Origin of the sequence: Tumebacillus algifaecis (genome assembly GCF_002243515.1) — a bacterium.
In the GTDB taxonomy this organism is placed as follows: Bacteria; Bacillota; Bacilli; order Tumebacillales; family Tumebacillaceae; genus Tumebacillus_A; species Tumebacillus_A algifaecis.
In genome coordinates, this window is sequence record NZ_CP022657.1 from 1067594 (window position 1) to 1124396 (window position 56803).

A 56803-nucleotide genomic window follows, 5' to 3' on the forward strand; every position below is an offset into this window, starting at 1 on the left:
GGCCGATCCACAACGGTGTTGTGCCGAGCAGTTCTTGATCGATCGGCTGACCGAGCGCCCGATAGAGCAGAATGATCGAAGTGGTAAACGGATAGATCGCGATGTATTTGGAAGAGGTGATGATCAACCCGATGAACGTACCGACCAGCCCCAAACCGACAGGCACAAAAAAGTTGGGGAGCAACAGGGCGACGAACAGATAGACGGGGATCATCGCCCCGAGCGATGCAGACAGCACGAGCCACGACAACAGCGTGTCCCCATACGGTACCGGACCTTCCGCTCCGAGCAGGGCACTGAAGGCGAAGGTGAGCAAGAAGGCGAAGAAGAGCAACAGCGAATTCCAGATCATCACCCAGAGCGCCTTGCCGACGATCAGTTCCCAGCGCTTGACCTGCGAGGTCAGCAGATAGCGCAAGGTGCCGTTTTGCGTCTCCGATGTGATGGCAAGCGTGGCGAGCAGACAGAGCACCAACGGTCCGAACAAGATGGCGAGCAGGCTGATGTTCTGTTGCAGCGAGTCGGCAAAAGTCAGCACAAACTGTGGATCGTTGGAGAGGCGTTCGGTCCACACCAGCAGATTGAGCAGTGGCGGCACCGCGATCAGCAACAGAGTACCCCACCACAGTTTTGATTTGAAATATTTATAAGCTTCCGTTTGCAACACGGCCCACATGCGCGTCTCCTCCTTCGGTAATCGTCAAGAACATATCTTCCAGCCGCGAGCTTTGCACGCGCAGTTCGGAGATCGACAATCCGCTTTGCACCGCAGCGCTGTTTAAGACTGCCGAATCGTCAGGAAAGCTTTCGATCAGCACATGTCCATCGACCAAGCGGGTGACGGCCGCATGGCCTCGACTTTTCAGCCAGCCTGTGACAAACTTATACACCGCTTCCGGCTCGGGGCTGACGATCTTCAAGTCGCGGTGTTTTTCGAGCAACTGCTCAAGCGGCGCTTCGATCACGCCCTTTCCCTCATGGATGATGCAAAGGCGTGTCGCCACCTTTTCGATCTCATCGAGCAGGTGCGACGAGATCAAGATCGTCATGCCGCGCGCAGCCAATTTTTTCAAAAAGGATCGCATCTCGCGAATGCCTGCCGGGTCCAGCCCGTTGGTCGGTTCATCGAGGACGAGCAAGCGTGGGTTGGGCAACAGCGCGATGGCGATCGCGAGCCGCTGTTTCATGCCAAGCGAATAGGCTTTCACTTTTTTATCAGCCGCCGCTTGCAGATCGACCATCTCCAACAGTTCCTCGATCCGCCCAGGATCGCGCTGTTTGCGCAGTTTTTGAAACAGGACAAGATTCTGCCTTCCCGTCAGATTCGGGTAGAGCCCTGGCGATTCGACTAGGCAACCGATCTGTGCAAACGGGTCGTCGAGCAACTCCATCTTCTGACCTGCAAACAGAATCTCGCCGCTCGACTTTCGAACGAGTCCCAAGATCATCCGAATCGTCGTGGTTTTCCCAGCGCCATTTGGGCCTAAGAATCCGTAGATGTCGCCCGGATAAATTTGCATATTCAAGTTTTGCACGACGTGATGGCCGCCGTACGTTTTGCTCAACTGTTTGACTTCCAGCAATGGTTTCACGAAAAATCCCCCTCCGCGCATCTTCACAGAGAAGACACCGCCAAGGGGGATTTTGTGACACCGATTTGCTTTTTTATGAAAATAGCTGACGGAGTACGTCCGGCACGGGGCGGCTTTTGCGCGAGGCGATGTCCATCGTAACCGAGGTGACGATCGCGTCGGCGACCTGTTCTCCGTGCTGGTTGAAGATTTCCTGCTTCAGCGAGTAAGACGTGTTGCCCATCCGTTCCGGCGTGGTGGTGATGGTCAGCAGATCGCCTTGCTTACATTCTTTGCGGTAGTTGATGTTGATGTTCACCGTCACCGTTTGAAGGCCGAGCTTGGTAAATTGATCGTAGTGCAGGTCGGCCCGCTCATACCATTCTTCGCGGCCCCATTCGAGGTATTCCAGATATTTCGCGTTGTTCACATGTCCGTTCACATCAATTTCGGTCGAACGAACCACAATGTCTAGAGAAACTTTCATTTGCGCACGCCTCCTCTGCTTCTATCCTACCACGAAGCGACATAAGGATGGAGTGTGGACAAGAAGAACGAAAGGGGGGAGAGAAGATGAAACGCGCGTACCTGACGCTCCCGCTCTGTTTTCTGATTCTCGCCGCCAGTTTGCTGACTGCACATTTCGTGTACAACGATACCAGTGTTGTCACCGATGTGGTCAAAGGCGAACCGGCGCATCCGCTTTCCTTTATGACCGAAGCGGAATACGAACGGACGGTAAACTTTTCGCGGACGAAAGAAGCGCTCTATTTTGCCGATCTCGGCTTTGAATGGGTGATTCTGTTGTTCGTGTTGGCAGCAGGTCTCTCCGGACGCTTTCGGGACTTGGCAGTCAAGCTATTCAAGCGATCGTCGTTCGGACAAGTCACCATCTATACGGTGCTCTTCCAGTTGGTGACGACGCTGTTGCAACTGCCACTGGCTTGGTATCGGCACATGATCGATGTCAACTACGGCGTCTCCAACATGACGCCTGGCGCTTGGTTTTCTGAGCTGTTCCTCGATTTTGGCATCAGCACCTTGATGACCGTCCCGGTGATTTGGATCGCTTTTTTGATCATCAAAAAGAGTCCTGGGCGCTGGTGGCTGTGGCTGTGGACGGCGACCGTACCGCTCTTGCTGTTTCTGATCGTGCTACAGCCTGTGTTTATCGACCCGCTGTACAATGATTTTAAACCGCTTCAAAACGAACAGCTCAAAGCGAAGATACTCGATCTCGCCAGCAAAGCGGACATTCCGAGCGCCAATGTCTACGAAGTGGACATGTCCAAGAAGACCAACGCTTTGAACGCTTATGTCAACGGGATCGGCCCGAGCGCCCGGATCGTGCTCTGGGATACGACGCTCAACAAGTTGAGCGATGAGGAGATTCTGTTCATCATGGGTCACGAGATGGGCCATTATGTGAAGCATCACATGCTGTGGGGCCTCGCTGGGTCGCTGGTCCTGATGCTGGCTTTGTTCTATCTGACTTCGCGCCTCTATCCGTTGATCGTGCGCTGGATGGGCGGTGTTTGGGGCTTGAAAGGCGAACAGGATCTGGCTGCGCTACCCGTTGCGCTGTTCGTGCTGTCCCTGTTGTCCTTCATGGCCGGGCCTGCTGAAAACTACATGCAGCGTTTGCATGAGCAGGTGTCAGACCGCTATGCGGTGGAGATCACCAATGGCGATGCACAAGCGGGCATCACGTCGTTTCAAAAGCTGTCGCGCCTGTCGCTGTCCGATCCCAACCCCTCTCCATTGGTGAAATATTTGCTCTATTCACATCCGACGCTCTCCGAACGTATTCGCGATTTGGAGCAGATGGCCAAGGAGCAGAAAGTGAAATAAACGGAGCATGCCCGCGCATCGGGCATGCTTTTTCCTTAATAAGGCTATCTTCCTATGGTCTTCATACCCAGAATCTAGTATCCTTGTAACCATCGTAAATAGGTTGATAGGAGAGGGGAAATTTTGAAGATTCGTAAAGGGCTGAAGATTGCACACACGATGATTTTAAGCTTCTCGATGCTCTTAGGCACGGTGAGCGGTGTATCGGCCGCGTCACCCGAACAGATCTATTCCTGGCCGGAGATCGTGTCCAAGACAGAGAGCAGTCAGGTGATCGTGACCAAAGGGGTCACCTACCAGCAGTTCGACTATGTGACCAAGAGCGGTAAGATTCGGTTGCATGAAACATGGGTCAACCTGACCGATCCGAACGTGGAAGTGAAGACGGTGATGTCAGGTGATAAATTGGAGAACGAAACGAACGAGACCGTTTCGGCGATGGCCCGCCGCACTGGGGCAGTCGCAGGCGTCAACGGCGACTTTTTCGAATCGGAATCCTCGGGAATGGCGCTCGGAATGTCTGTTCAGGAAGGACAGCTCATCCATCATCCGAACCAGACGGCCGTGCTTGGAATCGGCTATAACAATGAAGTGATCATCGGCAAATACGCTTTCAATGGCACAGTTACGGCGATGAATGGGAATAGCTATTCGATCAAAGCGCTCAACGGGCATCCGGTCACCTATCCGAACGAGATGGTGCTATTGACCCCCGAGCTCGGGTATTGGGAGATGGTCTCCAATGCGACGATCGTCACGATGCAAAAGCTGGCAGACGGTCAGTACACAGTGACGGCGATCGACCCGATGAAAACGGTGACCGAAGCACCGCCTCAAGGCTTCGTCAAACTGATCGCGCAAGGCAGTGGCCCGATCGGCTTTGTTACCGCCAACCTGCAAAAAGGCGATACCATCAATCTCGCCTACGGTACAACGCCTGCCAGCACCAGCTTAAAATATGCGATCGGCGGCGGTCCGATCCTGCTCAAGGACGGTCAATATTTCGCAGATCCCAATCAGCCGCTGCCCAATTCGTCTTCCTACCGCGGCCCGATCACTGGGGTCGGCGTCACGGCGGACGGCAAGCGGATGCTACAATTGGTTGTCGATGGGCGTTCCTCCGACTCGATCGGGCTGACCTATGTCCAGACCGCCAATTTTCTAAGATCGCGCGGCCTCGCCCACGCGATGCTGCTCGACGGTGGTGGTTCGACCGATATGGTGGTGCGCCAGCCGGGCGATACGCAAGCCACCGTCGCCAATTCACCGTCTGACGGACGGGAACGCCGCGTCGCCAACGGACTGTTCGTCTACAGCACCTCGGCACCTGGCACTCCGGCGAATATCACCAACTGGGGCGAGAGCGTGAAGGTGTTTATCGGCGAGCAAAAACAGCTCACGAAAAAATACTCGGTGCTCGACCAGAACTACAATCCACTGCCCGGTGAATCGGTGACCTTCACCGTCGAACCATCAACGCTTGGTACGATCACACAAGGCGGGCAGTTCCGCGCCAATCTCACGGGCGGAAGTGGCAAGATCATCGCAGCGTCCACGTCGAATCCGGCGGCGCGCACGGAGATTCCGCTCACCGTCTACAGCAGTGTTGACTCGCTGACCTTATCGCCAAATGTGGTAGATCTTGCCGCAGGTGAAAGCTATACCTTCACCGCGAAAGGCACCGTGGCGGGCGAATCGCTGACGATCAAACCAGAACTGCTCACATGGACCTCGTCGAATGCGGCGTACGGCACGGTGACAAACGGCGTGTTTAAAGCCGGGCAGGTTGCCGGAAACGGGATGACGACCGTCACCGCCAAGATCGGCTCGAAGACAGCGACGGCAAACGTTTACATCGGCTTTGTGCAAAAGACGGTCGATAAGCTGGACAACGCAGGGCTTTGGAAGCGGACCGATCGTTGGGGGATGTGGGGACGCTGACGACCAGCACCGCACAAGTCAAAGCGCCGAACACCGCCTCACTGGCGGTCAACTATCGATTTGCGGCAGGTTCTGGTATGAAACAGTTCGTCTTCTACCCGGCGACCACGCTGTCGCTTCCAGCCAAAAATGACAATGCCGCCGTGAACCCAGCAGGCATCGGCCTGTGGGTGTATGGCGACAACTCCGGGCTGAAGCTGATCGGCTCCTTTGAAAAAAGTGATGGCAGCCTGATCCAAGCTGCCAATCAGGTGCGCATCGACTGGAACGGTTGGAAGTATGTCACGCTCAAGTTCCCGAGCGGCACGACCTTCCCGCTCAAGCTCGATTACCTCGATCTGATCGCCGAAAATCCGACGGCCAACCTGAATGGCACCGTGTACCTGAGCGACCTGCAAGTGATATACGCCGCTCGTACCTATTCGGAAAAACCATCTCCGGGGCAGACTGTCACCTTCCCTGACATCCAAAATCATTGGGGTCGTGCGATGATCGAAACGCTGGCGACGAAACAAGTCATCCAAGGTGTGGACAAAGACCATTTTGCACCACTGGACCAACTGACCCGCGCACAGGCGGCAACCTTGATCGTCAACGCGCTCGGTCTGCCAGATGGTTCGAACACGCAGTTCAGCGATGTGGTGGCTGGAACCTGGTATGAGAAAAAGGTCGGCGCGGCGTTCAAAGCAGGTCTGATCAGCGGCATCTCTAACGATAAGTTTGCACCACACGCTCCCGTTGACCGCAATCAGATCGCCGTGATGATTTACAACGCGCTCAAATACAAACAAAAACTGCCCACCGGCGGCACGCCGATCGCATTTAAAGATGCGAAGGACATCCAATCGTGGGCAAAAGACAAAGTGGATACGTTGTCCGCATCCGGCATCATGGTTGGATCGGAAGGCTATCTTCGCCCAGCTAGCATCACCAACCGAGGCGAAGCGGCCGCATTGATTTTCAAAATGATGGAACAGGCGGGACTGCTGTAAAGCAGTCTCTTTTTTTATATCGCGATGACCACAAGTGGTCGAAATGGGCTGGCAGGTACTTTTTGTTATGATTTTGGATACAATAAAGAGGAATTTGCCTCCGTCTGTTGAACTAGTTTCTAAATTGCCAGACAGTGTCGGCAATGTACGCTACTTAAAGGAGTGATGGATAATGGTGAAATTGCAGAGTGTTACCAACCATGTCGTTGCAGGTGAGGTCACGGAGATCCTCCTTTAAGTCAACCTGAGCAGTGGAGCAGCAGTTTACCAAGAGGGGATTTCTCCGTGATCGCGATCTTATTTTCGATTCGATCATACAATTCAGGAGGAATCCACATTGACTTTCAATTTGCAAACGATGGGCTTTACGTCCTTTTTTCAAACAGCATTCGCTACTTACGCAGACCAAGACTACACCGTAGGCCGGGTGGCGTTGGAGCATAAGCACCTCTACCGCGTCTTTACGGAGGCGGGAGATCTGCTCGCCGATGTATCGGGCAAGTTCCGCTTTCAGACGACCGGGCGTCAAGACTTCCCGGCAATTGGCGATTTTGTAGTGATGAGCGTGCGTCCGGAGGAAGGCAAGGCGACGATTCATGCCGTTTTGCCCCGCCAAAGCAAGTTCTCGCGCAAGATCGCAGGCAACACGACCGAAGAGCAGATCGTCGCGTCCAACGTGGACACCGTGTTCTTGGTCAACGCGTTGAACAACGATTTTAACATCCGCCGTATCGAGCGCTACCTGATCATGGCTTGGGAGAGCGGAGCGAACCCGGTGATCATTCTGTCCAAAGCGGACCTTTGCGACGATGTCGAAGAGAAGCTCCGGCAGGTGGAGAGTGTCGCGATCGGCGTTCCGGTACATGTGATCTCTTCCTTGCAAAACGAGGGCATCGGCGAACTTTTGCCGTACGTAGGAGCAGGACAGACGGTTGCTTTGCTCGGGTCATCGGGCGTTGGCAAGTCCACGCTGACCAATCGTCTGGTCGGGCATGAGGTGCAGTCGGTACAAGAGGTTCGTGAAGGTGACGACCGCGGCAAGCACACGACGACCCATCGTGAGCTGATCATGTTGCCACAGGGCGGCATGATGATCGACACGCCGGGAATGCGCGAGTTGCAACTGTGGGAAGCGGACGAAGGTTTTACCGACTCGTTCTCCGACATCGAGCAGATTGCGGAAGCCTGTCGTTTCCGCGATTGCACGCACAAGAACGAACCGGGCTGTGCGGTCAACCTTGCGCTCCAAGACGGCTCGCTCGATCGAGGCCGTTACACCAGCTACCTCAAATTGCAACGGGAGCTGGCATATCTGGCTCGCAAAGACGATATGCGCGCCCAGCTTCAAGAGAAGCAAAAGTGGAAAAACATCAGCAAATCAACGCGTGGCGGCAAAAAAGCCCGCTAAGCCGATAAAAAAGAGTCCCTGCCGACAACAGGGACTCTTTCTATTCGAAGGTCGATTCAACGTTAGAATGGTTTGGTCATCATCAGCCCGCCGATGGCCAAGAACAGTCCGATCGACACGATGATCACACAGTAATTTTCCACTTTGAGCGTGCGAATCTCTTCGTGGGCGTGAACTTTGTTCGTCGCGATGATTTTCTCCATGCGGCCCATGACGACGCGCTTGATGATGTAAAAGATCAAGGTGTATAGAAGCATCGACACGAGCAACCACATTTGAAAGAGCATCTGAATGGATGTGACGAGCACCATCCCAAAACCGGATGCCCACAGCGAGTAGTTCGCATAGCGGTCGATCATTTTGTATTTGCTATGAAACGATTGAATCTGCGCAACGTTTTTAAGCGCCGGAATATAAAACAGCACGCCAAGCTTAATCACGACTGCGAGCAGATGAAACCCTAAGATCACGTAAAACCAGGTCATGCTGCACACCTCCTCTAGTATACTCGTCTATTCTACCGTATTTTTCGAGAAGGGGAAACGGTCGATTTTTAGCGAAAATGGTATCTACTATCACACCCACAAAGGGGATGTACCTGTGAGCCCACAGAACTTAGCTTCCGCATGTGCGAAAACAGAAGAACTTTGCCAATCGCGAGGTCTGGAAATTGTCGAGCAAAAAGAGATTCCCTATGGCCGCCAATTTAAAGTCAGAAGCGGCAGTTCCACCGCCCAACTCAACGTCTACTTCGGCAAAAAAGGTCTCAAGCTCGTCGCGCAAGGCGGTGACAATACGGCCAAACGAGCAGTCGAAGAGATCATGAGCGAAATGCAAGGCGGCGCTCCGACAACCCCGAAAGCATCCAAATCGGCGCAGCAGCACCCCGATGTGGTCGTGGCCTACGACGAACCGTGGATCGGCACGGACGAGAGTGGGAAGGGGGATTTTTTTGGAGGCTTGGTCACGGCTGGCGTGATCGTCGATCCAGAAGCGGTGCCGCTGTTGCAGTCGCTGGGAGTGGATGACAGCAAAAAGATCACCGATGCGAAGATTCCGGGGCTTGCTGCGGAGATCAAGAAGATTTGTTATGGAAAATATAAAGTTCTACATCTTAAGCCTGCCAAATACAACGAGCTGTACGAGAAGTTCCAATCCCAAGGCAAGAACCTCAACTCCCTCTTGTCCTGGGCGCACAGCTCCGTCATCGAAAAGCTGGTCGAGATCCAGTCGGTCAAACTCGTCGTCGTGGACAAGTTCGCCAACGAGACCCTGATTGAGAATCGTCTGAAAAAGCTCGACCCCACGATTCAGCTTGTCCTTGTCCCAAAGGCGGAACAAAACCTCGCCGTTGCGGCCGCTTCGATCTTGGCGCGAGACGCATTCTTGCGCTGGCATAAAGAGGTGAAGGTGGAGCATGGCATTGAGTTTCCGAAAGGCGCCTCCACACTTGTAATCAAGGCGGGTCGGGCGTTTGTAAAAGCAAATGGGGCACAAGGACTTCGTGAAGTATCGAAACTGCATTTTAAGACGACAGAAGAAGTCACGCGATAGAAGAAATGAATCCCAATTCCATCTAAGGGCAAGCAATTGGCGGGTAACCGCGAATGCTTGCCTTTTTGGTGTCTAGTCAAGGTTTCGGAATTTGCGAGATGTCTTTATGTTATGTCTAAGTTATCGTTTGAAGCCCGTTTGAGAGATCGGAAGGAGGGACTTCCGCCAAGAAAGTGATGTAGTGATTTTATAAAAGTTTTATCTTTCACCCTACTTCTTCTTTAGAAGTTTTCCTTATCCTGAAGTTCGAGCGAATGGATAGGAGGAAACGAACGATGAAGAAGGTATATTTTTGGCTTGCGATTCTTTTGCTGATTGGATATGGAATTGTTCAATACAAACTGAAAGACGAAAAACAATCGGAAATTGATGTTCAAGTTCAGGAGGCAGCTTCTCAAAAGGAAGGGCGGACGATACAAGTTACGAAAGACCAGATCTTCAAAGGCGACCTGCTGCTTGTCAACAAGGATCATCCTGTACCTCCTGAGGGTGAAGAGCCCGGTGCGGTCAATCTGTCTCAACACCCAGAGCTTGTGAAGGGGTTCAGTTTGCTGGACAATACGATTCAGCTTTCGCCTAGATTGCTGCAAAACTTCACGTCCACACTTCGAGCCGCTGAAAAAGAAGGGGTCAGCCATTTTTTAATCACCAGTGGTTACCGGAACGACCAAGAACAAAGCCAACTGTATCAGCAAATGGGGGCCGAATATGCGATGCCTGCCGGTTTCAGCGAACATAACCTCGGCCTGTCGATCGATATCGGATCGACTCAAGGAGATATGAATCAGGTGCCGGAAGGAGAGTGGCTTAGCCGACATGCATGGAAATACGGCTTCATTTTACGCTATCCAAAGGACAAAGAACACATCACAGGTATTCGATATGAGCCGTGGCATTTCCGCTATGTCGGGTTCCCGCACAGTGCCATCATTCAAAAAAAGGGCTTCGTTCTAGAGGAATATTTGGATTTCTTGAAAGAACAAAAGACCGTTACGGCTACAGTAGATCATCAAACCTATAAGATCTCTTACTATCCTGTTTCCACAAATACAACGATCCATGTTCCTGAGAATGGCCGCTATGACATTTCAGGCAATAATATGGATGGTGTCATTGTGACCGTGCACGATCAACCGAATTTGAATTAGATCGGATATAATAGCGATATCTTGACGTTTTACAGGGGGAACGAATGAAAACGATCACCATTTTGATAGCGGACGATGAGACGGAAATCGCCGATTTGATCGAACTACATTTGCAAAAGGAAGGCTACCGTTGCATAAAAGCGGCTGATGGGCAGGAAGCAGAAGCTGCTATTCGAACGCATCCAATTGATTTGGCAATTTTGGATATTATGATGCCAAAGCTGGACGGCTACGAGGTGACGCGGAGAATTCGGGAGCAGCATCATCTGCCCATCATTTTTTTGAGCGCAAAAGCGACCGACCTCGATAAAATTGCAGGGCTGGTCCAGGGAGCGGATGATTATGTGACCAAACCGTTCAACCCGATGGAATTGGTTGCTCGCGTGAATGCACAGCTGCGGCGTTCCATGCAGTTCAATCGATTGGCTCCGGTGAATACCCAGGTTTTGGAGGCGGGCGGCTTGATCATCGATCCCGAACAACGAACCGTATTTCTCTTTGGCAACCTGATTAAGCTGACTCCGAAAGAGTTTGATATTTTGTACCTGCTAGCCAGTCATCCGAAGAAGGTCTACAGCTCTGAAAATATTTTCGAACACGTGTGGGGTGAGACCTACTACGAAGGAGGCAATACGGTCATGGTACATATTCGCACATTGCGGAAAAAGCTCGGCGAAGACCAGAATAAAAACAAATGGATCAAGACCGTTTGGGGAATAGGGTATACGTTCAATGGCTAAAATGATCCGAGGCTTCCGGTATAAAATGATTCTGCTATTCGGCTTAAGTACACTCTGTTCCGGCACGATTACCTATTTGATCTATCGGGCTCTCCAGCTCTATTATCATGGAATGAAGTTCGAGGATCCCTTGACGAAAGTTCGTTTCTTTATAAGAGATATTGGGGATATCAACTTCTTTCTGCTTATTTTTATCCCACTCTCAATCTTGTTTTTCTTGCTTTTCACGAAGCATTATGTAGCGTATTTCGATGAAATCTCGGTAGGAATTTACCGCCTTGCGAACGGCGACTTCAACAGTCGATTACTCATTCGATCAAACGACGAGTTTGGAGACATTGCGAGAGACATTAATCTGGCGAGTGAAAAATTGCGGAAAGCGATGGAGAGAGGAGATTTTGCGGAAAACAGCAAGGAACAATTGGTCTTGAATTTGGCCCATGATCTGCGTACCCCGCTTACTTCCGTATTAGGTTATTTGGATTTTATTCTTCAGGATGACGAGCTGACGACAGAACAAATCAAGCACTATACGAGAATTGCTTTCACCAAGTCTCAACGACTGGAGAAGCTGATTGATGAACTGTTCGAAATCACCCGAATGAATTACGGCAGGCTAACGCTTGAGATACACCCGATCGATCTAAGCGAGTTCCTTAGCCAATTAAACGAGGAAATCTATCCGTTGCTTGAGAAAAATAAATTGACTACCAGATTGGACGTTACTCCTCATTTGACGATTATGGGCGATGGGGAGCTACTAGCCCGAGTATTTGAAAATCTTCTGACGAACGCCATTCGCTATGGCTTTGACGGTCAGTATATCGATATTCATTGCCATCTTGACGACGATGAAGTGGTGTTACAAATCATTAATTACGGAAATTTCATTCCGCGTGAGGAACTGCCGCATATTTTCGATATGTTCTTTACTGGCGACAAGGCACGAACGCATCGTGAAGAGAGTACCGGCCTCGGCTTGTTCATTGCAAAAAATATTGTCGAGCAACATCAAGGCACGATTTCGGCCGAAAGCGATACCATTCGCACGCTGTTTGAAGTACGTTTACCGCAAGGGCTGGAGAAGTAGTGCGATCAGTGCGGTCGGTAAAAGTATATGATGCCGCCTCCATACTCGCCCGCGACGCGTTGCTCAAATGGAGTAACGGCGCGAAAAAGACCTACGGTCTCACCTTGCCCAACGGAGCCTCTTCCGCCGTGATCCAAGCGGGTAAATCCTATGTACACCAACATGGCAAGGATGCGCTCGCCAACGTGGCGAAACTACATTTCAAGACGATAGAAGACATTCATTGATAAGCGATGATTCCATACCAAAAAGTGATACGGAATTTAACTGAAACCGAGCCAAAACAAGTTATCCGAAAGATCAATCCTTCGACTGAAGAGGTCCTTTAAGAAAACAGTAGTTTAACGAAGATGTGTAATTAAGAAATGACAGTCCAAATGACTGTCATTTCTCATGTGTATATGCTAGGTGCAAGGTCCGTCAACACAAACGATTATTGGCGGATTCTTTGTACAATCTACTTTTGTATTTCTTGTTTTACATTGAATTGTATAAATAACTCCGTTGCATCCGATGACGTTTGTTTCACATTGTTTAGTCGGTTCATGGGTATCCATATAGGCCACTACATACTCCTGACCAGTTGCTTCGCAATTTCGTTTCTCCACAAAAAATGTATCGCCGTTATTCAATGTCAATTCCGTTTTGTCCATAAGTTTTCACCTCCTGCTACGGTAATATCCCCAAAAGTTTCTTGACTTATGCGATGTAGATCATCATGGTCGAAAAAGGACGAATCATGCTAGGGTGTACCTGTTTGTGTGAATCGGATAAGGGGGATTTTTTGGTGGCTTGGTCACGGCAGGCGTGATCGTCGATCCCGAGGCCGTGCCGCTGTTGCAGTCGTTTGGTGTGGATGACAGTAAGAAGATCGCCGATGCGAAGATCCCCGGACTTGCAGCCGAGATCAAAAAAATCTGCTACGGGAAATACAAAGTTCTGCATCTCAAGCCTGTTAAATACAACGAACCATATGAGAAGTTCCAATCCCAAGGCAAGAACCTCAACTCTATTTTGTCCTGGGCGCACAGCTCCGTCATCGAGAAGCTGGTCGAAATCCAGTCGGTCAAACTCGTCGTCGTGGACAAGTTCGCCAACGAGAACCTGATCGAGAATCGCTTGAAAAAGCTAGACTCGACGATTCAACTCGTCATCGTCCCGAAAGCAGAACAAAACATTGCCGTCGCAGCTGCTTCCATTTTGGCGCGTGACGCCTTTCTGCGCTGGCATAATGAGGTGAAGATGGAGCATGGCATTGAGTTTCCGAAAGGTGCGTCCACACTTGTAATTAAGGCGGGTCGGGCGTTTGTAAAAGCAAATGGGGCACAAGGACTACGTGAAGTATCGAAACTGCATTTCAAGACAGCCGAAGATATTCAACTAGCAGAACGAAAGTAGTCAGAAGGACAAGTGCACAAAATGGCTTGTCCTTTTGCATTTTTTAGGTAACAAATTATGGGATTTAGCAACTTCCTCGTGCATTTATCTATGTCATAAAATAATATATGACGAATAAAATCGCTGTCACTCTCCCCATGTCAGGGACTAAAAGGCCCCAGAGGAGAACGATTTGACCAATTCCTAATTGTGGAGTTGTCGATCTACCCAAAAAGAAGGTTGCTAAAAATAAGGTAAGAAACGCAACTGCGAATCTTGTTTGGAGATCTTGAGGTGGCGTTGTTTTTATGGTTTTGTTTAGTGCTTTCATCAGACCAGACCTTCTTCTTTCGATGTGGCGTGTAATTGTATCATTGTATGTGATCATGAGATTTTTCGGAACTGTTTGTATAAACGGGGGAAGGGGGGATATTTTTGGTGAATTGGTGAATTGGTGAATTGGTGAATTGGTGAATTGGTGAATTGGTGAATTGGTGAATTGGTGAAGGCTGGCGTGATCGTCGGTCTCGAGGCGGTGCCGCTGTTGCAATCGCTGGGCGTGGATGTCAGCAAGAAGATCACCGATAGGAGTCGAAAATCGGTAAGTCCGGCTTTTGTGTAGACTCCAGTCTTTTCAATATACATTTTATTTGGTATTATCTAGAAAATGATAGTCACAGATGTTTAATGGTTTGTTATTTTATCTTTCCCTATTTAGATAATCGTAGATGAAGGAGATTGACAAGAATGTCGTCCCTAGTTGAGAAAATCGAAATCGCAATTGCTATCATGGTCGTTATCGATATCTTTTTTTTAATTCCACTACTACTTAATTTTTGGTCAGAAGATGCTTTTTCAAAGTATAAAAACAAAAAGAAAATATACCTGTGGACCGTTGGAATAACAAATTTAGTAGGTTTACTTATCGGGATATATCTTGCATTTTTCTTTGAATAATTCCCGGTTTTGGGCACTTAATTCCGATGTGAGTGCGTGGCGAATGCTTTACGAAAATTGAAAAACGTATGTGGTGGGACTCAGTAATATGACGTAGTAAGGGTGATTGTAGCCATTCAAGAAATGGAGGGACAGTAAAATACTTTCCTTTTCGCGGCCTCACCCTTCCCAAAGGGGCCTCGGCTCTCGTCATCCAAGCAGGTAAGGCTTACGTCCAGCAACACAGCAAAGATACGCTCGTCAACTTGGCAAAACTGCATTGCAAAACAACAGAAGATGTTCGATCTTGAAACCATGGCAAGTATGAAGCGATTTTTACTCCCGTTCATGATAAAAGGAGTTCCCGCAGCTTGTAGGGAACTTTTTTTGAGGGCAAAATCCAGCAAAAATTGTCAAGGAGCCTCTTGCCGATTCTGATATCCTAGAGAAAGAAAGGACGGGGAGCCGCACATGGAGTACATCGAGCGAATCCAAGCCACCTTGGACTACATCGAACACCACTTGGATCGGCCGATCACAATGGAGGAGTTGGCTAAGGTTGCGTGTTTTTCCGTGTTTCATTTCCATCGCGTGTTTGCTTTGACGTTGGGAAGCACAGCAGCCGATTATCTGCGCAAGCGGAGGCTCGCCAAAGCGGCGGAACTGTTGCGCACGACGGACCAGCGGGTTCTCGACATCGCGTTGGCGACAGGTTTTCAGTCGCACGAAGCATTTGCTCGCGCGTTTAAGCGGCAGTTTCAACTGACACCGCTTGAGTACCGTAAAAGCGTGCTGTCGTTGGCGTTGCAACCTTTCGTGACTCTGACGCACACTCCCCGTATTCGAGAAGGAGGAATCACGATGACACCGACAATTGTGACAAGATCTGCATTCAAACTGATTGGCTACGGATTGGAAACCGAAACGAATGAAGGAAAAAACCACCAAGACATCCCCGCGTTTTGGCAACGCTATATCCAAGAAAACCTTGGTGCCAATATTCCCAACAAACTTCGCCCGAGCGTGGAGATCGGGATTTGCACAAACTTCGAGCCGGAGACGGGCCGATTTAGCTATGTGATCGGATTTGAAGCGGAGACGTTTGACAACGTGCCGGAGGGGATGATGTGCATCACCGTACCCGAAGCCACGTATGCGGTCTTCACCACCCCGAAAGTGTCAAACGCGGACTTCCCGTCGAGCATCCAGCAAACGTGGGCGCAAGCATTCCAAGAGTGGTTCCCCACCTCCGGCTATCAAGCCTGCACGCCCGAATTTGAGTGGTACGACGAGCGTTCTGAATCCGACACCGACAAGCAGATGGACATCTACATCGCGATTGTGAAAGAGTAAGACTTCGCACCTCTAGGAACAACTACCCATTTGACGATTATCGAATTGGGCAGTTGTTCTATTGGTGTTTGGTACTGTTTGTGTGAATGAGATGTTTCGAAATTGCATTTTAAGACGGGGGATGATGTTCAAATAGCAGAACGGGAGTAATCAAAAGGACAAGCGCACGAAATGGCTTGTCCTTTTGTCTTGCCTCTATGTCACCCTGACCATCAAACGCAACGTGAAGGGCGTTATGGGGCAAAAAGGAGTTCATATCCTTAATAGTTCACTCAGAAGAAATGGGCTTTTGGAACCAAAACGAAGCCAAGATCAACCAAGTTGTGAAGAAGTCTGACCAGGCCTAACTGGCGAAGTTCAAAAGCGACTATTACGGCGAAATCTAACACCAACGGCACAAACCCAAATGATCAAATGAAAGGTGCTGATGGAGGTCATACCATCAGCACCTTTGTATTTATCAGAGTCCATATTTTTTTACTGCCTGTTCTTTAAGTTTGTAGAATCTCTCGATGTCATCCCCATGACCTAAAAATTCTACCTCTGGATCAAGGAATGCTTTTTTCATTTCATTATGTTTCGTGGGGTGATTCTTAAGATTTACATCATATTTCCCTTCGTATATGCCAACGATCACAAATGAATTCTCAATACCGCTACGCGAAAGAAACAACAAATACTTCCCATCTTCGTTCATCCACTTATAACCTTCGGTCGTGATATAGCGTTCGTTGTTCCAGATGTAGCAATCTTCAAATACGTTTATCTTATCCTTTTTCTGTACATTCCCTTTTAACACTTTTTCAACTTCAACTACTGATTTTGTTACGGTATTCGATACACGACCAAGGTTATCTTTCTCATTAAACTGTTCTCTCTGACCTGTAAAATTAGCCAAAACAACAAGGTCCGATTCAGTTTCCAACTCCACTATATTTTCATGAGTTTTGAATGCAGCTTGGTTTGAACCTACCTGAAGATTAGTATAAGGATCATCCTTGGCAAATTGATAAATTCCAAAGCCAGTGGCAAGCACAGCGATCGTTACAAGCAAAGATATTCTTTTCTTCATTTCACAAGCCTCCTTTGATTTAAATCTAATACATGTATTGTAGGTTTAAGATATCTACAGTCGTAAGTGAATAAGAATTTGGATACTCTAGTTGCATGACAGATGCTAGATGGCTAAAACCACTTGGCTGATGTACCATACTAAGCACATGACCCAACTCATGAACAGCAACCCTCTTTCGCTGATTTGTTGTAAATTGTGCCTCATCCATTTTTTTATTATCTAACTTAAGGTCAACTTTACTCCATGCTGAGTAGTATGCATCCGCTTCAGCAAGTGGGGCACCGTTACTATCGTAGTTGAAAGTTTTACCATACCAATATGAGGATTGATTTTCAACTACCCAGAATCGTAACGGAGCGGAGTTGATTTCAGATGAGGTTGCTCTTCGAAAATTAATCACAGCATCGGGCACATTGTCAAACTCAGTTCGTGCAGTTAACATGTGACTGGAATATCCGTAGCTTGAAACACTGCTGTCTTCGAAATATACCAATGCCCCTATCAATGAGTCAGGCAGTCCATTCCCAGGATAGAAGGCGTCGCGACTATAATATGTAGCATGAGCTACCTCAAGAACTGTGAGCGAAGTTAGTGCCAATGTGAGTGCGAGAGCGATTTTAAACTTATTCATATTATGACATTCCCTTCTGTGTTAATTTGTAGAACAATCGTATCATGCTGAGAACTATGAAAACAATAGAAAATAAAAGTTACACTTAAGATTATGGAAGCAGAAAAAGAATTGAATCAGGTGCTTCAAGTCGCTAATAACAGTCAGAATAATCAACTAACTTCAGTTGTACTTCTTTATCTGGGACGGGTTGCCGCTGAACAACATGAGTATTCGATTGCCCTTTTTCATACGAAACGAGCATGGGATGAACTACAGAGCGGGGAGGAGATCGACCCGAATATTCATTCCAAGGTGTTGATGCAATTGGCAACCCTTCATGAGCAGCTCGGCAAGGCGGCAGTGGCGGCTACGTATTACGAAAAAGCATTGCTGCTCAATCCATCCAACAACGAAGAACAGGGCAAAATGTATCTTCGTTTGGCAGAAGTTTATGATCGTCAAAAGAAATATGACCAAGCAGAAGCATACGCTACGAAGGCATCTATATTTCTGGAGGAACATTCTAATCAGGAAGAAAGGCAGGAAATGCAACGACGATTGCTTATGCTTCAGCGCGAGTCGAGCGATTGGAAAATGTCCGTTCAAATCCTTTCATCCATCGCGGAACAAAGTGAGCAGGCTGGAAAGAAGCACAAGGCAGGTGAAGTATATGCCGATCTTGCACTCATCTGCTTGGAGAATCAAGAGTTTGATGAAGCCTGGGCGTATGCCGAAAAATCAAGGCTGGCTTTATCTGATACTGATCCTACGACTGGGAAAGTCCATCGCGTCCTGTCGGCTGTCTATTTTCGCCGTGAAGATGAGAAGAAAGGGAAGAAGCATCTCGACAACGCGGTCAAGATTTATGAACAACACGGCAAGGTTGCGGAGTTGGAAGCGGTCACATTCCAAATGAGCAGGTATTTGAGTGACAGAGGGGAATATCGGGAGGCAAACGAACGATTGGAATGGTTCCACCTCTTCCTGATGAAGCAGTTAGAAAAGCGTGGGGTTGTGTTGTGAAAGTAAAGCTGATGACTCCTTACGAAAGACAGTATTGGGAGTGCTATTCCCGAACGAAGGTGAGAATTGGAAGATTAGTAGGTTGCCTGTTTATTCACAAGAAACTGCGTGACAATTGGTATTTTCGAGGATATAGATGTGCAAGCCCAAGACTTTCATCAAGCAATGACCAAGTTAGAAGAAAACATGTTCGGCGTAGACGGGTTATCAAACCCCGCTCAATGGCAAAGGGAAGGCGCCATGTTCGGTGTAAATGGTAAATGGGGATATTTGTACAAGTGCAAGACGCGGCAAAGTATCTGGATGTGGTGCGGGCATGAGTTCGAAGCGGAGACAGAAACGGATGCGAAGAAAAAGATCTCGTGGCGGATTGATATGGTTCCAATATTAAGGTTCCTCTAACCGCAGTCGAGAGGAGGCAATAGTTTTGAACAAATTGCATCTATGGGCGTTACTGGTAGTGCTTTTAATTCCTGTTTTGTTTGGCTGCACATCTTCTACAAACATCAGTACAGAACAGGTGAAGATCTTCAAAAAATCGATTCAAGCAGATCACAAGCAAATTGAAAAGTTCCAAGTGAAAATGTCACCAGCGGGTATTGAATTCAATTATGTGATGGAGGGAGAGAACGCGGAGTCTGACATGCAGGAGATCTTCGAAAAAACCAAGGCGTTCATTCAAGACCCTGAGTTTCAGAAAGATACGATTGAAGGGACTTATTTCGAAAAGTATTACAAAAAAGATCGAATTTATCCCCAAATGTATGTGCGATTCGATCTTGATGGTGACGAGCATACGGATCGACTTTATGAAGCCTCGTATTATCAAACACCAGATGTGTCTTCAGAAGCAAAGCGCAGTTTGCTGGATAAATACCAGACCTGGTCTTACATGGACTATGCAAAATGATCAGGTACTGGTCAAAGTGCATCATCGAAATGATCTGCCTGTCGGGGCAGATCATTTGTTTTGTGGGAGGTTTGGTTACGGTCTTCAAAAATCAACTAGGCAGTTAGAAGCAAGTAATAAATCTCCAAATATGCATAGATGAATAAGTTTGATAGTTGGGCTGATTTTTCACAGCTCATCGTTCAGATAATCACGGTAGATCGAATGATAAGGGAAAAACGTTAATTAATCCTTTGTTTTATAATCTGTTATGTAATCTAAATTAAAGGGAGATGACAATCATGAAAAAAGCTGTAGCAATTTTGTCGGCAGTAGTAATTGCAGGGACAGCCCTGACCTCCGTGGCAAGCGCCGCGCCAAGTGATGTACCAACAGGTATTGCACAAAAGTCAAACATGGCTGTGCAAGGGCCGGTTACTGTACAATCTACGTACACGATCAGCTACGATTTCATGAGTAGCTATAAAGATTACGGTCCGATCTATCTCTCATCTTCTTCCGGTGGAACGCTACAGGGTAAGGTGACCAACCAGTGGAGTTCCGGCGCGACCGAAGTTCGTTACAAACTGAGAGACCAAAACGGGAAAACGGTGAAGACCTACACCGCAGTTGGTGATGGCACCTTTAATTTTACCTTTACCGGGCTGGATGCGAATGTCCCGTACACGCTCCGTGTAGACAATTACTCGTATGATAGATACGATGATTTCCTCAACATCAGCGGCAAAGTAGTCCTGACGTACTAATAGGGATCGGAATATTGGATAAACAAAATATCACATCTATCGTCATGCATGTGAGATATGATATTTTGTTATGAATACCTGAATGACGCTTCCGATGTGACTGTTGAATGCAACGGAATGGCAAGTCAAAATCTCCACATCACGAAGGAAGCCCACAGCCACTAAAATCACGGTCGGTAGATATAAAAAGGCAAGCACCACGGGGACGCCCGAGGATGCTTGCCTTTTTAGTATGTGATCGCTTGGCGCTACGATTATCCGTTCTTCACAAGGGAGATTTGCCAAGAAACGCCGAATTGGTCGGCCACCCAGCCGAACTTTTCAAGACCTGGGTAAGCGGCCAACGGCATCAGCACTCCCCCGTTTTCAGACAAGCTGGCGTACAATCTGTCAATCTCCTCTTCTGTGTGACAAGTCACGAACAAAGACATGGACGGTGTGAAGGTAAATTCGTGTTTGATGAAGCTATCGATGCACATAAATTCTTGTCCGTTAAGCAAGAATTTAGCATGCTGTACGGTGCCTTCTGGGCCGGGCCCTTCTGCTCCATAGCGTCTAATGCTTACGATTTCGGAGTTGTCAAAGATGGACATATAAAAATTCATCGCACTTTCTGCTTTGCCTTCGAACATCAGAAATGTTGTGATTTGCATGGTGATCAGGCTCCCTTGCACCTTATTTTTGAGGTGTTTCTCTCCAACAGTATAACAGATTCTCCGATGTCCCCATTCATCGTCAGCAGTAAGCGTTACGCTTGTCTGCATCGAAAGAGAGGGCGCGTTTGGCATCTTCCTTGTCAGAACGACAAGGGAATCTTGTCATGATTCCAGAATGCTAGCCATGCGAGGTCAGATAGGCGATTTGTCATGCTTTTTTTTCGACCAACCCCCACACGTTTCCGAACGGGTCTTGCAGTTGGCAAACGTGCACGCCATCGATGCCAAGGATCGGCCCGCGAAACAGTGTGCAACCGTGGGCTTCGAAGTGTGCGATCGACGACTGGAGATCTTCAACTCGCCAGTACACCACCTGTCCTGCCACGCCAGCGGAAGTCTTAGCATCTGCTGGATGAAGTCCAATCGTCACCCTGCCCAATTGAAAGGTGCAGTAATTGGGATCATCGAACGTTGGACTTGTCTCGAACACTTTCATGTACCAGCGCTTGGCTTCGCTCACATCTTGGACAAAGAAAAGGACCTCATCAACATCGACAATCCTGTGCAAAGCTATACCTCCTTGCAATCGTGGTAAATACGACCAGATCGTTACACCAGATATTCTACTAGAAATGCACTCGATCGTGAATGCGAGAAACTATGCAAGGAGATCGGGGCTGCGTCAAGGAATTGTATAGCAGGTTAGGAGGAATAGAATGGCAGACGATCAGATCGTAAAGAACATCAAGGCACTCCTACATATGCATGCGACAGGCTTGCTCGGCGGTGAGATCATGCCGGAGGACGCTCTGCTCGGCGTTGTCGCCAAGGACGATTTGCCAAACGTGCTGACACTGGGGATGGCGTTAAACTACCAACGTAATTCGTACGCGCTTTGGCGATCTGTTGCAGAGGCATATGTTGACGATCACTCCCGCTGGATCTTTCATCCACAAACTGTAGCGACTTGTGATCGTGAGGAGTTGCGCGAAGCGTTACTTCGTCATCGCGTGGGCTTGCAGCCCAACCGCCATCCGGAAATTTGGCAACGTGTGGCCAGCGGAATTGTGCAATCATCAACCAGCGGCGATGTCGATGGATTGATCAAGTCGGCCGACTGCGATGTTGCTGTCCTGAAGGCGATCATGCAGGGAACACGCAAGACCGAATTCCCGTATCTCTCAGGGCCAAAGATATTCAACTATTGGCTCTATGTCTTGGAAAATTACACGGAAACGAGCTGGAAGTCTCGGGAACTGATCACCATCGCCCCAGACACTCACATTTTGCAAGCGTCCGTCCAATTGGGCATATGCACTGCGGAGGTGTTGGGCGGAACTGCTGAGCACCGTCAAGCGGTGGCGGAAGCGTGGGAGGCGGCACTACAAGGTAGCGGTCTAGCGCCGATCGATGTGCATACACCGTTATGGTTGTGGAGTCGCTCAGGGTTCCCGCCTTTGGTTCATCTTCCAACCACCCCTGCAACGCTGTAGACGTGTGGATGAATCTGCGAATGTGGTCAGCAGGTGGGCACAGTCGCCGCCGATGCGAGGGAAGCGGAAGATCGAGGACAGAGGGAGCACGGCACGCCTGTGCCTGATAGAAGGCGCAGATGCGCAAGATGACTAGGCTTCTATCATAGGAGAATGTCAACGGAACGAACAGAAGGAGGAGCAGGTGAGCTATGCATGATGTGCTGAATGACGATGTGCAATTGCGAGAGTTGGAAGAAGCAGATCTTCCGCTCTTTTTCGAGCATCAACTCGATTCGGAGGCTAACAAAATGGCCGCCTTCACAGCGAAAGACCCGTCCGATCGGGCTGCATTTGATGCGTTTTGGCGCAAAATTAGGGGCGATGAGAGGATTCTGATCAAAACGATCCTTTCGGCCAGACAGGTGGTCGGAAACGTCATGAGCTATGTAGTAGATGGGAGACGGGAAGTCTGCTACTGGATCGGCAAGCCATATTGGGGTCAAGGGATCGGCACAAAGGCGCTTGCTCAATTCTTGGATCAGATCGACGAACGACCCCTGTTTGCCCGCGTTGCGCAAGACAATACTGGCTCGATTCGAATCTTGGAAAAATGCGGCTTTCACATTTCTGGCGAGGATCAAGGGTTTTCTAACGCGCGGGGCATGGAGGTTGCCGAATACATTCTGACACTGGAGGAATCGCAATAATAATCCGAGTTGATAGACAAGCAGGAAAAGATGTGTGGGAAAGCCAACTTGTAACGACTGGACTGTGATCCTGTCTGGTCGTCTTGTTTTCTGCACATACTTGACCGAGGTATCCCCGTACAAGACAACAGCAACAAAGCATAAGAAAGGGGCATGACTCATGCAACAGCGCGATCATCTTTTAGCACTGCTCGATACGCTCTCTGCGGACGATCAAGACTTCATGGTTCGTCTGCTCGAAGCGAAAATTCGCTCCAACCAAAGCCCATTGGCCTACGTGGAAGAAATGATGTCCTATCAGTTCGCCGGGCAGGATGGGGATCTCTTTATCCACAAGATGGAGGTACGCCCGGAGATCAGCAACCGCTATGGGATGCTGCACGGCGGCATTTTATCCACATTTATTGACACGGCGATGGGGGCGACCTGCTTTGTCGTCAACGGCACTTCACACAAGATGGTCACGCTCGATCTACAGGTGCGTTTTTTAAAAGAAGCGAAACATGGCACGCTCACCTGCAAGACCAAATTTCAAAAAAATGGACGCACCATCGCGGTGCTGGAGTCGCATGTGTATGATGAAGAAGGCAACATCATCAGCTCAGCGACTGGTACTTTCTTCAAATTACCGATTGGGTAAAAGTTTCGAAAAGTCTGTCCAGCAGCGTCTATCCTCCGTTCCTGCCACATAGAGTAGTGACAACCTTCGTACTTTTGATATGCTTCACTGTCCAACTATTGTTGCGTAATTTCGAACTTTTTGTTACAGTGATGACACAAATTTGTCACATTTACGGGGGTTAGAAGATGATACTTGGACTGGGAACTGTCGCTGCAATCATAGGTTTGATCTCGTGCGGGATCTGTGTCTACATGATCACCTGGACGGAGCGTGAGAATCCACCGCTTCAGATTCACAACATGGACGACTCGCTCCACGACCGAACTGCCTAACGAACTGCCCCGCACACCAAGCAGCACGTCCCGCCAATGTGGAGGGAATGCCGATGTGGCCCTTGCTGTTTGCAGTTGGAGTCTTTGCGTTTGTAGGTCTTTTGTGCGTGCTCTTTGCTTTCAGTGCCCGTTTTTCACAAAAATCGAAAAACTGACGATGCCGGAAGGGAGACCCCTTCCTTTTTTCTTGCCCTTCATTTTTATGATACTATGGAATATGGAGGGGATCGCTTTGCTTGACTTACATAATCTGTTGCACCTGCAGCGTCAACTCGATGCCCGGATCAAAGCAGAACACGGTCTTGCCGGACAGGACCTCGTACCGAAAAAACTGCTCGCGCTGCAAGTCGAACTCAGCGAGCTCGCCAATGAGACGAGATGTTTTAAATTTTGGAGCAAGAAGCCTGCCTCCGAGCTTCGCGTCATCTTGGAAGAATATGTGGATGCGCTGCACTTCGTATTAAGCTTGGCTCTAGAACTTGGCCATACAGACCTGTTGCTTGGCGAGGAATATCCAAAAGGCGACCTCACCGCTTTGTTCCTTGAACTGATAGCCAAGAGCAGCCAATTGGCTGTGACGCGCTCAGAAGCGGATCTAACGGCGCTCCTGACGACCCTGCTCGGTCTGGGAGCTGAACTCGGTCTGTCCGAATCGGCGATCGAAGCGGCCTACTTTGCGAAAAATGAAGTCAATCATCAGCGTCAGGCAGACGGATATTAACGGGGGTGTAGCAAGTTGAGCAAGACGATTTTGGAACAAGTGTTGGAAGCCAATCAGAATTTTGTAAGCGAGTGGGCAGAGGTGCAGGGACAGCATAAAGCTCCCGTCTCGAAAATTCCGAGCAAGGAGCTAGCGATCTTCACCTGCATGGACACGCGTCTCGTCGATTTTCTGGAAGGCGCGATGGGCATTCAGCGCGGTGAGGCGAAAGTGATCAAAAACGCGGGCAACACGGTCGCCTCTCCGTTTGGTGTGGTCATCCGCTCGCTGGTGATGGCGATCTACGCCCTCGGTGTCAAAGAGATCATCGTCATCGGCCATCTTGACTGTGGCATGGCGACGGCGACGGCAGAAGGTCTGAAAGAAAAGATGATCGCCCGCGGCATCGCTCCCGAAGCGATCAAACTGGTCGAAGGTGCGTTGACGCAATGGGTGGACACGTTTCATCATCCGATTGAAAACGTTGCAGGCGTGGTCAGCGCCATCCGCGAGAATCCGTTGATTCCGAAAGACGTGCCGGTGCACGGACTGATTTTCGACCCGGACAACGGTCGGATCGATCTGATCGTCAACGGGTATGATTCGATCGGGAAGTAAAAACGAGTAGCACCGTTTGGAACTGGTCTCATTGGGATACCCTACAAAGGAGTATTTACAAACTCTGAGCTTTGCGTTATAGTAGGACTCAGAGAATGAGAATCATTTTCAATTAAAGGTGATGAGTTATGCTCGCTCAAAAAATTCGCAAGGAAGTCGTGCAGTTGTGTTGGGGAGTCGGACATTACCGTGAACCTGAGCCAATTCTCGACTGTATTGAGCACATTCTGACAAATTGGTCTTACAGTGCGGATGTGGACGTATTTGTCTCGAAATGGGAGGAAACTGGGTGCCATTTGCATATTAAGGCACTTGTCAAAATTGGTTCCGGCGTGTATTCTTTAATTTTGTCGGAGACATGCGAACCCGATGTGCTGATTTACAAGCAAAATGACATCATTTACCTCTTGGCATCGGTCATTGAGGAGACCGAACAAGAGTTGGCTAGACTTCGTTTGGAGGGCGTTGAAGTGATCGATCCGCTCTCGCAAATGCTTCAGGAAATGGAGCAGTTTCAAGCAGCACAAGATCAAGAACAAACAAGGGAGTAGATACTTACATGGCACGCAATACTGGATCGAAACACAAACTCTGCCGCCAAGTCGGCCAAGCTCTTTGCGGTTCTGCAAAATGCCCGGTGCACAAGCGCCCGTACCCGCCGGGTCAACACGGCCCGACCAAGCGCAAAAAGATCAGTGAATACGGCTTGCAATTGCAAGAGAAGCAAAAACTGCGTTACATCTTCGGCGTACTCGAAAAGCAATTCCGCGCGTACTACGAAGAAGCTGCACGTCAAAAGGGCATCACCGGCGAAAACTTGCTGCGTCAGCTCAACTCGCGTCTTGACTACCTCGTGTACCAAGCAGGCTTTGCGCGCACGCTCGACGGCGCTCGTCAGCTGGTCAACCACGGCCACGTGACTGTAAACGGCAACAAAGTGGACATCGCATCCTTTGCAGTTCGCCCGGGCAACGTGATCAGCCTGCGTGAAAAGTCCCACGACATCGTCGTGGTGAAAGACGCACTGGCTGGCGTTACTTCCCGTCCGGCTTACATGGACTGGAACGAGAACACACTGGAAGCGACCTATGTTCGCTACCCGTCCCGTGAAGAAATGCCGCAACAAGTTCAAGAATCGATGATCGTCGAATTCTACTCCCGTTAATCGCGGGATCTGGAAAACGCCTCCACTGGAGGCGTTTTTTTTGTTTCTAAGGTATAATAGACGAGATTCATTTTTGATGAAACTGAGGAGTGTTTTGATAGATGAATGAACCAAGACCTTTTATTCAGACCAATCGCATGTCGGTCGCATCGCTTGTGCTCGGCGCTTGTTCGCTGGTGACGGTGATCATTCCATTTCTGAACATCATTATCTTGCTGATGGGGCCGCTTGGCATGGTGCTCGGCTTTTTAGCAACTCGACAGATCAAACGGAACCCGGATGAGATGAAAGGCGGCTGGCAGGCGCTGACTGGCATTCTGCTGAACTTAGTGTCCACGTTGCTCGTGGTGGCCATGTACGGTTTTGTGCTGATGATGATCTAAATTTTTTTGTAAAATCGTGAAGGGTTTCTCCCGAATCGGTTCGTCAATAGGGGTGACAGACGAAATCGACGGTGGTTGCAAGCAGGGAGAAGGGGGGACCGGTACGCGATGCAGGGAGAAAGCGATCTAGAATTGATACGGCGTGTCACATCGGGTGACAGCGACAGTTATCGACTGCTCGTGGAGCGCTACCAGGCGCTCGTCTATACCATCGCTGCCCGCATGGTGCGCGACCGGATCGAGGCCGAAGACCTCACCCAGGAAATCTTCCTGAAGGCATACCGCACGTTAGATAGCTTCCGCGAAGAGGCGAGTTTTAAGACGTGGATTTGTAAGATTGCTACCAACCGCTGTATTGATTGGCGGCGCAAACATGTGCCGCGTCAGGAGCAGACGGCGCAGGTTGAAGAGGCGGAGCGCATTCCGGACGATCTGGAAACCTCACCAGAACGAATGGTGCTTCGTCAGGAACAGCAGGAAGAAGTGCGTGGCCTGCTCGAGGAGATGCCGGAGAAATATCGATCGATCCTGCTGATGTACCATTTTCAAGGGATGAGTTACAAGGACATCGCAGAGATGCAGGAAATTTCACCGCGCACCGTTGAAACTCGGCTGTACCGGGCGAAAAACATGCTTCGCGACCGACTGAAAGGAGGGGAAACAGATGGAGCACGTATCAGGAGATATGATTTGGAAGTTTCTAAACGGTGATGAACTGACCGATGACGAGTTGGATCGGGTGTCGCTACATGTGGCCGAATGCGACCTGTGCGCAGAGCGTCTCGCGAATCTGGCAGAACTGGGTGACGCTATGCCCGAACTGATGCTGCTGGAAACGCCGCCTGCCGGGCTTGCCGATCGGATCATGAGCGAGATTGAACAGGATCGACAGCAGGCAGCTTGCGGACCCTACACGACCGCAGACGGCGCGCATTGCGGGTCGTCCGAAACGGAGTGGTCGAACCAGACTCTGGAAACGAACAATGTTGTGCCGCTTGCACCGCGCAAGGCACGCTCTCCGCGTCTCGAACTGTTTACCCGCGTCGCTACGGCAGCTGTGGTCACCGGCTTTATGGTGCTCGGCTCGGCCGGACAATCCTATGCCGATCGAGTTCCTGTATTCGGCAAGACGATCGCAGCTGTTTCGAACACCGGCAGTTTTGTCTCGAACGGCACAGCCCGCGTCTATTCTGAACTGTACGACCTGTTCAGCGTAGCAAACTTTGATCGATCGAAATAGGGAGGGACCTTTCTTATGAACTGCTTTCATCATCCGGATCGCGATGTGGCGCGTGAATGCCGCATCTGCCACGAAATGATCTGTTCGGACTGCGTGGTCCCCGTAGGCGATCATGCGGTATGCAAAACATGCGTGTCGCGCACGATGACGCTTGACGACACAGGCTTGTTGCCAGACAAAAAACAAGCACATCCACCTGCGGACAATAAAGCGCAGCATGCCGTCTCGATTGTTAAACACAAATCGGAAACTTTGACGCAAGGGCACCGGAGCTTTTTCTTGACCACCTTGTTCTCCTGTCTGCCGGGCTTGGGCCATTACTATCTGGGTCTACAGGTGCGCGGTGTGCACATGATGATCGTTTTCTTCTTCCTGATCTTCCTGAACACGATCGTGCCGAACTCCTTGCAGTTTGCAACCGGGTTTGCTGTGCCGATCCTCTGGTTCTATGCACAGGTGGATGCACACAAATTCCGTGAAGCGATCAACCGCGGCGAAACGGTGGAAGATCGCCCGATCTTCCCGCGCTGGAGAGAGATGCTCACCGTTTCGATGATCGGTTGGGCTTTTGCGATCATCGGCGGTGTCGCGCTGGCATATGGTGTGATCGACCTCGCTGGCGTGAACAACTGGCAGCTGCGTGAAGCGCTCAAAGAGATGGTCACGGCCGCTCTGTTAATCGGTGCAGGCTATTGGATTATCAAAGGCAAACCGCTTCCTTTCCCGCCGCAATCGCGTACGGAAGAGCGTGAAGACGGTAATCATGCGTAGAGTTGGAACCTTAACCAGTGCGTGCACGATGCTCGCACTGGGTCTTCTTCTTTTCTATGACATCGGCTTTCAGCAGAACGCTTTTGTGATCGGGCTCAATTTCTGGCCGCTCTTGATCATCGGGCTTGGTTTGGAACTGCTGTGGAACTGGCTGTCAAACCGCCGCAAACGTATCCAGGAACGAATTCGCTTGGACGGACGGAGTCTGGCCCTCCTGTTCCTCGTCGGGGTCTTCTCGGTCAATTTCTACTTATCTACGACCCGCGCAGCACAAGGGGAAGAGCAGGTACCACAGAAGCCGCTGCTCACCGTGACCAGCAAAAACTTGGATCTGCCGACACAGATTGTCCATCTGCCCGAGCTTGTGAAGGAGTTGGTGATCGACAATCCGCTTGGCACCATCGAAGTTGTCGGCACGACCGGGCGGCAGATGGAGATTGACGCTGTGGCGCACGTCTCGATCATCAACGAGCGCTCAACGCTCGTCTCGGCGGTCGATCTGATGCCTTACACGATGATCGACAAAGTCAGCACCGTGCTGGTCAAAAAGCCGGACCATGTCGCAGAGAGCGCGAGGATCGATCTAAAGCTGCAAGTGCCAGAAGGTCTCGAACTGCGACTGCGTACGGAGCAAGGCGACATTTTGCTCAGCGCTTACAAAGGGAATGCCAAGATTGGCAGCAAAGGCGGAGAGGTGACCGTCGATACGCTGAACGGCAATCTGGAAACAGACGTGCAAAATGGCGCGTTGAACGTGCGTGAGATCTATGGAAAGGCCAACCTGCACACCGGGCAAGGCAATGTCAAGATTCGTAAAGTCGGCAGCGATCTGTTGTTGCGATCGGACGCTGGCGACGCAGACATTGGACAAGTGGCCGGCAAGTTGGACCTTTACGTCAAACTTGGCAAAGTGAATGTTGACTCGATCGGCGATGAGATCAAGGCGATAGGCGAGTCGGCGGTGTTCAACATCCGCAATCCGTTTTCGAAACTGGAAGCGACGATCAATGGGATCGGGGATGTGACGGTGCACGGCGATGTGTTGGCCGCCTGGACGATCGCTGTGAACAATGGCAAGACGACGCTGGAAATGCCGGAGTCGGCCTCGGTCAAATTTTTGGGTGAGACGAACAAAGGCGTGATCAAAGGTCCAACAAAAACGAGCAAAAACGCAGGCACCAAACAAGGCTCTCTGCTCACCGACCAACTGGGTGACGGAACATGGCCAGTCACGGTGCGCTCCTATCATGGCAGTATTTTTGTCGATAAGTATTAAAAAGGGTCCCCGCACAAGCGCAGGGACCCTTTTTGTTGGAGAGGCGGACTAATCGGTAATGGCGTCCATCATGGAATCTGCCATCTGCGCCATCTCATTGGTGTTGTTGCCCGCAGTATTGTTGCGACGCATGACTTCCCAAGCGGCGATGCCGATTCCGGCACCAAGTACCATCGCTGTCACAGTGTTCATGCCACTTTTGCGGCGCGGTATCATGTCCGTGATCATTTCCCACATGTTCTTACCACCTCCCGTACCAGTATTTTTTGCGTTTTTTTCGATCTCATACGAAGGAATAATTGGAGGAACGTAGTATTATAAACTCATATATTAAAATCTGAATGTAAGAGGGTTGAGTAGAAATGAATAATCTGAATAATGACTCGGAGTTGCGTGCTGCTATTCTTCATATGGTGATTAGGATCAACAACTTGTTGATCAAACATGGCAATAGTGAAAAGTTGGCGGGGGCGTACGGACTTTCCCAGCAACAATGGACGTTGCTCGGCGTGCTGGACCGTAACGAACAGGGAATGACGATGACCGAATTGGGGAAGAATCTGCTTGTCACCAAGGCGAACATGACAGGGATGATCGACAGGTTGGAGCGCGACGGATTTGTCAGCCGACACCCGGATCAATTTGACCGCCGCGTGACCAAAGTGATGCTGACCGAAAAAGGCGCGCAGTTCATGCGTCACATCGAAGAACCGCGCAATACGTTTACTACGGAGATGTTTGGTGATTTTGAATCGGGAGAATGCAAACAGTTTTACAACTATTTGGAACGTTTTTTCAAAAAACTTGACAGCTAACCGCATTCGCTTGTGCATACCTTTGAATAGAAGAAAAGCGATGCCCGATGGACACCGCCGTTGTGCTACAATGTATTGGATTCTTGGTTGATTTTCTCAAGCTCTGCAGTCAATTCTTGCGTGGTCGGCATGCCTTTGTTAAAGTAGCGTACCTTCATCTCTTTGTCGAGAATCATCACCGAGCGGGCGACCATCAGACCGGAAAACGTTGGCACTTGATAATCGGCGATGATCTGCCAGCGGTCGTCATAGATCAGCGGGAAGCCGAAGTTATGCTTGGTGCTGAACTTTTTGTGCCCTTCGAACTTGCCAGGGTTGACACCTAAGACTACCGCGTCGAGGTTGTCGTATGCGGGGGTGGCATCGCGCGCTTCGCACAGTTGTTTTTTACAGCCGGGCGTATTGTTGATCGGGTAGAAAATGAGGATGACATTTTTCTTACCCTTGTAATCTTCATACAAATGGACGGGTCCTTCCGTGCTTTCAGCTTGAAAGTCGGGAGCGGTCGCACCAATTTCCAGCATTAAAGTTCCTCCTCACCTGACATTTCTTATATTGTCTCAATCTGTTCAAGGTGAGTCAAGGAGGAACCGCATCTACATAGTGAAGGGGTTAGATACGATGAAAGACGTTCGTTACGAGTTGTTGGCGAAAAATCTGGTGGAATACTCCGTAGCCCTGAAGCCGGGTGAAAAGGTGCTGCTTGAAGTGACAGACGGCGAAGTCCCGCTGACTCGCGAAATCATCAAGGCTGCTTATGCGGTCGGGGCGTTGCCCTTTTTGTGGAATCGAGAGCCGCAGTTGAACCGTGAGTTGATGCGCGGGGCAAGCGCTGAGCAGGTCAAACTATGGGGCGAGCACGATAAAGCACTCATGGAACAGATGGACGCATACATTTCGATCCGGGCATCGAAAAACGTCAACGAAATGGCAGGTTTGCCAGCGGAGAAGATGAAGCAATATGCTGAATTCTACTCCAAGCCGGTACATTTTGAAACGCGCGTGCACAAGACCAAGTGGTGCATCCTGCGCTATCCGAATGAGTCGATGGCACAGTCGGCCAACATGGCGACTGAGGACTTTGAAGATTTCTACTTCGATGTCTGCACGCTCGACTATCACAAGATGTCCGAAGCGATGAACCCGCTCAAAGAGCTGATCGAGCGCACCGACCGCGTTCAGATCAAAGGGCCGGGCACCGATCTGTCCTTCTCGATCAAAAACATCGGGGCTGTCAAATGCGATGGTCAACTGAACATCCCGGACGGTGAAGTCTATACGGCGCCGGTGCGCGATTCGGTAAACGGCACAGTATCGTTCAATGCGCCGACCTTGTACAACGGGACGACGTTTGACAACATTCGCTTGACCTTCAAGGACGGCAAAATTGTCGAAGCGACCGCCAATGATACCGAAGCGATCAACCGCATTTTGGATACGGACGAAGGAGCTCGTTACATCGGTGAATTCTCGCTCGGTTTCAACCCGTACATCCTGAAACCGATGAAGGACATCCTGTTCGATGAGAAGATCGCAGGCTCGTTCCACTTAACGCCGGGCAACTGTTATGACGATGCTTACAACGGCAACCGCTCCAACATCCACTGGGATCTGGTCTGCATCCAGACGCCCGAGTACGGTGGGGGCGAGATCTGGTTTGACGATGTGCTGATCCGCAAAGACGGCCTGTTCGTCATTCCGGAACTGGAAGGTTTGAACCCGGATCGATTGAAGTAGAACAGATTGGCATCGAAAAGCACAGCCCCTGTCGGCTGTGCTTTTTGTATAATGGGAAAGAAGTGTGCACGTTTTAGGAGGCAAGAACATGCGAGAGACGATGAGACGGACGCAGGTCGATGTGAATATCCAAACGGCCAGAGCTGTCGGTGGGAAGATATATGACTGGTATGAAATGGTGAAACGCGACCTGCCCTGGCGGCGGACGCGCGATCCGTATAAGATCTGGGTGTCAGAAGTGATGCTGCAGCAAACGCGGGTGGAGACGGTGATTCCATATTGGAATCGTTTTATGGAACTGTTCCCGACGATTGAGGCGCTGGCGGATGCTCCTGAGCCTGATATCTTGAAGGCGTGGGAAGGGCTCGGCTACTATTCGCGCGTGCGCAACCTGCAAAAAGGGGCGCAGGTCGTTCGTGAAAAGTTTGCCGGACGAGTGCCCGACACGCTCGATGAAATCTCGACACTACCCGGTGTGGGGCCGTACACAGCAGGTGCGATCTTGTCGATCGCCTATGATGTGGACGTGCCAGCGGTGGATGGCAACGTGTTTCGGGTGCTGTCGCGGATTTTCCTGATCGAAGAGGACATCATGAAGCCAAAAACAAGGCGGACGTTCGAAGGGCTGGCCGAATTTTTGATCCCGACTGGACGGGCTGCTTCGTTCAACCAAGGCCTGATGGAGCTTGGGGCGACGATCTGCATTCCGAAAAATCCGCGCTGTCAATCGTGCCCGGTACAGGAACATTGCCGTGCGCTCGACGAGGGGATGCAAGAAGCGTTTCCGGTCAAGGAGAAGAAAAAGCCGCCCAGACCTGTCGATATGACGGCCGCACTGCTTCGCGATGGCGACCGCGTGCTGATTCGCAGACGTCCCGATAAAGGGCTCTTGGCGGGCATGTGGGAGTTTCCAGGCGGTGAGAGGGTGGAAGGTCTGTCCCTGGAGGAGAGCTTGATTACACACCTTACAGAGGCGTTCGGTGTGACGGTGGCACCGCAGCGGCTTTTTGCACAGGTTCAACATACTTTTAGCCACCTGCAATGGGACATGCGCGTGTTTGAATGCGCGATCGTTCAAGGACAGGTGCGCGAACATGACGATTTGAAATGGGTTGCCGTTGGAGAATTGGATGCCTATACGTTCCCGGTGGCGCATGGGAAAGTGGTCAAGGAATTGGGTGGACTGGTTTAGGGTAGGTTTCTTCAGTGAGCAAAGAAACCCTTTCTTCTCGAAATAGAAGAAAGGGTTTCTTATTAGATGGATGCAACTGCGTATTCATCTGTGGCCGCTGTGACATGAGCGTGCAGATCAAACAACAAAATTTGATTCCTGACCGCCTCGTTCATCTCAATCGCCAGTCCGCCTTGGTACATCCGTTTGTGAATCGTCGTCGCATCCGGCCGTTCCGACCCGGTGAGAAGGTACAGCGCATCGGCTGTGCACAGGCCGCGCAGGAAATCGCGGTGAGCGCTGAAAGGGAGCACGAACTGCAAGTGGTGTTTCTGTCCATTCACTTCAAAATAGGCATGCAGTTCCAGCGCGGCGCGACCCTGATGCGTTTGAAGGGCTGAGGTCAAGCGGGTCGGAATCAACCGCTCTGTGTGGATGACTTCACTTGGCAAAACACAACCGACTACGTAAGGGACGCGTGCGCGGTCTACGAGCAGTGCTCCTGTTTCCATGGCGGTTCTTCCCCCTGTTTGTGGTATTATCTTCATCATACAGGGGGAACGTAGATCTCCCTTGAACAGTTTTTAAATCCTTTGTGAAGACAGGCGGGTGGAATGAAGTGGCAGTGCGTGGATTTTTTGAATATAAGATTACAGAGGGAAAACGGACAGACTATCTCGAACTGATCGCAAAACTCCGTGTCAAACGCACAGAAGCAGGCTTCACACACTATAGTGTAAGTGAGGGCATCGACCAAAAAAATCTTGTCGTTGAGACTTTTTTGGTCCCTTCGATAGAGGAGTATCGGGAATTGGAAGCGAAACTATTGGAAGACCCGGAGTCGGCACTCTATATACGGTCGCTCGATACCTGTATCGACGGGGGGATGGGCGCGAGGAAGGTTTGGTTTTTTGCCGAACTGGACTTTTTCGCGTAGTTGGGAACACTGTAAGAACAGAGAGGGGTGAGCATCAATGATCTCGATTACTGACATCGCAAAAGAGAAGATTCAGGAGATCTTGGAGCAAGAACCGGAAGGCACCGTCATTCGCGTCAGTGTATCGCCTGGTTGAGGCGGCATGCGCTTTCGTTTGGCTCTGGATGAGTCAAAAGACTATGACAAATCGGTTGAGGCACATGGCATCACGTTTGTGATGGACCCATTTGCTGTCGCGCTGATTGAGGGAATTCAAATCGATTACGATGATATTGTCGAAGATGACTTCATCGTTACGAATACAGCAGGCCCGAGCTCGTCTTGCTAATCTTTTCGCAAAAAGGGGACAACATCGCATGGAAACTCCGGTACAAGTGAATTATGATATCAAATCGATGGAGCGCTGCATCTCAGCAACGTTCTCTTTCGGTCAGACTTCGATGAACAACCCGTACTTCTCGATCTATTTTGTTGTCAACAACGCAGGGATCGTCGCGGTGTACGACAAGTCGATGCCGCTGCAAGGCGCAACCGTGAACGAGGAAAACGAGGTTCCTTTTGTCGATCAACTGAAAACCAACTCGATCAATCTCAAGCAAGGTACCAATAAATATGAAGTGCTGCGCTACATTCATGATGAACTCCAGCGCATCGGTGAAAAGCTGCAACGCGATGGCCGTCCGCTCAACGACTCAGACATTTCGAAGCTGATGACCAAGATCGCCTCCAAGTACGAAGGGCAACAAAACGTTCAATAGTCGGCGGGCAGGTTGACAGCACGCGATGGAAGGGATCTCCAGTCTTTTGGAGGTCTTTTTCATTTCGATTCAAGTTTTGGTGCAAGTTTCGATGCAAACAAAGTGAAACTTAATTTCTTTTTCTTCGTATAAGGTTGTATAATTACGTTATAGAGACTTGAAAGGAGTGTCAGTATGCAACCATCTTATTCTGGAAGCCGCACGGTAGGTGTGAATCGTGTTCTGCCGATGTTCTTCCTGAGCCTTTTGTTCGCATTAATCGGAACGATCGTAGGCACTCAAGTGCCGACCGCGTTCTTCCTGCCGCTGATGATCATCGAAATCGGGATGTTGATCGCAGCAATGTTCTTGAGAAAACGCCGTGTAGGTTACACGTTCCTTTATTTGTTCACTTTCATCAGCGGGGTTACGTTCTACCCGGTGCTTGCTCACTATACAGCAGGGATCGGCGGGGACATGGTGATGGCAGCATTTGGTGTTTCTACGCTCGCATATGGTGCGACCGCGCTGTACGCATGGAAATCGAAAGCGGACTTCTCGTTCCTCGGCGGCTTCCTGATGGTCGGTATTATCGCGCTGATCGCTCTGTCCTTGTGGAACATGTTCATGCCGCTTGGCGGCACGATGTACCTGTTGTTCACGCTGCTGGGCATCTTCATCTTCATCGGATTCACGTTGTATGACATCTCGAACATCGCTCGCAACGGCGTACCGGAAGACATGGTGCCGATGGCGGTGCTCGGCCTGTATCTCAACTTCATCAACCTGTTCCTGTTCGTGCTGCGTCTGTTCGGCATCAACTTGGGGTCTGATGACTAAGCCAAACTGTGCGCCGGAAAGCCCGCTCCATATGGAGTGGGTTTTTCTTTTTTTTAATTTTACATTGACATTATTCTAATTCTACTGATACCATTTATAAAAATAGTGTATTCAGAATTTGCCAGATAAACAAATAAATCTCAAGATACAGTTTAAGGAGCTGAGCGACACGTGCTGATCCAAAATGCTGCGAAACGTCAAGTAACTGAGATTCCTTTGTTAACATTACCTGTGGATCGTCCGCGACCTGCGACGGTGGTTTTTCGGGAAGCGGAAGCGCGGTTTGTGTTGCCCGATCAATGTGTTCAAGCGCTGACAGAAGTTGGTGCACGTGAAGGAGTTTCGTTATCTGTTTTGTTGCTGGTCGCCTTTCAATCGCTATTAGCGCGATATTCCGGCCAAGAGGAGTTGGGGATCGGTCTGGTCGATGAAAGCGGTTTAGTGCGTCTGCTGTGCAGTGATCTAAGCCCGCTGCAAACGTTTGCCGAACTGACTCGTGCGGTGCAGGAACAGGTTGCCTCGATCGAGCGGGAAGCTGTTTTGACAGATGATTCGGCGCTACAAGTGCTGTACGCTTTCGAATGTGCACTTCCTAAAGCGCGTGAGTATGACGTGGCGCTGATCATTCGTCAGGAAGCGGACGGGCTGTTGCTCAAGTTCTCCTACAACGCTGAACTGTATGACCTAGCTACGATCGAGCGGATGGGCGGACACCTGCAAGAGTTGTTACAATCCGCTTTGCAAAGCGGCGCCCAACCGCTCATCGCGCTGGCGTTGATCACCGAAGCAGAGCGCAAACTCTTGCTCGAGTCGTGGACGGCAGGACCGACGGCCCCGCTCGACCATGAGATGATCGATAAGATGTTTGAAGCGCAGGTGCAGAAGACGCCCGACCGGATCGCGCTCCGTTTTGAAGGAGAGAGTGTGACCTATGCGGAACTGAATCGCCGCGCGAACCAACTCGCACGTGCCTTGCGCGCTAAAGGGGTGCAGCCGGAACAGTTGATCGGGCTGTGCGTGGATCGCTCTGTGGAGATGGTTATCGGAATGTTCGGCATTTTGAAAGCGGGTGCTGCTTATCTGCCGCTCGACCCAGCCTATCCGACAGAGCGCCTCACCTTTATGGTCGAAGATGCGGGCGTGCAAGTGTTGCTCACCAAAACGCATGTGCTTCAAAAGATCGAGTTGTCGGTCGCTACGACGATCTGCCTCGACAGCGACTGGCCAGAGATCGCCAAGGAAAGTGAGGACAACCCGGATTTTGCAGTCCAGCCGGACAATTTGGCTTACGTGATCTACACATCGGGCACGACGGGCAGACCAAAGGGCGTGATGATCGAAAACCGCAATGTCTGCAACATGTCGATGGCGATCACCGAGCGTTTTCAGATCGATGAAGACACGATCATGTTGCAGTTTGCAGCGTTTTCCTTCGATTCCTCGGTAGCCGAGCTGTTCCCAGCGTTGATGAACGGAGGCACGGTCCTCTTGGCACCGAAAGACAAAGTGATGCCAGGACCAGGTCTGGTCGAGCTGCTGACGCGGGAGCAAGTGACGCATGTGATCTTGCCGCCGTCGGTGCTCGCCCTGTTGCCAGAAGATCAGCTGAAGCATTTGAAAGTGGTCGTCTCGGCCGGAGAAGCGTGTGCCGCCGAACTGGTCAGAAAGTGGAGCGCTACAGGCCGCCATTTTGTAAACGGCTACGGCCCGACAGAAGGGACGGTCGGCGCGTTGATCGGCATTTGCCTGCCTGGAGAAGCGGTGAACGTGGGACGCCCGATGCAAAATACGACCGTCTATCTGCTCGATGCCAACTTGCAGCCGGTTCCGGTCGGTGTGCCAGGTGAGATTTGCATCGGTGGTGCCGGTCTGGCGCGCGGCTATCTGGGCCGCCCAGATTTGACCTCAGAAAAGTTTATCGACAATCCGTTTGAGGATGCGACCGTGCCCCGCTTGTATAAGACGGGCGACTTGGGTTGCTATCTGCCGGACGGTCGTGTGCGATATATTTCGCGGATCGACAATCAGGTGAAAATCAGAGGGTTCCGCATCGAGCTCGATGAAGTGGAGTCTGCGCTGCTCACCCATCCCGATGTGCAAAATGCATCGGTGATCGACCGAGAGGACACGCCGGGTGTGAAGCGTTTGGCCGGCTATGTCGTGCCGAAAGAGGGCCGTGCCCTGTCGGTGCGCGAACTGCGCCGCTATCTGGCGGAACGCCTGCCCGATTTTATGGTGCCGACGGCGTTCGCGTTGCTCGAAGCGCTTCCGTTGACGCAAAATGGCAAGGTGGACCGCCGGGCGTTGCCGGTGCCGAATACGGCCGACCGAGCGTTGTATGATGAAGCGTATGTAGCACCTGCTACGCCGGACGAAATGATGCTAGCTCAGATTTACAGTGAGGTGCTTGGCGTTGAACAGGTCGGCGTCCATGATCATTTCTTCGAACTGGGCGGCGAGTCGCTGTTGGCGACAAAAGTGGTGGCTCGAGTGCGCGAACTGTTCGGGGTAGAACTGCCGCTGAACACGCTGTTCGCCAAACCGACGCTCATCGAATTGGTCGCAGAGTTGGCAAGGATGCAGCGCGAGACAACCGAAACGTTGGCCCCGCTTACGAAGCGTCCGCGCCGGGAGCGCATGCCGCTCTCTTATGCACAGGAACGGATCTGGTTTCTGCGCGAACTGTTCCCAGACAACTTGTCGTACAGCGCTTCGTGCCTGCTGACGTTTAAAGGTCCGTTTGATGTGGAGATCATGGAGCGCACCTTGAACGAAATTCTGCGCCGCCATGACATCTTCAGCACGACTTTCCAATCGGTTCACGGCGAACCGGCACAAGTGGTCGAGCCGTTTGAGCCGATCAAACTGCGGGTGGTCGATCTGCATCAACTCTCGGAAACGGAGAAGCAGGCCGAGATGGACAAGATCGTCGAGGTGGAGATCAAAAAGCAATTTAAGCTCGATGAACTGCCGATGGTGCGCTGGACATTGTTCAAGCTGGAACAGGATGTCCACACGCTGCTCCATGTAGAAGACCATCTCGTCCACGATGGCTTTTCGTTCTCCGTCTTCCTGTACGACTTCTTGCACATTTATAACGCCTATGTGGAAGGCAATCAATCTCCGCTCCCCGATCCGGAGATTCAGTTTGTTGACTTTGCCGATTGGCAGCGCGAGATGATGGATGGCCCAGAGGGCGATCGCCAGTTGGCCTATTGGAAAGATAAATTGACGGGAGCACCGGGAATTCTCGAGTTGCCACTCGACCATCCGCGCCCGGCGGTACAGCGTTTTAAAGGGGCTGCTTTCCGCTTCCAAATCCCTTATCAAGTATCGAAAGGCATTCGCGAGTTTTCGCGCAAAAACGGCGTGTCATTGTTTATGACTCTGATGGCTGCGTACAACGTCTTGCTGTATCGCTATTCTGGTCAAGAGGATATCCTCGTCGGGACGGGCATCGCCAACCGCCGTCTCAAAGAGACGGAACGCCTGATCGGGATGATCGTTAACAACGTGCTTTTTCGCACCCAACTTGGCGGTAATCCGACTTTTAAAGAGATCGTCGAACAGGTGCGCCAAACGTCGATGGAAGCGTATGAACACCAAGACGTGCCGTTTGAGCGAGTGATCGCGGCACTTGGCATCGAACGCGATTTGAACCGCAACCCGTTGATGCAAGTGATGTTCTCGATGCATGACACCCCGATGCCAGAAATTGAGATCCCAGGCGTGGAGATGTTCATCCACGAAGGCCTGAACAACGGCTCGGCCAAATTTGATATGAACATCATGGTCATCCCGCGCCACTCCAAACGCCTTGGCGTGCGCGGCAAAGGGGATTCGAAGGACGAAGGCATCACCGTCAACTGGGAGTTCAACACCGACCTGTGGGATGCGGACACGATTGATCGGATGATTCAAAATTGGATCGGCCTTCTCGCAGATGTGATCGATCATCCGGACGCGCGCATTGGCGAGCTGTCTCTGTTGTCCCGCGAAGAGGAGCAGAAACTGCTCGTCGCTTGGAACGACACAGAAGCGGACTATCCGACTGAACGCTGTCTGCATGAACTGTTCGAAGAGCAAGTGCAAAAGTCGCCGGATCACATCGCTGTCGTCTATGGTGAGCAAACGCTGACCTACGCCGAACTCGATCGGCAGGCAAACCGTTTGGCACACCACCTGCGCGCTCTTGGCGTAGGGCCGGATGTTCCGGTCGGTGTCTCTTTGGAGCGATGCCCTGAACTGGTCGTCGTCCTGCTCGGTGTGCTGAAAGCAGGCGGTGCCTACCTGCCGCTCGATACGGATGCTCCTCCAGCCCGAAAAGCGCAGGTGCTGGAAGATGCACAGGCCCCCGTTTGCATCTCACAGGCACATCTGACCGACCGCTTGCCGCAAGGAGCAGTCAAGTACGTGTTTGTTGACCGCGATGCGGCGGAGATTGCGAAGCATCCGGAGACAAAGCCGGAGACTGATCTGTTGCCTCATCATCTCGTCTCCATCTACTACACCTCAGGCTCGACTGGCAAACCGAAAGGCGTTTGCTCCACACATGACGGCTGGGTGAACCGGATGAATTGGATGCAGCGCCGCTACAACTTGCAGGCGACAGAAACCGTTTTGCAAAAAACGACGTTGACCTTCGACGATGCGGCAGTTGAATTCTTCTGGCCGCTGATGGTTGGCGCGCGGATCGCGATGCTGGAACCAGAACTGCACAAAGATCCGCTCGCGATCATGGAGGCGGCGATCCGCTATGAGACGGCTGTCCTGCAATTTGTACCGTCGATGCTGTCCTTGTTCCTCGATGCGGTGACAGCGGAGAAACAAGAGCAATTGCGTGCGCTGCGCATCGTCATCTCCTCTGGCGAAGCGCTGCGCGCCGATCTGGTCCGCTCTTTCTTGCACAACTTGCCAAGTGCTGGGCTGTTCAACCAATGGGGGGCGACCGAAGTGTCGATCGACTCGACCTGCCATGAGGTGACGGCAGCCGATGCGAATGAAGAAGGCATCGTTTCGGTCGGCCGACCGATCGACAACAATCAGGTCTACATCTTGGACGGGAATCTGAACCCGATTCCGATCGGGGTGCCAGGAGATCTGTATTTAGCCGGGGTCGGACTGGCGCGCGGCTATCTGAACAACCCGGAGCGTACCGCAGAAGCGTTTATCCCACATCCGTTCGCACCAGGCGAGGTAATGTACAAGACGGGTGACCGCGGCTACTACCGTAAAGATGGTTCGATCATGTTTCTTGGCCGCCGCGACGATCAGGTGAAAGTGCGCGGTCAACGCGTCGAACTGGCGGAGATCGAAGCGGTGCTGGTCACCCATCCAGCGCTCAAAGAGTGTGCTGTCGTCGCACACAAGCGCCCGAGCGGCTATTACATCGTCGGCTATTACGAGTTGGAGGCGGGCCAGAATGTAACGGTCGAATCGCTGCGTGAACATCTGCTCGCCTTGTTGCCCGAGTACATGGTGCCGGCGCGCTTCGTGTTGATGGACGCCTTGCCGCTGACGGTCAGCGGCAAGCTCGACCGCAAATTGCTGCCCGATCCTGGCGAGGAGCGTCCCGATCTGGAAGCTGCGTTCATCGCCCCGCGCAATGAGATCGAACGTACCATCGCGAACATCTGGCAAGAGATCCTGCGCTTGAATGAGGTCGGTGTGTACGACAAATTCTTTGACTTGGGCGGACATTCGCTCGATGCGACCCGCATCATGTCGCGCATCAACCGCGAACTGGGCACGTCGCTACCACTGCGCGATCTGTTCGAATGTTTGACGGTGGCAGGTTTGGCAGAACGGGTGGCCGATGTGCGCAGTTCCGATGCAAAAGGCCAGTTGAAACCTGTGCGCCATGCCGCGACGCGCGATCGTTATGAGCTGTCCAATGCGCAAAAACGATTCTGGTTCGAATTTATCATGCATCCCGAGTCGGCGATCGGTTCGATGATGGTGAGCGAGTTGCGCGGCCAAGTCAACGTCGCAGCGTTCCAACAGGCGTATGCACAATTGGTACAGCGCCACAGCATCATGCGCACGACGTTCTTCGAAGCGGACGGAGTGCCCTATCAAGTGGTGCGCGACGATCTCGAGATGGCCTGCAAGTTCGAAGACCTGTCGCATCACAGCGAAGCGGAGCAGCAGACCCGGATCGCCGAACATCTGGCGCGGGTCTACAGCACACCGTATGATCTGATCAACGGCCCGCTGTTCTACTCGGCGCTTTTGAAACTGACAGACAACAAAGCGCTCTGGGTGCGTTCGACACATGCGATCGTCTATGACGGCTGGTCATCGATCGTGTACATGAACGATTTTGCTGCACTGTACCAAGCGGCAGTTGCAGGTCAGGAAGGAAGCTTGCCCGAAGCGCTGCAATATGTGGATTATGCAGAGTGGCAGGCGCACTCCCTAAAAGACGGCGACATGGATGATCAGAAAGCGTATTGGTTGGAGCGACTCGCAGACGTCGGCGCACCGCCGCCGTTGCCTTACGATTACGATTTGGATGAGGTGGAGCGCCCAGAACCGATGTCGTTGCGGCTCACGACAGTCGATGCACAACTGACAGAGGCGGTTCGTCAACTCGCTCTCCAGCAAGGCACGACCACGTTCCTCGCCGTGACGGCGGCGTTTAACATCTGGCTATCCCGCGTATCTGGGCAAACGGACGTAGTCGTCGGCTCGCCGCTGACTGGGCGTACCAATCCGGAGTTAGAACCGGTGATCGGCGTGCTTGTCAATCCGGCCGCTTTCCGTACCGACCTGTCGGGCAACCCGACTGCAATGCAGGTGATCGAGCGCATCAAGACGGTCGCGTTCGGAGCGTATGCGAATCAGGATTACCCATACGATCTGCTCGTACAGGACCTGCGCGCTCACAGAAGCACCAACGATCCGCTGTATTCGATTGTGCTCGTCGGCCAAAACGTGCACACAGGCGGCTTCAAACTTCATGATGACTTGCATGCTGTGGGGTTCGAGTACGAAGCAGTGATCGCTGATCAAGTGAGCATGGAAGTGGAAAGATCACCGTTTGATCTACACATCGAAGTTTTTGAAAAAGGCGATCATCTTTGGATTCGTACGCACTATGATGCGTTCCGCTTCCAAAAAGATACGGTCGATCGCTTACTCGCCCAATTTGTCTATGTGCTCGAACAGTTTGTCGAGGAACCGGAAAAACGCTTGCAACAGTTTGCGTTGGAACGGCTTGAAGACACGCTGGATGACCTGTTCTAAGATCGATTGAGCAAACAGCAAAACCTCGTCCGCACCTTGGGACGAGGTTTTTGTCTTATCGGCGAGCCCTCCCGCATAGGATGTTCGTAATCGACTAGGGAGGGATACTAGAATGCGAGATATGATCGTACAAGGGGTCGCGCAAGGCATTTTTCCCGGAGCTGTCGTCTGCGTGGCGCGCAACGGGGAGCCGCTTTTTTATGAGGCGCACGGTGTAGCAGATGCGACGCAACAGCGGGCGCTGTCAGTCGAGACGCGCTTTGATATCTCCACGCTGACCCAAGTGGTGGCGACGCTGCCAGCCGTGCTGCGCACGGTGCAGCTAGGCAAACTGACGCTGGTCGATCCGATCGCCCGCTTTCTGCCGGAGTTTGCGACGGGTGTTGATCGCTTTGCGAAGGGCCAGATCAGCTTTTTCCATCTGTTGTCCCACGCCTCGGGACTGCCCGCATGGCGTCCGTTGTTTCTGCAGGCGCGCGGGGTCAAAGCTTACCTTCGCGCGCTGGCCGACACGCCGCTGGAAACGGTGCCGGGCGAACGGTTGATCAGAAGCGATCTCGGCTACATGCTGCTGGCCTTTGCCTTGGAACGGATCTGGGATCGTCCCTTCGCAGATGTCTGCGAACGCCTCGTCTTTGGCCCGCTTGAGCTGTATCAGACTTCTTTTGCCGAAGGGGACGGCCTACCGTCGGAGCTTTGTGCGGCGACGGAGATGGGCAATGAGCAGGAGCAACGGCGAGTGGTTGCTTTTGGACACCACGAATCCTTTCCGTGGCGCGACCATGCGTTGTGCGGTGAAGCGCAGGACGCCAATGCGTTTTACGGACTGGACGGCATCGCCGGGCACGCTGGGCTGTTTTCCACCGCGCTCGACCTGACCCGCTATGCGGAGATGTGGGTGCGCAAAGGCATCTTCCAGCGCCAGCGCTATCTCGATACGACACTGGTCTCGCTCGCCGTCAATGCGCACGCCGTCTGGCAAGGGCAGAGTTATGGGCTCGGCTTTGAGACCGCATCGGAACACTGTCCGGCTGGAGAGCGTGCCCCGATGCTTTCGTATGGTCAACTGTCCACCACCGGCTGTTCGCTATGGTGCGATCCGGTGCGCAAATTGACGTCTGTCACCATGACCAATGCAGCACAAGGCAGCAGTAGTGAAGGGCTGTTCGATTGGACCGCTGCGTTTCATAGAAAGGTGTTCAACGAGTAAAAGGGAGGGCGATCTCGTCTTTTCCGCAAAATGCGATCCTCTGCGGGGTCGCTTTTTTTCGCTGACAGGCATATGTTGTATGATCTGGGGAATTTGCAGGGAGGTGAAGTTACATGATCTGCTACACCGCCTTGGGAGATTCGATCACGGCGGGGCTAAACGCCACTTCATACAGTTTGGCCTATCCGTCGCTCATCGTCCAAGGCGCCAAGAAGCGCGGGAAAGAGGCCGCCTTGCGGGTCGTTGCTCATAACGGTTGGACGAGCGGAGCCCTCGTCGCAGCATTGCCCTACGCGCTCGACGCAGTGCGCCGCTCGACCACCGTCACGATCTGGATCGGCGGCAACGACTTGCTGAAAGCTGCGATCGCCATTGTCGGCCAAGGTAGGCCGGTCAAAGCGGCTGTGGCTGGATTGCTCACTTCCTATGGTCACAACCTCGAACAGATCGTCTCCACCATCGGTCGTCATAGCTCTGCCCGCGTCGTCCTCTGCACCCAATATAACCCGTTTCCGAACTCCCCTGTCGCTCTAGAAGCGGTGGGCGCCCTCAACTCGGTCACAGAGCAGGCTGCCAAACGCCTGCACACCGAGCTCGCCCCTGTCCATTCTTGGATCGAAGGCAATCAACCCACCTTGATCGAGGGGTACCGCACCGGGCGTATTGAAGATGCGCTACAGCTATTTCGCCGTCCAATTCATCCGAACAATGCTGGTCACGCCGTAATCGCGCGCCACCTATCTTCTTACATTCGGTAGAATTATCATGCTATAATAAAATAAATCAAAATTCATCCAGTCGAGGGACAACTGTGGCCAAACCAAAAAACAAATCGAACAAAATCTACGAGCAGGTTGCCCAGCACATCAAGCAAATGATCGAAGAGGGCGTGCTCGCCCCCGGTGACAAACTGCCGCCGATGACCGAGCTGGCGAAGGAATTCGGCGTGTCGCGTGCTACAGTGCGCGAAGCTTTCTCTTCGCTCGTCGGGATGGGCTTGATCGATCTGCGCCACGGAGAAGGCACGTTCGTCCAAAAGATCGATGTCCAGACGATGATCATCGAGCCGATGAACGCCGCGCTTTTGCTTGGACGCAGCAACATGCGCGAACTGTTGGAGATGCGCCGCTTGTTGGAGATCGGCACCGTACAGGGCGCTTGTGAGCGTTGGACAGACGAAGGGTTAGCGAGGATCGAGCAGGCGCTCAATCGGCAGGAGGCGGCTTGTCACACCCTGGAGGAGCAGGTGAGCTGCGAGCTGCAGTTTCATATCGCGATCGCCGAAGCGTCGGGCAACAACGTATTTCTCAATTTGATGAATACGCTGTCGGAAGCGCTGCGCAGCACGTTGCGCCTCACGCATGAAGCGACCGACGATGTGGAGGCGTTGATCGCTGAACATCGCCGTATCTTCGAAGCGATTCGCAGTCGCGATGGGAAGCGAGCGGTCGAACTGATGTCCGATCATCTGCTGCACTGTGAGCGACATGTCCTCGCCAAGAAAACCTAAAAGCACCCGTCACGTCAAAAGTGATCGGGTGCTTTTGTGTATAAATAGCGGGCCGAAGGAAAATGATGTGAGATGACAAATGAGAAGGAGGGTAGCAGATGGAAGCACAGCCGATACTCAAGCGGAATCACCGCAAACAATCGTTAGCCGCCAAGATCAAACGCATGTTTTTTATCACGCTCGGCTCCTTGCTCGTCTCAGTGGGGCTGGAAATCTTTCTGGTTCCCAACTCGATCATCGACGGCGGCGTGATCGGTATTTCGATCCTGCTGGCCTTTCTGACCGACAAGCCGGTCGGACTCTATATGATCGTCCTCAATCTCCCTTTTCTGCTCGTTGGGTACAAGCTGATCGGCCGAACGTTTGCGATCACGACGACGATCGCCGTCATCCTGATGTCCAGCTTCGTCACGCTGTTTCACAGCGTCAGGCCGTTCACAGACGACTTGCTGCTCGCATCCGTCTTTGGCGGGGTGGTACTTGGGATCGGGGTCGGGACGATCATCCGCTATGGCGGGTCGCTCGACGGCACAGAGATTATTGCCATCTTGCTCGCCCGCAAATCGAGTTTTTCCGTTGGGGAAGTGGTGATGTTTTTCAACATCTTCATTCTCGGCAGCGCTGGATTTGTATTTGGTTGGGACCATGCGATGTATTCGCTGATCGCCTATTTCATCGCGTTTAAAATGATCGACATCACGATCGAAGGACTCGATGAATCGAAATCGGTCACGATCATCTCAGACTCACCAAACGAAATCTCAGAGGCGATCCGCAATCGATTGGGGCGGGGGGTCACTCACATTTATGGCAAGGGTGGATATACGGGCGAAGAAAAAGAACTGCTCTATGTGATTGTGACACGCCTTGAACTTGCTAAATTGAAAGACATCGTGCTCGAATATGACGAGGGAGCTTTTGTTGCGATCGAACATGTTGCCGATGTGATGGGTGGACGCTTTAAGAAAAATGCAATACACTAGCCCTCCCTCTGCGGAGGGCTTTCCCATTGAACCGATGGGACAAGAGCCGTATAATGGAAGTGGACTGTATCCAAAAAGAAAACCTGTTGCCGATTGGGCAACAGGCGCATGCTTGCGAAGTCGTGATGGTAACGTTAGAACAGTTGCATATTTTCTTCGAACAGTGCGGTAATTCTATCTTGATAAAGATAAAAGAATTCGGAATGTTGTAACGAACTCCAGTTGTCGAACAGTTCACGATTCTCCTGATAGAAGCTATACTGTTCGAGGACCAGATTGTGATCCCTCTGGATAAAGGAATCCAGAGCTTCAGACTTCAGACCGACCGTCTGTGTGAGCACGATCCCTTCTGTGAGCGTCACCAGATTTGGGACATTCATCATGACGGAGAGTGAGCCCATCATGATCCCGATCAACAACGAGACAGGGAGTCGGAAACGCATAACGCTTACTCCTTTCGGCAACCCGGCTGCCGTGGCGGACGATGTCGCGCGGTAGGCCCGTGGCTTTGCGTCCCGTCCTTTCGAACGGTTTGCCGTTTCGTGTGGATGTAACAGATTTCGACATAAATTAAATAGATGTCGTACAAATGACAAAGCTGATAGTTCTATCTTAGGGTATAATAGTGGGGAAGTCAAGACAGGAGCAGGACTTATAGCCCATATTGCATGACATTTTATAATCATGAAAATTTATTCAATAGTTCTGAAGTACCAAAAATCGCTTCAATCATTAACTTAAAAGATTGAACATTGATTCATATCGGGAAAAGGAGCATAAATCACGATGGCAACTGATGAGCGAAAAGACAAGCTCTGCTCCGAATCGAACGAGGCGGGATTTTTCGAAGCGCTTCAGGCGGTTGATGAACAAGCAGGGGCGTTGTCCCTAGACACGCCTGGCGAACGCTGGACACCCCAAAATACAAAATCATCGGCGAACAAAAAGCGAGCGCCATTCTGGGTGCTGATACTGGTCGGCGCCTCCTTGCTTGGCAATCTCGGTTTCGGCGCCATGTTCTTGATGAATCGACAAACGGAGCCTGCACCATCTGCCGAACCGATCACGAAGCCGCAACCACAATCGGAACAGCCGGAACAATCGGAACAGCAGAAGATCGAAGTGCCGACGACCAGCTTTATTCCAAAGTCGGTGGTCTGGAATAAGAAGCAGCTTGAGACGCTGTCCGATGCGAAGCGCCGTGAAGTTGAAAGCCAACTTGCACAGTTGCCGACCGGGCGCTATTTTGTCTCTGGTTTTTTCAATTTGCTGTTCGTACCGGGGGTCAGCGAGATGGAGATCGATGCTGATGGCAAGCTGAAAGTACGGATGTTCGTGCACAACGGCTATCTGCGCAATTTCACCTTGAAGCGGATTGCGATCAGCGCCTACTATCATGAGAGTGTTGTCTTTAACGGCACGCTCAATGGGCCGCTCGACGAGTGGTTGCCGGGGGAAGTGCGGATGCTGGAGATGGTCTTTTCCCCGGATGAAATGAAAGATATGAAACTGATGAAGAATTTGGTCGAATATAAGGATGAACAGCAGAAGCTGTTGTTTCAGGCGCGGTTTGCTATCGACGAACCGAACTTGATGAGCCCGCTCGTATCCGAACCGGTCTGGATGTATTTTAATGCGCATACGGCCTTGATGAAAAATGTCCCGTAAAGAGGTGGAACCGACATGTTAGGCTATTTGTGGAGAAAATATTTCACGGCAGTCAAGAAGCGCATCGGGCTCTTGATCCTGATCGTCGCTTTTGCAGTCGGCACTTCCACCTATTTGAGCGTGTTCGTGGTGACGCCGACGTACAAAGCGACCGCATCGCTGTTGGTCAACACCGACCCGACAATCTCGAGCGAATACTTGCTCAATGAAGTGTTGACCAACCAAAAAGTGATCAAAACATATAACGAGATCATCAAAAGCCATCTGGTGTTGCAAGAGGTGATCGCGAAGCTCAGCCTGCAATTAAAACCGGAGGAATTGGGCAAGTTGGTCAAAGTGGTCAATAACGCAGACTCATCCGTCTTTACGATCACCGTCAACTATCCGAACCAAGAAGAGGCGATCAAAATCGCTAACGAATTGGCGGGTGTGTTTACCTTAAAAGTCGGCCAGTTGATGCAAGTGGACAATGTGGTGATGATCGACCGAGCCACAATGGATAAATCATCAAAAGTGTCGCCCAACATCACGATGAATGTCGCCATCGCGCTGATTCTTTCGACGATGGCTGCGGTCGGAGCGTTCGGTCTGCGCGAATATTTGGATTCGACGATTAAAAGCCGAGAAGAGATCAAATTTGAGACGGGCTTGGCTACGATCGGAGAGCTCGGGACGTGGAAGCCGAAACGGCGCTGGTTCCGCTTGCGGAAGAACGCCGATTCGACGAGTGACCTGTCGCTCTTGAAAATGGAGCCGACCAAGCGCAACCGCCGCGTCGTGGAAAGTTATCTGCATCTCTATCGCAATCTGTTACCGGTGCTGACGATGGAGGATGTGCGGACGATCGTGGTCACCTCAACGCATGAACAGGAAGGGAAATCGACGATCTTGACCCATCTGGGCATCTTGATGGCCCAAAACGGTCATGGGGTGCTGATGATCGACGCGAATGCGGAACATCCGACCTTGCATGGCATCATGCCGGGCGAGGGAGAGGAAGGGCTGTGCGATCTCCTGCTGGGGACGGTCACGGCTGACCAAGCGATTCGCCCATCGGTGATTGCAGGGCTCGATGTGTTGCCGCTCGGCAAAGCGTCGCTTGGCGCCCTGCGCAAGTTTGCCGAAGGTGGACTCGATCATATGCTGCCAGACCTTCGCGAGCGCTATGACATCATTCTGATCGACAGTGGTGCGATCAGCTCCTCCCTGTTGCCAAATACACTGGCCAAAAGTGCTGACGGTGTGCTCTTCGTCTTCCGCAGCGGCAAAGTCGCCCGGGAGGAAGGTGCTGTCGCCGTAGCTGGATTGCGGCAAAGCGATGCCAAAATCCTCGGCGCTGTTCTCAATAAAAATGAAGGCAAACCGGGTCGTCCACCGTTCCTCTTAGAACGAGTGTTGCAAAAGGACATTGAACTGAATCGGGCATAACAAAAGGGACTCGCATCGCGAGTCCCTTTCTGCTGTCTATGGTGTTTGGCTACTACATGGCGAGCATTGTCTGATCGAGCGGTACATCTCCAAAAATGTATCGCGTTCACGCTCCAACGAGAAATGTGTGGCGATAGTCTTCAGTGCCCCTTGGCTCAGTTTTTCCACCACGAGCGGATCGGTCACGAGCAGGCTGGCCTTTTCAGTCAACGCTGCTTCGTCATCATAGAGGAAGCCATTTTCACCGTCGGTGATCAGGTCGCGGTTGCCTGGCACGTCTGAGGCGAGCACCGCTTTTCCGATCGACATCGCTTCGAGCAGGGCATGGGAGAGTCCCTCGGAGGACGAGGTGTTCATCACCACGTCGGCTACGCGGTACAGATCGGCGATTTCTTCATAAGGCACCGAACCGAGATAGCGGGCAAACGGGCTGTCCGCAAATGCGGCCTCAACTTCGGCGCCCACATGATCATCGAGCACCGGGCCGACCAGCACGAAGCGCACCTGCGGATGTTGCTCATGCACGCGCTTCAACGGTTCGAACGCATCGAGCGGACGCTTTACCGGGCGCAGACCTGCGACGAGCAGGAACAGAAAATCGTCATCCGCTATGTCGAAATCGGCACGCGTTTTGCCTGCTCCCTGCGGTAGGTCGATCCCAAGGTTGATCACGTAAGACTTGTCTGCCGCTTTTGGACGGATGATGGCGAGACGATCTTTGGCATCGAGGGTCAAAAAGACGATCGCCGATGAATAATCGACCGCTTCGCTCATCGTGGCGGACGTGTCAGGATGCCCGAGGTGTTCGTTGACATCGGTGCCAGTCATCGTCAGCACCAGCGGTTTGTTGTGACGCTTGGCATCCTTGACAATGTGGCGTCCGGTGACGTAGGCATTGTAGGCGTGTATGATGTCAGCCGCCGAAAAATCCGGGTCGGACACTTGATCGAGAGGTTTGATCGTGATGTTGATACCGTGCGGGCGCAAGTTTCGTTGCAGACGCCCTGAATAAGTCCAATTGCCGCCTGAAGGCTGGTTGGGCGGGAGAACGATCAGGATGTTCATGAGGATCGGTCCTTTCTCATACGCTATTCCTATTACTTTACCCTGACTCTTGATTCGCTACTGTCACCTGAACTACATTTTTTTCGTTTTGCGGCGAATTTACACGAACTTGTGTTATGATAAAAACAGAATTTCTTTGCGTGCGAATGAGGTGAGAGAGATGTCGCTGTGGTTCAAATCACCGATGCCAAAAAAGGTACAGGTGTTCTTTTTCATCTATGTTTTGCTCATCATGGCCACGTTCGCGTTGGTCGGGATCACGTTCTCGCAGTTCCATTATGGACTCGCCGGTCTTTTGTTGCTCGCGGCGGTGCTGATGGCAGGGATCGGGTTCATGGTTCGCAAACGAGTGCTGCGCAGCATGGGTGTGTTCGATCAAATCGAAGAAGCATAGACAGCAGGGGACCTGGGCAATGCCTGGGTTCCCTGTGTTATACATAATGAGAGGTGACGGGCATGGAGGAGGCGAAACGGATTTTCGTGGTGGATGATGATCCGAACATCCGTCTGATCATCACGCGTTATTTGGAAGCGGAAGGGTACAAAGTCAAGCAGTTTGTAAACGGAGAGCAATTGTTGACTGCGGTCGCTGACGAGGAGCCCGACATGGTGATTTTAGACCTGATGATGCCGGGAATTGACGGCTTTGAAGTCTGTCGCACGTTGCGTGCCAAGAGCCAGCTCCCAATCATCATGGTCTCAGCCAAAGATGATGAAGTGGATCGGATCGTCGGTCTCGAACTAGGCAGCGACGATTATCTGTCCAAACCGTTTTCGCCGCGTGAGCTGGTCGCCCGGGTCAAGACGGTGTTTCGCCGCTATTATGCCGGACTGGCAGTCAATCTGCCGAGCGAATCGGAAGCGGCAGGAGGGTTGCGTCTCAAAGATATCGCCCTGTTTCCGGAAGAGCGCAAAGTGATCTGCCAAGAGGTGGATATGGAGTTGACAGCAAAAGAGTTCGACCTTTTGCACTTTTTCGTCGGACATCTTAACAAAGCGTTCACCCGCGAGCAGCTGTTGACCCAAATCTGGGGATTCGATTATCTCGGTGATGAGCGAGCGATCGATGACCTTGTCAAACGATTGCGTAAGAAGCTAAAAGGAGCCGGGTCGCAATTGGAAATCACCACCGTTTGGGGATACGGTTACAAGGTCGAAGCATGAAACAGTGGAGCATTCGAACCAAATTGATCCTCTCCTATCTCCTGCTTGTCGTCGTGGCGCTGGCGATCTCCGGCGGAATGTTTTACGCGCTGGTCAACAAGGCGGTGACCAAGCAGGCGATCGATTCATTGATCACGGGCGGGCATAATTTTTTGGAAATGTTAGAAGAGGAAGACTTGCCGTTTAGCGATGGGAGCATGACCGATCGGATGAAGCGCAAGATCAAGCTATCCCTCGCCTCACGCACCACTACAGCCTCCTATGTGATCGCCCGCATCGAAGGTGGTCATACGGTGATGACGACCAATCTCGATGGAATGAAGCGCGGAGATAAATTTCAGTACCCGCTTGAGGGGTTAAAAGATCAGGAATCGCTAACCGACCGTGTCACGGTCGCCGATCATGAGTACCTGATCTATGCGACGCGAATGAACGAATTGAAAGACTATGCGCTCGTTCTGCTCGCCCCGCACGAAATCGTCAGTAGCGTGATCAAAGACATGCTGCGCCTGCTTTTGATCGGTTTTGTGCTGACTTCGGTGGTGGTCGTGTTGCTGGGAGTCATACTGTCGCGGTCACTGACCAAGCCGGTGAGCGTGCTTGGTGAGCAGATGCGCAGGTTGGCCAAGCGTGATTTTACCCCGCCGCAGATCGTGCGCACCGGGGATGAAATCGAAGAGGTCTCTCGTACCTTCGCTTCGATGGTAGCAGAGTTGAAAAGCTACGACCTCGCCCAACGCCGCTTTTTGCAAAATGCGTCCCATGAATTGAAAACGCCGCTGATGGCGATTCAAGGTTATGCGGAAGGGATCAAAGACGGAATTTTCCAAGGCGAAGAAGCATCGGTTGGGCTGGAAGTGATCGCGCAGGAGTCTACGCGCTTAAAAGGGGTGGTCGATGAGCTGATCTACCTCTCGAAGCTGGAGACGATGGAAGCGATCTACCATCCCAGCGAGTTTGAATGCACAGAGTTTGTCGAAGACTCTCTGACCCGCGTCCGTTCACTCGCTCTGCAAAAAGGTGTCGAACTGCAACTGCACGGCTACGGTGTCTATCAGATCAAAGCTGACCGTGACAAACTGATGCAGGCGATGCTCAACTTGCTATCCAATGGCATTCGTCATGCCCGCTCGCAAGTCGATGTCAGACTGGCGAAAAAAGCTGGCATGCTGTCGATCACGATCCGAGACGATGGGGAAGGTTATCGCGGGTCGTTTGAGACGATCTTTGAGCGCTTTTCCACAGGAGTCAAAGGCGAGACGGGGCTTGGCCTGGCGATCGTCAAAGCGATCGTCGAAAAATCAAACGGTACGATCCGCGCCGCCAATCATCCGCAGGGCGGGGCTGAATTTCACATCGAATTGCCACTTTCCTGAAATCGGACCGATCCTGTTTCATGAAATGTTTGCCTCGAGGCGCAAGGTCGGACAAGATGGCGGTTGGCAAAGGTAAATGAAAAGAAAGAGCACGCTGGCCCTGATGGCAGCGTGCTCTTTTTGCATTAGATGATCATCTGCGAGATCGACTGGTTCAAAATGTACGAACCGTAGTCCAAGTATTCGTTGGCATGTGCGACCACTTCGCCTTTGACAAACAGTTCAGCGAAGCGTGGCGGCAACAGTTCCTGTGCCTCATGGAAGACGCTTTGCGCCTGCTCGTCGTTGCCGAGCTTCAGGTGGCAGAGAATGATCGACATGTAGGTGTTGGTCAGGCGATTGTCACCCAATTCGCGTTTTAAGGAAAGGGAACGCTCGTACCATTGCAACGCTTGATCGAAGCGCTCCAACTGGAAGTAGGTGACGGCCAGCGGTCGAACGCTAATCTCCGCATTGAAGGAGTCGGCGTTCAGCATTGCAATCTTGTACGTCCGCTCGAAGGAGGCCAACGATTCCTCTTTCTTGCCCATGCGGTTTAAGATGTTGCCTTCGAAGTAGAAAAATTCCTTTTTGTAGACATCTGGAATGTTTTTGACCGAGTCACCGACCGTGTTTTGCCAGAGTTCGATCGCACTGTCGTAATCCTTGCCGAAGTAGTGCAGGTACGAAATGTTGATCGACAGGTTGTAAAACAGGCGCAGCGGCACTTTCGGGTCTTCCAGTTCTTCCATGACATTTTCGCCTTTTGCCATGTGCGAGAACGGCTTGATGCCCTCGTAGGCTGTGTTGGCGTATTCGAGCGCAAGCGGAATGTTGCGGTCGTGCAGGTAGGTGACATAGGCGAGGAAGTTGAACAGCCAGCAGCGCTCGTAGACGGTGTCAAAATCGGAGTGCCCTTCGGTCATGCGGATTCCCTCGTGCAGGAACTGTTTGGCGATGTCCCAGCGCCCGACGCGCTTGCCATAGCAGAGGGCGAGCAGATGATACGCTTTCGTGCTCTCCGACAGATGGCCCGCATAGTCGTTCATCAGGGTGAAAGCGTGGATCGCCTCTGGGTACATTTCCATAAATGCCAAGGCCACCCCTTTTTGGCGCCAGATGTGAAAGCGGATCGCTCGTTCCTCTTCGGCGGGGAGCACTGGCAGATGAGCGAGCATTTCATCGCCAAGGGTTAGCACTGCGTCCAAGTTATAATAGAGCATCGTAGAGGCAAGTTGATCCTTATATTTCTCCGTATCCCACTCACCGCGGCGCATCTGTTCGACCACCTCGCGGATCGAATCGACCGTCTGCTCTCCTGCTTGTGAGGAGGGAGCCAGATCTGGTCCATCGCTTTTCGAGCCGATCAAATGCAACGGCTTCAAAGCATCGGCGATAACCCCGAGCAATTTTTCAATCGCTTGACCGTTGTCGGACGTGATCTGACGGCCCACCGTGTCATAGGGGCGCTTTTGCATAACGAGAACGACTCGCTCCGCCTTCAGATTGTGCAGCAGGTGATAGATCGTCTGCAAGGACAGGCGGTCAGCATGCTGAATGTCGTGCAGGGCGATCACCAGCGGTTTGTGCTGTGCTACTTCTTTGAGCACGTGCGCTGCGAAATGCATGATGCGGTAGCCCCATTGAATGTCGCGATTCAAGCGAAGTTCAGACCACGAGTACGTGACTTGGTAAACATCGGGCAAGCCTTCGTAACTGCCTGGAAACAGACCGTTCATTTCGTGGTAGTAGTCGCGCCGAATCCATTCCCATTGCGACCAGAGTGGCTTCGTTAGCAACAGCAGTTCTTTGATCGTGCCGAAAATCGTGCGGTCGAGCAGCGTGAGCGTAGTGCGGTAAAAATAACCGTCCACGCCTGCAAACGAGGCAAATGTCTCATCGAGATCGGCCGGATCTCCGTTATCGATCCAGATGGTCTTACCGGAGGGCTTGCCTGCGAGCACATCGCTCACGGCGGTCGAAACTTCGGTGGCGATGATTTGATCCAGCATCAAGTTCATGCAACGAACCTCCTAAGCGATTTTACGTAATGGCGTGAAAAAGGAAATCAACCCGGATGCGACGATCATGGCGGTTGCCAGCAGATAGGTGATCACCGAACCGCTGGCCATGCCGATGGTGACCCCGCCGACCATACCGGCCAGTGGAATGCAGCAGTTGGAGATCGAGGTGATCGCACCTTCCACGCGGCCGAACATCTGGTTATCGATGTTGCCTTGCTTGTAGGCGTTCAAAATCACGTTCATCACCACCACGCTGCCGAGCAGTACGCCCAGACCAAGCCCGGTCGCGATCCAGTGCGGTACCAAAGCGATCAGACCGCCGCCGATCAAGCCGCCAAAGGTCATCAGCGTGCTGAGCAGCTGGCCGCGACGAAAGCGCTTGGTCAGCGGTTGGCTGATCAAGGCGCCGAGGATACCGAAAATGCCGACCGAGGAGAACACCAGACCGACTCGATATTCATCCGCGCCCAACGTGTCGCGCAGGTAGAAGACCAGCGTTGACATGACCAGCCCGAGCCCAAAATTGCAGAACATCGAGATCGCGCCGATCGCCCGCAGGTCGATGCGGTTCCATCCGTACGCAAACCCTGATTTCATATCCTGCCAGATCGTTTTCGGTTCTTGGCCAGACAGATCCG

Annotated in this window: 60 protein-coding genes, 1 pseudogene and 1 riboswitch (2 of these 62 cut by a window edge); of the genes and pseudogenes, 45 read left to right on the forward strand and 16 right to left on the reverse strand. The window is 51.6% G+C overall.

Annotated elements, in window-relative coordinates:
• From CIG75_RS04735 to CIG75_RS04745, 3 genes are all read right to left on the reverse strand, one after another.
• Positions 1–676, reverse strand: the 5' portion of a protein-coding gene (locus CIG75_RS04735) for an ABC transporter permease (RefSeq protein ID WP_094235608.1). The gene continues 74 nt to the left of window position 1, outside the view; 676 of the gene's 750 nt are visible here — the first part of the coding sequence; its start codon is at positions 674–676; its stop codon lies beyond the left edge, outside the window.
• Entirely contained in the window at positions 645–1592 is a 948-nt protein-coding gene (locus CIG75_RS04740) for an ABC transporter ATP-binding protein (protein ID WP_157729382.1), read from the reverse strand. Before CIG75_RS04740 ends, CIG75_RS04735 begins: the two co-directional genes overlap by 32 nt.
• Before the next feature lie 73 nt (positions 1593–1665).
• On the reverse strand, positions 1666–2058 hold the full coding sequence (locus CIG75_RS04745) for an acyl-CoA thioesterase (RefSeq protein WP_094235610.1): 393 nt from the start codon (positions 2056–2058) through the stop codon (positions 1666–1668).
• An 86-nt stretch (positions 2059–2144) separates the two neighbouring features.
• Between CIG75_RS04745 and CIG75_RS04750 the strand changes: the two genes are divergently transcribed.
• The 4 genes from CIG75_RS04750 to rsgA all read left to right on the forward strand — a co-directional run bounded on the left by CIG75_RS04750 (position 2145) and on the right by rsgA (position 7763).
• Positions 2145–3422 (forward strand): M48 family metallopeptidase, encoded by a 1278-nt coding sequence (locus tag CIG75_RS04750; protein WP_172844411.1) that lies wholly within the window; start codon positions 2145–2147, stop codon positions 3420–3422.
• Positions 3423–3545: 123 nt separating this feature from the next.
• Positions 3546–5363: a phosphodiester glycosidase family protein gene (locus CIG75_RS04755; protein ID WP_094235612.1), complete on the forward strand. Its 1818-nt coding sequence runs from the start codon at positions 3546–3548 to the stop codon at positions 5361–5363.
• Positions 5351–6355 carry an S-layer homology domain-containing protein gene (locus tag CIG75_RS04760; protein ID WP_227874412.1) on the forward strand — a complete coding sequence of 335 codons (1005 nt, stop codon included), beginning with the start codon at positions 5351–5353 and terminating at the stop codon, positions 6353–6355. Before CIG75_RS04755 ends, CIG75_RS04760 begins: the two co-directional genes overlap by 13 nt.
• Positions 6356–6713: 358 nt before the next feature.
• Positions 6714–7763: a ribosome small subunit-dependent GTPase A gene (gene rsgA, locus CIG75_RS04765; protein WP_094238341.1), complete on the forward strand. Its 1050-nt coding sequence runs from the start codon at positions 6714–6716 to the stop codon at positions 7761–7763.
• A gap of 62 nt (positions 7764–7825) precedes the next feature.
• On the opposite strand, the gene CIG75_RS04770 is transcribed toward rsgA, so the two are convergent.
• Positions 7826–8248: a hypothetical protein gene (locus tag CIG75_RS04770; RefSeq protein WP_094235614.1), complete on the reverse strand. Its 423-nt coding sequence runs from the start codon at positions 8246–8248 to the stop codon at positions 7826–7828.
• A 115-nt stretch (positions 8249–8363) separates the two neighbouring features.
• On the opposite strand from CIG75_RS04770, the gene rnhC reads away from it, so the two are divergent.
• From rnhC to CIG75_RS04795, 5 genes are all read left to right on the forward strand, one after another.
• A complete protein-coding gene (gene rnhC, locus CIG75_RS04775) occupies positions 8364–9317 on the forward strand; it encodes a ribonuclease HIII (protein WP_157729383.1) in 954 nt (317 codons plus the stop codon).
• A gap of 275 nt (positions 9318–9592) precedes the next feature.
• Positions 9593–10465, forward strand: coding sequence for a M15 family metallopeptidase (locus CIG75_RS04780; RefSeq protein WP_094235616.1), 873 nt, complete (start codon positions 9593–9595; stop codon positions 10463–10465).
• Between the two features lie 44 nt (positions 10466–10509).
• Entirely contained in the window at positions 10510–11205 is a 696-nt protein-coding gene (locus CIG75_RS04785) for a response regulator transcription factor (RefSeq protein WP_094235617.1), read from the forward strand.
• The gene (locus CIG75_RS04790; RefSeq protein ID WP_094235618.1) at positions 11198–12295 is read left to right on the forward strand and encodes a HAMP domain-containing sensor histidine kinase; all 1098 of its coding nucleotides are present in this window, start codon (positions 11198–11200) and stop codon (positions 12293–12295) included. Before CIG75_RS04785 ends, CIG75_RS04790 begins: the two co-directional genes overlap by 8 nt.
• Positions 12295–12522 carry a ribonuclease H family protein gene (locus tag CIG75_RS04795; protein ID WP_157729384.1) on the forward strand — a complete coding sequence of 76 codons (228 nt, stop codon included), beginning with the start codon at positions 12295–12297 and terminating at the stop codon, positions 12520–12522. The genes CIG75_RS04790 and CIG75_RS04795 overlap by 1 nt, the downstream gene beginning before the upstream one ends.
• A gap of 177 nt (positions 12523–12699) precedes the next feature.
• Here CIG75_RS04795 and CIG75_RS04800 read toward each other — a convergent pair whose 3' ends face one another.
• On the reverse strand, positions 12700–12948 hold the full coding sequence (locus CIG75_RS04800) for a hypothetical protein (RefSeq protein ID WP_094235620.1): 249 nt from the start codon (positions 12946–12948) through the stop codon (positions 12700–12702).
• 133 nt (positions 12949–13081) lie between these two features.
• Between CIG75_RS04800 and CIG75_RS04805 the strand changes: the two are divergent.
• The 3 genes and pseudogenes from CIG75_RS04805 to CIG75_RS04825 form a co-directional block, all read left to right on the forward strand.
• A pseudogene (locus CIG75_RS04805) lies at positions 13082–13693 on the forward strand (ribonuclease HIII); the annotation flags it as partial.
• Positions 13694–14171: 478 nt separating this feature from the next.
• Entirely contained in the window at positions 14172–14294 is a 123-nt protein-coding gene (locus CIG75_RS21390; protein ID WP_265415063.1) for a hypothetical protein, read from the forward strand.
• Positions 14295–15079: 785 nt separating this feature from the next.
• Positions 15080–15961, forward strand: coding sequence for an AraC family transcriptional regulator (locus CIG75_RS04825; protein ID WP_094235625.1), 882 nt, complete (start codon positions 15080–15082; stop codon positions 15959–15961).
• A gap of 460 nt (positions 15962–16421) precedes the next feature.
• Here CIG75_RS04825 and CIG75_RS04830 read toward each other — a convergent pair whose 3' ends face one another.
• Complete coding sequence (locus CIG75_RS04830) at positions 16422–17033, reverse strand: hypothetical protein (RefSeq protein WP_094235626.1); 612 nt, start codon at positions 17031–17033, stop codon at positions 16422–16424.
• Between the two features lie 25 nt (positions 17034–17058).
• Entirely contained in the window at positions 17059–17667 is a 609-nt protein-coding gene (locus tag CIG75_RS04835; RefSeq protein WP_094235627.1) for a matrixin family metalloprotease, read from the reverse strand.
• Positions 17668–17760: 93 nt separating this feature from the next.
• Between CIG75_RS04835 and CIG75_RS04840 the strand changes: the two genes are divergently transcribed.
• The 3 genes from CIG75_RS04840 to CIG75_RS04855 all read left to right on the forward strand — a co-directional run bounded on the left by CIG75_RS04840 (position 17761) and on the right by CIG75_RS04855 (position 20328).
• Complete coding sequence (locus tag CIG75_RS04840; protein ID WP_094235628.1) at positions 17761–18672, forward strand: tetratricopeptide repeat protein; 912 nt, start codon at positions 17761–17763, stop codon at positions 18670–18672.
• 427 nt (positions 18673–19099) lie between these two features.
• Positions 19100–19582, forward strand: coding sequence for a hypothetical protein (locus CIG75_RS04850; protein WP_094235630.1), 483 nt, complete (start codon positions 19100–19102; stop codon positions 19580–19582).
• Positions 19583–19863: 281 nt separating this feature from the next.
• Positions 19864–20328: a hypothetical protein gene (locus tag CIG75_RS04855; protein WP_094235631.1), complete on the forward strand. Its 465-nt coding sequence runs from the start codon at positions 19864–19866 to the stop codon at positions 20326–20328.
• 254 nt (positions 20329–20582) lie between these two features.
• Here the strand turns inward: CIG75_RS04855 and CIG75_RS04860 are convergent, their stop codons facing one another.
• Both CIG75_RS04860 and CIG75_RS04865 read right to left on the reverse strand, forming a co-directional pair.
• The gene (locus CIG75_RS04860) at positions 20583–20981 is read right to left on the reverse strand and encodes a VOC family protein (protein ID WP_094235632.1); all 399 of its coding nucleotides are present in this window, start codon (positions 20979–20981) and stop codon (positions 20583–20585) included.
• A gap of 211 nt (positions 20982–21192) precedes the next feature.
• Positions 21193–21552 carry a VOC family protein gene (locus CIG75_RS04865; RefSeq protein WP_227874362.1) on the reverse strand — a complete coding sequence of 120 codons (360 nt, stop codon included), beginning with the start codon at positions 21550–21552 and terminating at the stop codon, positions 21193–21195.
• A gap of 148 nt (positions 21553–21700) precedes the next feature.
• Here CIG75_RS04865 and CIG75_RS04870 point away from each other — a divergent pair, with 148 nt between their 5' ends.
• The 13 genes from CIG75_RS04870 (at position 21701) to CIG75_RS04925 (ending at position 30273) form a co-directional block, all read left to right on the forward strand.
• Positions 21701–22477, forward strand: a complete 777-nt coding sequence (locus CIG75_RS04870) for a hypothetical protein (protein WP_094235633.1) — start codon at positions 21701–21703, stop codon at positions 22475–22477.
• Positions 22478–22668: 191 nt separating this feature from the next.
• Positions 22669–23166: a GNAT family N-acetyltransferase gene (locus tag CIG75_RS04875; protein ID WP_094235634.1), complete on the forward strand. Its 498-nt coding sequence runs from the start codon at positions 22669–22671 to the stop codon at positions 23164–23166.
• A gap of 160 nt (positions 23167–23326) precedes the next feature.
• Positions 23327–23806, forward strand: coding sequence for a PaaI family thioesterase (locus CIG75_RS04880; RefSeq protein WP_094235635.1), 480 nt, complete (start codon positions 23327–23329; stop codon positions 23804–23806).
• 167 nt (positions 23807–23973) lie between these two features.
• Positions 23974–24120, forward strand: coding sequence for a hypothetical protein (locus CIG75_RS20590; RefSeq protein WP_157729385.1), 147 nt, complete (start codon positions 23974–23976; stop codon positions 24118–24120).
• A 232-nt stretch (positions 24121–24352) separates the two neighbouring features.
• Positions 24353–24841, forward strand: coding sequence for a dUTP diphosphatase (locus tag CIG75_RS04885; RefSeq protein ID WP_227874363.1), 489 nt, complete (start codon positions 24353–24355; stop codon positions 24839–24841).
• A gap of 15 nt (positions 24842–24856) precedes the next feature.
• The gene (locus CIG75_RS04890) at positions 24857–25438 is read left to right on the forward strand and encodes a beta-class carbonic anhydrase (RefSeq protein WP_172844412.1); all 582 of its coding nucleotides are present in this window, start codon (positions 24857–24859) and stop codon (positions 25436–25438) included.
• 128 nt (positions 25439–25566) lie between these two features.
• A complete protein-coding gene (locus CIG75_RS04895; protein WP_094235637.1) occupies positions 25567–25989 on the forward strand; it encodes a hypothetical protein in 423 nt (140 codons plus the stop codon).
• A gap of 8 nt (positions 25990–25997) precedes the next feature.
• Positions 25998–26603 carry a 30S ribosomal protein S4 gene (gene rpsD, locus CIG75_RS04900; protein WP_094235638.1) on the forward strand — a complete coding sequence of 202 codons (606 nt, stop codon included), beginning with the start codon at positions 25998–26000 and terminating at the stop codon, positions 26601–26603.
• A 101-nt stretch (positions 26604–26704) separates the two neighbouring features.
• Entirely contained in the window at positions 26705–26986 is a 282-nt protein-coding gene (locus CIG75_RS04905; RefSeq protein WP_094235639.1) for a DUF4190 domain-containing protein, read from the forward strand.
• A 108-nt stretch (positions 26987–27094) separates the two neighbouring features.
• Positions 27095–27697, forward strand: a complete 603-nt coding sequence (locus tag CIG75_RS04910) for an RNA polymerase sigma factor (RefSeq protein WP_094235640.1) — start codon at positions 27095–27097, stop codon at positions 27695–27697.
• Positions 27651–28226 carry an anti-sigma factor family protein gene (locus tag CIG75_RS04915; protein WP_157729386.1) on the forward strand — a complete coding sequence of 192 codons (576 nt, stop codon included), beginning with the start codon at positions 27651–27653 and terminating at the stop codon, positions 28224–28226. The genes CIG75_RS04910 and CIG75_RS04915 overlap by 47 nt, the downstream gene beginning before the upstream one ends.
• Before the next feature lie 15 nt (positions 28227–28241).
• Complete coding sequence (locus tag CIG75_RS04920; RefSeq protein ID WP_094235642.1) at positions 28242–28997, forward strand: B-box zinc finger protein; 756 nt, start codon at positions 28242–28244, stop codon at positions 28995–28997.
• Positions 28990–30273, forward strand: coding sequence for a DUF4097 family beta strand repeat-containing protein (locus CIG75_RS04925; protein WP_157729387.1), 1284 nt, complete (start codon positions 28990–28992; stop codon positions 30271–30273). Before CIG75_RS04920 ends, CIG75_RS04925 begins: the two co-directional genes overlap by 8 nt.
• Before the next feature lie 48 nt (positions 30274–30321).
• Here CIG75_RS04925 and CIG75_RS04930 read toward each other — a convergent pair whose 3' ends face one another.
• Complete coding sequence (locus CIG75_RS04930; RefSeq protein WP_094235644.1) at positions 30322–30510, reverse strand: hypothetical protein; 189 nt, start codon at positions 30508–30510, stop codon at positions 30322–30324.
• Between the two features lie 125 nt (positions 30511–30635).
• Here CIG75_RS04930 and CIG75_RS04935 point away from each other — a divergent pair, with 125 nt between their 5' ends.
• Positions 30636–31088, forward strand: a complete 453-nt coding sequence (locus tag CIG75_RS04935) for a MarR family winged helix-turn-helix transcriptional regulator (RefSeq protein WP_094235645.1) — start codon at positions 30636–30638, stop codon at positions 31086–31088.
• Between the two features lie 65 nt (positions 31089–31153).
• Here CIG75_RS04935 and CIG75_RS04940 read toward each other — a convergent pair whose 3' ends face one another.
• On the reverse strand, positions 31154–31612 hold the full coding sequence (locus tag CIG75_RS04940; RefSeq protein WP_094235646.1) for a peroxiredoxin: 459 nt from the start codon (positions 31610–31612) through the stop codon (positions 31154–31156).
• Positions 31613–31709: 97 nt separating this feature from the next.
• On the opposite strand from CIG75_RS04940, the gene CIG75_RS04945 reads away from it, so the two are divergent.
• Together CIG75_RS04945 and mutY are read left to right on the forward strand one after the other, a co-directional pair.
• The gene (locus CIG75_RS04945) at positions 31710–32825 is read left to right on the forward strand and encodes an aminopeptidase (protein ID WP_094235647.1); all 1116 of its coding nucleotides are present in this window, start codon (positions 31710–31712) and stop codon (positions 32823–32825) included.
• A gap of 88 nt (positions 32826–32913) precedes the next feature.
• Positions 32914–34017 (forward strand): A/G-specific adenine glycosylase, encoded by a 1104-nt coding sequence (gene mutY, locus CIG75_RS04950; protein ID WP_227874364.1) that lies wholly within the window; start codon positions 32914–32916, stop codon positions 34015–34017.
• 62 nt (positions 34018–34079) lie between these two features.
• On the opposite strand, the gene CIG75_RS04955 is transcribed toward mutY, so the two are convergent.
• Entirely contained in the window at positions 34080–34508 is a 429-nt protein-coding gene (locus tag CIG75_RS04955) for a hypothetical protein (protein WP_094235648.1), read from the reverse strand.
• A gap of 299 nt (positions 34509–34807) precedes the next feature.
• Between CIG75_RS04955 and CIG75_RS21395 the strand changes: the two genes are divergently transcribed.
• The 9 genes from CIG75_RS21395 to CIG75_RS05000 all read left to right on the forward strand — a co-directional run bounded on the left by CIG75_RS21395 (position 34808) and on the right by CIG75_RS05000 (position 47461).
• Complete coding sequence (locus tag CIG75_RS21395) at positions 34808–34933, forward strand: hypothetical protein (RefSeq protein ID WP_265415064.1); 126 nt, start codon at positions 34808–34810, stop codon at positions 34931–34933.
• A gap of 142 nt (positions 34934–35075) precedes the next feature.
• On the forward strand, positions 35076–35261 hold the full coding sequence (locus tag CIG75_RS04965; RefSeq protein WP_094235650.1) for a hypothetical protein: 186 nt from the start codon (positions 35076–35078) through the stop codon (positions 35259–35261).
• 28 nt (positions 35262–35289) lie between these two features.
• A complete protein-coding gene (locus CIG75_RS04970; RefSeq protein ID WP_094235651.1) occupies positions 35290–35691 on the forward strand; it encodes a hypothetical protein in 402 nt (133 codons plus the stop codon).
• Between the two features lie 174 nt (positions 35692–35865).
• On the forward strand, positions 35866–36510 hold the full coding sequence (locus CIG75_RS04975; protein ID WP_094235652.1) for a Bax inhibitor-1/YccA family protein: 645 nt from the start codon (positions 35866–35868) through the stop codon (positions 36508–36510).
• A gap of 171 nt (positions 36511–36681) precedes the next feature.
• Positions 36682–43758 (forward strand): amino acid adenylation domain-containing protein, encoded by a 7077-nt coding sequence (locus tag CIG75_RS04980; RefSeq protein WP_094235653.1) that lies wholly within the window; start codon positions 36682–36684, stop codon positions 43756–43758.
• 112 nt (positions 43759–43870) lie between these two features.
• Entirely contained in the window at positions 43871–44968 is a 1098-nt protein-coding gene (locus tag CIG75_RS04985) for a serine hydrolase domain-containing protein (protein ID WP_094235654.1), read from the forward strand.
• Positions 44969–45081: 113 nt separating this feature from the next.
• Positions 45082–45726 (forward strand): SGNH/GDSL hydrolase family protein, encoded by a 645-nt coding sequence (locus CIG75_RS04990; protein ID WP_094235655.1) that lies wholly within the window; start codon positions 45082–45084, stop codon positions 45724–45726.
• 53 nt (positions 45727–45779) lie between these two features.
• Entirely contained in the window at positions 45780–46478 is a 699-nt protein-coding gene (locus CIG75_RS04995) for a FadR/GntR family transcriptional regulator (RefSeq protein WP_094235656.1), read from the forward strand.
• A gap of 98 nt (positions 46479–46576) precedes the next feature.
• Positions 46577–47461 (forward strand): YitT family protein, encoded by an 885-nt coding sequence (locus CIG75_RS05000; RefSeq protein WP_094235657.1) that lies wholly within the window; start codon positions 46577–46579, stop codon positions 47459–47461.
• A gap of 134 nt (positions 47462–47595) precedes the next feature.
• Here CIG75_RS05000 and CIG75_RS05005 read toward each other — a convergent pair whose 3' ends face one another.
• Positions 47596–47904, reverse strand: coding sequence for a hypothetical protein (locus CIG75_RS05005; protein ID WP_094235658.1), 309 nt, complete (start codon positions 47902–47904; stop codon positions 47596–47598).
• Positions 47905–47917: 13 nt separating this feature from the next.
• Positions 47918–48008, reverse strand: a riboswitch (cyclic di-GMP riboswitch).
• 239 nt (positions 48009–48247) lie between these two features.
• Between CIG75_RS05005 and CIG75_RS05010 the strand changes: the two genes are divergently transcribed.
• Both CIG75_RS05010 and CIG75_RS05015 read left to right on the forward strand, forming a co-directional pair.
• Positions 48248–49129: a hypothetical protein gene (locus tag CIG75_RS05010; RefSeq protein WP_094235659.1), complete on the forward strand. Its 882-nt coding sequence runs from the start codon at positions 48248–48250 to the stop codon at positions 49127–49129.
• Positions 49130–49144: 15 nt separating this feature from the next.
• The gene (locus tag CIG75_RS05015) at positions 49145–50557 is read left to right on the forward strand and encodes a tyrosine-protein kinase domain-containing protein (protein ID WP_094235660.1); all 1413 of its coding nucleotides are present in this window, start codon (positions 49145–49147) and stop codon (positions 50555–50557) included.
• 36 nt (positions 50558–50593) lie between these two features.
• On the opposite strand, the gene CIG75_RS05020 is transcribed toward CIG75_RS05015, so the two are convergent.
• A complete protein-coding gene (locus CIG75_RS05020) occupies positions 50594–51622 on the reverse strand; it encodes a glycosyltransferase (RefSeq protein ID WP_094235661.1) in 1029 nt (342 codons plus the stop codon).
• Between the two features lie 160 nt (positions 51623–51782).
• On the opposite strand from CIG75_RS05020, the gene CIG75_RS05025 reads away from it, so the two are divergent.
• From CIG75_RS05025 to CIG75_RS05035, 3 genes are all read left to right on the forward strand, one after another.
• Positions 51783–52016: a hypothetical protein gene (locus CIG75_RS05025; protein WP_094235662.1), complete on the forward strand. Its 234-nt coding sequence runs from the start codon at positions 51783–51785 to the stop codon at positions 52014–52016.
• 62 nt (positions 52017–52078) lie between these two features.
• On the forward strand, positions 52079–52786 hold the full coding sequence (locus CIG75_RS05030; RefSeq protein ID WP_094235663.1) for a response regulator transcription factor: 708 nt from the start codon (positions 52079–52081) through the stop codon (positions 52784–52786).
• A complete protein-coding gene (locus CIG75_RS05035) occupies positions 52783–54162 on the forward strand; it encodes a sensor histidine kinase (RefSeq protein ID WP_094235664.1) in 1380 nt (459 codons plus the stop codon). Before CIG75_RS05030 ends, CIG75_RS05035 begins: the two co-directional genes overlap by 4 nt.
• 125 nt (positions 54163–54287) lie before the next feature.
• Here the strand turns inward: CIG75_RS05035 and CIG75_RS05040 are convergent, their stop codons facing one another.
• Positions 54288–56162 (reverse strand): tetratricopeptide repeat protein, encoded by a 1875-nt coding sequence (locus CIG75_RS05040; RefSeq protein ID WP_094235665.1) that lies wholly within the window; start codon positions 56160–56162, stop codon positions 54288–54290.
• 12 nt (positions 56163–56174) lie between these two features.
• Positions 56175–56803, reverse strand: the 3' portion of a protein-coding gene (locus CIG75_RS05045; protein WP_094235666.1) for an MFS transporter. Its footprint extends 604 nt past the window's final position; the window shows 629 of its 1233 coding nt (coding positions 605–1233); its start codon lies off the right edge, out of view; it ends in the stop codon at positions 56175–56177.

What these genes read in the sequence shown, in the direction of transcription:
- CIG75_RS04745 (WP_094235610.1), bottom strand. Translation starts at nt 2,058, where the DNA reads ATGAAAGTTTCTCTAGACATTGTGGTTCGTTCGACCGAAATTGATGTG.
- CIG75_RS04750 (WP_172844411.1), top strand. Translation starts at nt 2,145, where the DNA reads ATGAAACGCGCGTACCTGACGCTCCCGCTCTGTTTTCTGATTCTCGCC.
- rsgA (WP_094238341.1), top strand. Translation starts at nt 6,714, where the DNA reads ATGGGCTTTACGTCCTTTTTTCAAACAGCATTCGCTACTTACGCAGAC.
- CIG75_RS04770 (WP_094235614.1), bottom strand. Translation starts at nt 8,248, where the DNA reads ATGACCTGGTTTTACGTGATCTTAGGGTTTCATCTGCTCGCAGTCGTG.
- CIG75_RS04780 (WP_094235616.1), top strand. Translation starts at nt 9,593, where the DNA reads ATGAAGAAGGTATATTTTTGGCTTGCGATTCTTTTGCTGATTGGATAT.
- CIG75_RS04785 (WP_094235617.1), top strand. Translation starts at nt 10,510, where the DNA reads ATGAAAACGATCACCATTTTGATAGCGGACGATGAGACGGAAATCGCC.
- CIG75_RS04790 (WP_094235618.1), top strand. Translation starts at nt 11,198, where the DNA reads ATGGCTAAAATGATCCGAGGCTTCCGGTATAAAATGATTCTGCTATTC.
- CIG75_RS04800 (WP_094235620.1), bottom strand. Translation starts at nt 12,948, where the DNA reads ATGGACAAAACGGAATTGACATTGAATAACGGCGATACATTTTTTGTG.
- CIG75_RS04825 (WP_094235625.1), top strand. Translation starts at nt 15,080, where the DNA reads ATGGAGTACATCGAGCGAATCCAAGCCACCTTGGACTACATCGAACAC.
- CIG75_RS04830 (WP_094235626.1), bottom strand. Translation starts at nt 17,033, where the DNA reads ATGAAGAAAAGAATATCTTTGCTTGTAACGATCGCTGTGCTTGCCACT.
- CIG75_RS04835 (WP_094235627.1), bottom strand. Translation starts at nt 17,667, where the DNA reads ATGAATAAGTTTAAAATCGCTCTCGCACTCACATTGGCACTAACTTCG.
- CIG75_RS04840 (WP_094235628.1), top strand. Translation starts at nt 17,761, where the DNA reads ATGGAAGCAGAAAAAGAATTGAATCAGGTGCTTCAAGTCGCTAATAAC.
- CIG75_RS04855 (WP_094235631.1), top strand. Translation starts at nt 19,864, where the DNA reads ATGAAAAAAGCTGTAGCAATTTTGTCGGCAGTAGTAATTGCAGGGACA.
- CIG75_RS04860 (WP_094235632.1), bottom strand. Translation starts at nt 20,981, where the DNA reads ATGCAAATCACAACATTTCTGATGTTCGAAGGCAAAGCAGAAAGTGCG.
- CIG75_RS04870 (WP_094235633.1), top strand. Translation starts at nt 21,701, where the DNA reads ATGGCAGACGATCAGATCGTAAAGAACATCAAGGCACTCCTACATATG.
- CIG75_RS04875 (WP_094235634.1), top strand. Translation starts at nt 22,669, where the DNA reads ATGCATGATGTGCTGAATGACGATGTGCAATTGCGAGAGTTGGAAGAA.
- CIG75_RS04880 (WP_094235635.1), top strand. Translation starts at nt 23,327, where the DNA reads ATGCAACAGCGCGATCATCTTTTAGCACTGCTCGATACGCTCTCTGCG.
- CIG75_RS20590 (WP_157729385.1), top strand. Translation starts at nt 23,974, where the DNA reads ATGATACTTGGACTGGGAACTGTCGCTGCAATCATAGGTTTGATCTCG.
- CIG75_RS04895 (WP_094235637.1), top strand. Translation starts at nt 25,567, where the DNA reads ATGCTCGCTCAAAAAATTCGCAAGGAAGTCGTGCAGTTGTGTTGGGGA.
- rpsD (WP_094235638.1), top strand. Translation starts at nt 25,998, where the DNA reads ATGGCACGCAATACTGGATCGAAACACAAACTCTGCCGCCAAGTCGGC.
- CIG75_RS04905 (WP_094235639.1), top strand. Translation starts at nt 26,705, where the DNA reads ATGAATGAACCAAGACCTTTTATTCAGACCAATCGCATGTCGGTCGCA.
- CIG75_RS04910 (WP_094235640.1), top strand. Translation starts at nt 27,095, where the DNA reads ATGCAGGGAGAAAGCGATCTAGAATTGATACGGCGTGTCACATCGGGT.
- CIG75_RS04915 (WP_157729386.1), top strand. Translation starts at nt 27,651, where the DNA reads ATGGAGCACGTATCAGGAGATATGATTTGGAAGTTTCTAAACGGTGAT.
- CIG75_RS04920 (WP_094235642.1), top strand. Translation starts at nt 28,242, where the DNA reads ATGAACTGCTTTCATCATCCGGATCGCGATGTGGCGCGTGAATGCCGC.
- CIG75_RS04925 (WP_157729387.1), top strand. Translation starts at nt 28,990, where the DNA reads ATGCGTAGAGTTGGAACCTTAACCAGTGCGTGCACGATGCTCGCACTG.
- CIG75_RS04930 (WP_094235644.1), bottom strand. Translation starts at nt 30,510, where the DNA reads ATGTGGGAAATGATCACGGACATGATACCGCGCCGCAAAAGTGGCATG.
- CIG75_RS04935 (WP_094235645.1), top strand. Translation starts at nt 30,636, where the DNA reads ATGAATAATCTGAATAATGACTCGGAGTTGCGTGCTGCTATTCTTCAT.
- CIG75_RS04940 (WP_094235646.1), bottom strand. Translation starts at nt 31,612, where the DNA reads ATGCTGGAAATTGGTGCGACCGCTCCCGACTTTCAAGCTGAAAGCACG.
- CIG75_RS04945 (WP_094235647.1), top strand. Translation starts at nt 31,710, where the DNA reads ATGAAAGACGTTCGTTACGAGTTGTTGGCGAAAAATCTGGTGGAATAC.
- mutY (WP_227874364.1), top strand. Translation starts at nt 32,914, where the DNA reads ATGCGAGAGACGATGAGACGGACGCAGGTCGATGTGAATATCCAAACG.
- CIG75_RS04955 (WP_094235648.1), bottom strand. Translation starts at nt 34,508, where the DNA reads ATGGAAACAGGAGCACTGCTCGTAGACCGCGCACGCGTCCCTTACGTA.
- CIG75_RS04965 (WP_094235650.1), top strand. Translation starts at nt 35,076, where the DNA reads ATGCGCTTTCGTTTGGCTCTGGATGAGTCAAAAGACTATGACAAATCG.
- CIG75_RS04970 (WP_094235651.1), top strand. Translation starts at nt 35,290, where the DNA reads ATGGAAACTCCGGTACAAGTGAATTATGATATCAAATCGATGGAGCGC.
- CIG75_RS04975 (WP_094235652.1), top strand. Translation starts at nt 35,866, where the DNA reads ATGCAACCATCTTATTCTGGAAGCCGCACGGTAGGTGTGAATCGTGTT.
- CIG75_RS04985 (WP_094235654.1), top strand. Translation starts at nt 43,871, where the DNA reads ATGCGAGATATGATCGTACAAGGGGTCGCGCAAGGCATTTTTCCCGGA.
- CIG75_RS04990 (WP_094235655.1), top strand. Translation starts at nt 45,082, where the DNA reads ATGATCTGCTACACCGCCTTGGGAGATTCGATCACGGCGGGGCTAAAC.
- CIG75_RS05000 (WP_094235657.1), top strand. Translation starts at nt 46,577, where the DNA reads ATGGAAGCACAGCCGATACTCAAGCGGAATCACCGCAAACAATCGTTA.
- CIG75_RS05005 (WP_094235658.1), bottom strand. Translation starts at nt 47,904, where the DNA reads ATGCGTTTCCGACTCCCTGTCTCGTTGTTGATCGGGATCATGATGGGC.
- CIG75_RS05010 (WP_094235659.1), top strand. Translation starts at nt 48,248, where the DNA reads ATGGCAACTGATGAGCGAAAAGACAAGCTCTGCTCCGAATCGAACGAG.
- CIG75_RS05015 (WP_094235660.1), top strand. Translation starts at nt 49,145, where the DNA reads ATGTTAGGCTATTTGTGGAGAAAATATTTCACGGCAGTCAAGAAGCGC.
- CIG75_RS05020 (WP_094235661.1), bottom strand. Translation starts at nt 51,622, where the DNA reads ATGAACATCCTGATCGTTCTCCCGCCCAACCAGCCTTCAGGCGGCAAT.
- CIG75_RS05025 (WP_094235662.1), top strand. Translation starts at nt 51,783, where the DNA reads ATGTCGCTGTGGTTCAAATCACCGATGCCAAAAAAGGTACAGGTGTTC.
- CIG75_RS05030 (WP_094235663.1), top strand. Translation starts at nt 52,079, where the DNA reads ATGGAGGAGGCGAAACGGATTTTCGTGGTGGATGATGATCCGAACATC.
- CIG75_RS05035 (WP_094235664.1), top strand. Translation starts at nt 52,783, where the DNA reads ATGAAACAGTGGAGCATTCGAACCAAATTGATCCTCTCCTATCTCCTG.
- CIG75_RS05040 (WP_094235665.1), bottom strand. Translation starts at nt 56,162, where the DNA reads ATGAACTTGATGCTGGATCAAATCATCGCCACCGAAGTTTCGACCGCC.